Raw genomic sequence first — 55,620 nt, forward strand, 5'->3', positions numbered from 1 at the left:
TCGCGGTCATGATCAGCTGGTGCGGACACATCCGCCCGCCGACACCTTTCTGCCGCAGGGCCAGCCGTTGCTGCACGCCGAAGCGGTGCTGTTCGTCGATGATCGCCAGTGCGAGGTTTTTGAACTGCACTTCGTCCTGGAACAGCGCGTGGGTGCCGACCACCATAGATGCGCCGTTGGCAATCTGCTCCAGTGCGGCCACGCGGTTCTTGCCTTTTAGCTTCCCGGCCAGCCACGCGACTTCGATGCCCAGCGGCTCGAGCCAGCGCTTGAAGGTGATGAAGTGCTGCTCGGCGAGAATCTCGGTGGGCGCCATCAGCGCCACTTGATAGCCGGCCTCCAAGGCCTGGAGTGCGGCGAGGGCAGCGACCACGGTTTTGCCCGCGCCGACGTCGCCCTGAATCAGCCGCAACATGGGCTCGTGCTGACTGAGGTCGTAGGCGATTTCGTTACCGACCCGTTGCTGAGCGCCGGTCGGAGTGAAACCGAGGTTGGCCAGATACTGGGCCGGCAGCCGGGTGGCTTTCGGCATCGCCGGCGCGCGCAGGGAACGCATGCTCTCGCGCAGGCGCTGCTGGGACAGTTGATGGGTCAGCAGTTCTTCAAAGGCTAGACGGTGCTGCGCCCAGTGATGACCGAGGGCGAGTTCGTCGACGTCGGCATCGGCGGGCGGGTGGTGCAGGTAGCGGATCGCATCGGCCAGCGGCGCCAGTTGATAGTCCCGCGCCAGTTCGTTCGGCAACCAGTCAGGCAGGCTGGTGGGGCCGAGCATCGTCAGGGTCTGCATGCACAACTGGCGCAAGCGCTGTTGGGTCAGGCCTTCGGTGAGCGGGTAAACCGGGGTCAGGGTTTCGTCCACTGGCGGCGGCTCGTCGCCGGTGATGGCGCGGTATTCCGGGTGGTAGATCTCCAGCCCCGACGCACCGGGCCGCGCTTCGCCGTAGCAGCGAATCCGCGTGCCGCGTTTGAGGCCTTCTTTCTGGGCGTTGCTGAAATGGTAGAAACGCAGGCTGAGCCCGCCGGTGCCGTCCTGCAGGCGTACCACCAGGCTGCGGCGGCGGCCCATGACCACATCGGCGCCGCTGACGGTGCCTTCGATCACGGCGTCTTGCCCGGGTCGCAAATGGCCGATCGGGACCACGCGAGTGCGGTCCTGATAACGCAACGGCAGGTGAAAAAGCACGTCCTGGAGATTCTCCAGGCCGACCTTGGCCAACTTCTCGGCCATGGCTTCACCGACACCCTTGAGTGCCGTCACCGACACTTGCGACAACTCGGTCATGGCAGCGACTTAGGCCGCAACGACCGGTGCTTGCGGCTTGGCCACCGAGCACAGGCGAATGGAGTCAGCAAGGATTTCAATCGCCTTTGGCCGCGGGAAGCTCGCGCGCCAGGCGATGGCCACGGTGCGGAACGGCACCGGAGGCGTCAGTGGGCGCACTTCGATCACGCCGGGAGCGTAGTGATGGCTGTCGACTGCCGACAGCGGCAGGATCGAGATGCCGAGACCGGACGCAACCATGTGGCGGATGGTTTCCAGGGAGCTGGATTCCACCGTGGTGTGCTTGGCGCCGTCGTTCCCTTTGGCCAGGGTCGGGCAGGCTTCCAGCACTTGATCGCGGAAGCAGTGGCCTTCGCCGAGCAGCAGCAGGCTCTTGTCGTTGAGCAGGGCGGCGTCGATGGATTCTTTTTGGGTCCACGGGTGCTGGGCCGGCATCAGGACGTAGAACGGCTCGTCGTAGAGTTGCAGGGTCAGCACATCGGCTTCGTTGAACGGCAGGGCGATGATGATCGCGTCGAGTTCGCCGTTGCGCAGTTTGTCGCGCAGCACGTGGGTGAAGTTTTCTTCGATGTACAACGGCATCTGCGGGGCGACCCGGTGCAGTTGCGGAATCAGGTGCGGAAACAGGTACGGGCCGACGGTGTAGATGGCGCCGACTTTCAGCGGGGCGGTCAGCTGGTTCTTACCGGCCTGGGCCAGTTCGCGGATGCCTTGGGCCTGTTCCAGGACTTTCTGCGCCTGCGCGACAATGCCTTCGCCGACCGGTGTCAGGCGCACGGCACTCTTGCTGCGCTCGAAAATCAGCACACCGAGTTCGTCTTCAAGCTTTTTCACGCCCACCGACAGGGTCGGCTGGCTGACATGGCAACGCTCAGCCGCGTGGCCGAAGTGCTGCTCTTGGGCGAGGGTAACGATGTAGCGTAATTCTGTAAGAGTCATAGCAAGCGTCCATGAAGTTGCTAGCCAAGCATACCGGCTGCAATCGATAGACGCACGTTATCAGACTGAGTGCGTTGAGTGACACAGGGCAAAGCAGGTTTGCCGCGGGCGGATATGTAAAAGGCACCTTTCGGTGCCTTTTGGTGTTGCGACGGGTGTTAGCGCCGGCGTTTTTCCAGCGAGTAAACAAACGGTGCAACGATTTCGATGGTCCCGTTGGTCAACATGTCGGCCGGTGGCTTTGGCAGCGGTTGGGCGCGGCGGATTATTTCCAGGGTGGCCCGGTCCAGATCGGGCTTGCCGGAGCCGCCCACCAGTTCGAATGACAACACGTTACCTTCAGCATCCACCACGAAGCGCAGGCGGTTCATGCCTTCCTTGTTCCGCATCTGTGCACTGGCGTACTTTTTGTACTTGGCCAGGTGCGCAAGCAATTCGCCTTGCCAACTGGCCTTGGCGGCTTGTTGCGCGGCAGATGGCCCGGGTGCCGGTTGTGCGGATTTCTCCGTCGGTGCCTGAGTCGGTTGGGCGTCGCTCGGCTTTTCCTCGGACGGCTTCTCTTTAGGCGGTTCCGGCTTTTTTTCCACAGGCTTGGGCGGTTGAGGCTTTGGCTTGGGTTTGACCGGCTTCGGCACCGCAATCTCGGCCTTCGGCACTTCAGCCAGCTTCGGTATCGGCAGTTCTTCCACCGGGGCGGGTGGCTGCGGCGGCGTTATGACCTTCGGCGGTGCCGGTGGTGGCGGGGCCGGAACCGGCGCCAACTCGACCATCATCGCCTGTGGCGGCAGCTCGATCGGTGGGCGCGACGTCCAGTTCAGCGCTAGCGCAATGGCCAGCGCATGGACGCCCAGCACTACGGCCAGGCTCCCGCTATAACGCGTCAGCTTTTGGCGCGTCGTGATCATTTCTTGACTGCCGTCTCGAGTCCGACCAGACCCACCTTCAGGTAACCGGCAGAGCGCAGGTTGTCCATCACGCTCATCAGGTCGCCGTAATCCACGCCTTTATCGGCCTGGAAGAAGATCGTCGTGTCTTTCTTGCCTTTGGTCCTGGCGTCGAGGGTGGCGCCGAGTGCTTCGGCCTTCACTTCGTCTTCGCCGAGGAACAGGCGTTGGTCAGCCTTGACGCTGAGGAACACCGGTTTCTCTGGCCGTGGCGCCGGTTTGGCGCTGGAAGCGGGCAGGTCGACCTTGATGTCCACGGTAGCGAGCGGGGCCGCGACCATGAAGATGATCAACAGCACCAGCATCACGTCGATGAACGGTGTGACGTTGATTTCGTGATTCTCGGCCAGATCGTCGTCTGCGCCTTCTTTCAAATGCAAGCCCATGGCTGATTACCCTACTTTGACCATGTGGGGTTGCGCAGAGCGCTCGGTGGTCGGCAGGTGATCGAGGTCACGGCTGACCAGCAGCAGGACTTCAGCCGAGGCATCGGATACTTGCGCCTTGTAACCGGCAATGGAGCGGGCAAAGACGTTGTAGATCACTACGGCTGGAATCGCTGCAACCAGACCCAGTGCGGTTGCCAGCAGGGCTTCGGCGATGCCGGGAGCCACGACGGCGAGGTTGGTGGTCTGGGTTTTGGCAATGCCGATGAAGCTGTTCATGATGCCCCACACGGTGCCGAACAAACCTACGAACGGCGCAGTGGAGCCGATGGTGGCGAGCACGCCGGTGCCGCTGCTCATGTTGCGACCGCAGGCTGCAACCAGACGCTCAAGGCGGAAGGCGACGCGTTCCTTGATGCCTTCTTTCTCGCGGCTGTTGACCGACAAACGCATCTCTTCCAGGGCGTCATGCACCAGCAGATTGGCGAGGGTGCCTTGCTTGGTGGCTGTCACACTGGCTTCTTTGAGTGTGGTGGCTTTTTTCAGGTGGACGATTTCGGTGCGCAGACGACGCTTGGCGCCCATCAGCTCGAAACCCTTGGCGATCCAGATGGTCCAGGTGATGATCGAGGCGATGGCCAGACCGATCATCACGATTTTCACGATGATGTCGGCGTTCTGGTACATGCCCCACGGCGACAGGTCGTGGGCCATGCCCAGAGTGTTGTCGGCTTCGAGGACTTCCGGAACGTCATCGGCGGTGGTGTCTACGGCTTGGGCCGGGTCGGTCGCAGCCGGGGTAACGGCCGGTGCGGCGTGATCGGCAGGAGTTGGAGCAACAGTAGTTGCCGGAGCGGCTGGCGCTTGTGCGTCAGCGAAAGCGGCGGTCGGCGCCAGCATCAGGCTGAGCAGCAGGGCGGCCACTGCGCTCCAGGCGCGAGGTCGTTTGGTTGGCGAAGCGGGGAATTGATTGCGTGTCATGCTGGCCGGACCTGAGAAAGAAAAACGGTAAATGCTCTTCCAGGCCTCGTGAGGCCGAGAACAAAAGTGGCTGGCATTATTGCAATTAATTCTTGTTAACAAAAGTAATAGCGTCTCTTTTTTTCCTCCATTACTAGCCGCTCATCCATTTCGGGCGCTAGTCTGTACCTTTCTTGAGGGAGTTTTCTGATGTCCGCGCCTTCTGTTTTGATCGCCGGCTGCGGTGATGTCGGCAGTCGTCTGGCTACGCAATTGGTCGCTTGCGGGTGGGAGGTTCATGGCCTGAGGCGTGACGTTTCTCGCCTGCCCGAGGGGGTCATTGGCGTTGCCGGTGACTTGTTCAATGAAGACTGTCCGGCGACCTGGCCAGTCGGTGCGGTGGATTACCTGGTGTATTGCGCGGCCGCCACCGATCACGATGAAGCCGGTTATCGCGCGGCTTATGTGCAGGGCTTGCAGCATGTGTTGGAGTGGCTGAACGACTACGGTCAGGTGCCCAATCGCCTGCTGTTTGTTTCCAGCAGCAGTGTGTATGGCCAGCAGGATGGCGAGTGGGTTGATGAGACTTCGCCGACCATTGCGGCAGGCTTTTCAGGTCGATTGATGCTGGAGGCTGAGCAAGTGGCACTCCAAAGCGGCATTCCGGCCAGCATCGTACGCTTGACCGGCATTTACGGACCGGGTCGCGAACGGCTGCTGACGCAGGTTCGTCAGGGTTATCGCGTGGCGATTGATCCGCCGTTGTATGGCAACCGTATTCACGCCGACGATGCGGCGGGGTTGATGGCGTTTCTGCTTGAGGCTGATCGACGCGGTGTGGCGCTGGATGACGTCTACATCGGTGTGGACGATGCGCCTGCGCCGCTGGCCGAAGTGGTGGGCTGGTTGCGTGAGTATCTGGGCGTGACCGAATGGGCCGAAGACGCGAGCGTGCGTCGCACTGGCAGTAAGCAATGCAGCAATGCTCGGGCGAAAGCCTTGGGCTGGACGCCAAAGTACCCAAGCTATCGCGAAGGTTATGCGGCGATCCTTGAAGGGCGCAGCTGACTTAATCTGCGAGTCAAAGAAAAAGGAGCCCTTGGGCTCCTTTTTTGCTGGATCACTGCTTCTCGAGCAACCACTTGCGATCACCCGGGGTGAATTGCGGCATTTCATCCGCCTGTGCGGTGTTCACTGCCTGGAGGATTTCCAGTTCCTTGCCCTTGCGCGCAAAGATCCAGGTGTTGCCCTGGCCATTCGCTTGCAGCCACATGTTGTCGTGACCGCCGCTCATCGACGCGCAATCGCCCGCCAGACACAAGGCATAACGATCCGCGCCCGGCAGGCCGGCAACCTGTCCGTCAGGCTGGAATTGCACGGTATTGCCTTCGCCGGGACCGCTGACGACTTTCCAGCTGCCGCCCATGTAGGCCGAATACAGTGCGCGTTCGAAACTGGCACCCATCGGCGCGCCGTCCGGCACCGTAACCTGCGCGCGATGGAAGACTTGCTCCGGCTCATTGTCGCTGGCGACTTGGCTCAGTTGCTTGCCATCACGCTTCAGCGCGCTGGCGGAGCTGCCATAAAAGTCGACTTTCCAGGCGCCGGACTCTTCGCCCAGCAGCTTGCCGTCGACATTTTCAAAACCGTTGGTGTAGCGGGCCTGGCCGGCCTTGGTGTTGACGTCCCATTCCAGGTTCGGGCCATAGGCCTGGAGCGCTTCGCGCAGGGGGCCGCCTTTGGCTGCAGCATCGATCGCCACCTGATTGATCCAGGTGCCGCTGATGTCGCGATCGGCAGGGTTACTGGCACATCCGCCCAAGAGTAGGGCGACCAGCGAGAGAGCTAGCGCATGGCGCATGGTGGAATCCTTTCAAGACAGAATCGGCGCAGCCTTTGGGGCTGCGCCGGACGCATTACTCGATGACCAGAATGGCATCCATTTCAACCTGCGAACCCTTTGGCAGGGCTGCTACGCCGATGGCGGCGCGGGCTGGGTAAGGCTGATCGAAGTACTTGCCCATGATCTCGTTGACCTTGGCGAAGTGGCTCAGGTCGGTGAGGAAGATGTTCAGTTTGACGATGTCCTTGAACGAACCGCCAGCGGCTTCAGCCACGGCTTTGAGGTTCTCGAACACCTGGACGGTCTGGGCTTCGAAGCCTTCAACCAGTTCCATGGTTTTTGGGTCCAGAGGAATTTGACCCGACATGTAAACGGTGTTGCCAGCCTTGATCGCCTGGGAGTAAGTGCCGATGGCGGCCGGGGCCTTGTCGCTGGTGATAACAGTCTTGGTCATGAATGACTCCTTGTAATAGTGGGCTTAGGCGCGCATGCGGGTGATGCGAATCACCCCGGTCAAGGCGCGGAGTTTCTTGATCACGCGGGCCAGGTGCACGCGGTCGTGCACGCTGACCACCAGTTGGACCACGCTGATGCGACCATCGCGTTCGTCCATGCTGATTTTTTCGATATTGCCGTCGGCCGCGTTGACGCTGCTGGCCAGCAGAGCGATCAGGCCGCGCTGGTGTTCCAGCTCGACGCGCAGCTCGACATTGAATTCGCCGGTGACATCCTTGGCCCACGAGAGCTGGATGCATTTTTCCGGGTTGTGGCGGATTTCGCTGATGTTGCGGCAGTTGTCCAGGTGCACGACCATGCCTTTGCCCGCAGACAGGTGACCAACAATCGGGTCGCCCGGGATCGGTGTGCAGCACTTGGCGTAACTGAGCACCAGGCCTTCGGTACCGCGAATGGCCAGTGGACCTTCCGCACTTGGCAGCTGTTCGCCTTCGCCGAGCAGGCGGCGGGCGACCACGTAAGCCATACGATTGCCCAGGCCGATGTCTTCAAGCAGGTCTTCGATCAGTTCGAGTCGGTACTCGGTGAGCATCGCCTTGACGCGCTCGGCTGCGACTTTCTCCAGCGAGCTGTCGAAGCCATTCAGCACTTTATTCAGCAGGCGCTCGCCGAGGCTAATGGACTCGGAGCGGCGTTGCAGTTTCAGCGCATGGCGGATGTGAGTCCGCGCCTTGCCGGTGACCACGAAGTTGAGCCACGCCGGATTCGGTCGCGCGCCTGGGGCGCTGACGATCTCGACCGTGGAGCCGCTTTGCAGCGGTTCGGACAGCGGTGCGAGGCGACGATTGATCCGACAGGCAATGCAGCTGTTGCCCACGTCGGTGTGCACCGCGTAAGCGAAATCGACCGCCGTGGAGCCTTTGGGCAGCTCCATGATCCGGCCTTTGGGCGTGAACACGTAGACCTCGTCCGGGAACAGGTCGATCTTCACGCTCTCGATGAATTCCAGCGAGTTGCCGGCCCGTTGCTGCATCTCCAGCACGCCTTTGACCCACTGGCGGGCGCGGGCGTGAGTGCCTTTTGGCTGCTCGTCGCCGCTGGATTTGTACAGCCAATGGGCGGCGATGCCATTGTTGGCCATCTCTTCCATTTCACGGGTGCGGATCTGAATCTCGATCGGAACACCGTGCATGCCGAACAATGTAGTGTGCAGCGACTGGTAGCCGTTGGCCTTGGGGATCGCGATGTAATCCTTGAAGCGCCCCGGCAACGGTTTGTACAAATTATGCACAGCACCCAGCACGCGGTAGCAGGTATCGACCTTGTCGACGATGATCCGGAACGCATAGACGTCCATGATCTCGTTGAAGGCTCGACGCTTGCCGCGCATTTTCTTGTAGATGCCGTAGAGGTGTTTCTGACGACCGCTGACCTCGCCCTGAATGCCGTCGATGGCCAGGCAGTGGCTGAGTGATTCTTCGATCTTGTTGACGATTTCCTTGCGGTTGCCCCGGGCGCGTTTGACCGCCTGGTTGATCCGTGCGGAACGCATCGGGTGCATCGCCTTGAAGCCGAGGTCTTCGAATTCTATGCGGATGGCGTGCATGCCCAGCCGGTTGGCGATGGGTGCGTAGATTTCCAGGGTTTCCTTGGCGATCCGTCGGCGTTTTTCGCCGGACAGGACTTCCAGCGTGCGCATGTTGTGCAGGCGGTCAGCCAGTTTGACCAGGATCACGCGAATATCGCGGGCCATGGCCATGGCCATTTTCTGGAAGTTTTCGGCCTGGGCTTCGGCTTTGGTCTCGAAGTTCATTTGGGTCAGTTTGCTGACCCCGTCGACCAGTTCGGCCACGGTTTCGCCGAATTGCGCTTGCAGCGCTTCCTTGGCAATACCGGTGTCTTCGATCACGTCATGCAGCATCGCAGCCATCAGGCTCTGATGGTCCATGTGCATGTCGGCAAGAATATTCGCAACCGCGAGTGGGTGCGTGACGTACGCCTCGCCGCTACGGCGGCGTTGGCCGTCGTGGGCTTGTTCGGCGTAGAAGTACGCTCGGCGGACCAGGTTGACCTGGTCCTTGCCGAGGTAGGTCGATAAGCGATCGGCGAGGGCGTCTATGCTCGGCATGATGAAACCTGCCGTTCGCTGTGACCCCGCGCCGTGCTACGTCGACCAGGCATGGCTTAGACTGCCTCGTTGGACTCGTCCTCGAACGCTGCGAACAGCGGTTCGTCTTCGACGATTTCAGCGTTGGCGATGAACTCGTAGCTCATCAGGCCTTCAGCGATTTCACGCAAGGCTACAACGGTAGGCTTGTCGTTTTCCCACTGAACCAGTGGCTCTTTGCCGCCGGTGGCCAGTTGACGGGCACGCTTGGTAGACAGCATGACCAGCTCAAAGCGGTTTTCCACGTGGTTTAGGCAATCTTCAACGGTTACGCGGGCCATGGTATTCCTCGGAGCGAATGCAATATGCGCGCTGCCCGGTTGGGCGAGCGGACTCAACAGTTTAAAAAATCACCAGCGATTAGGGAAGCGCTGATTTTTTGACCAAGCCCTTCAACGCGCTGCAAGTGCCAATGTAAAGCCCTTGCAACGGTTTTGGGAAGAGCTGTTTAGCCGAGCAATTCGGCCAAAAGTTTTCCGTTACGCTGCTGCTGGCGCTTCTGGTGCAGCTGATTGGCACGGAAAATCGCCTGCAAATCGCGCAGTGCGTGGGCGAAATCGTCGTTGATGATTAGGTAATCATAGTCGACGTAGTGACTCATCTCGCTGACGGCTTCGCGCATCCGGCCATCGATGATCTCGTCACTGTCCTGGCCGCGATTGGTCAGGCGCTGGTGCAAGGCCTGCAGGGACGGCGGCAGAATGAAGATCGAACGGGCCTGGGGCATCAACTTGCGCACTTGCTCGGCGCCTTGCCAGTCGATTTCCAGAATCAGGTCGTGGCCTTCGTCCAGGGTCTGCTGCAGATGGCTTTGCGAAGTACCGTAGAGATTGCCGAACACTTCGGCGCGCTCGAGAAAATCCCCATGCTCGATCATCTTCACGAACTCGCTGCGTTCGACGAAGTGATAGTTCACGCCGTTCACTTCACCGGGGCGCATGGCGCGGGTGGTGTGGGAGACGGAGACGCGGATCTCCTGATCAGCGTCGGTCAGGGCCTTGACCAGGCTGCTCTTGCCCGCGCCCGAAGGTGCGGAAATGATGTACAGGGTGCCGGTGCTGTGGGTCATGTCAGGGTTGCCTTACTCAATATTCTGCACTTGTTCGCGCATCTGCTCGATCAACACTTTGAGGTTGACCGCCGCTTGGGTGCTGCGCGGGTCGAAGGCTTTGGAGCCCAGTGTGTTGGCTTCGCGGTTGAGCTCTTGCATCAGGAAGTCCAGGCGCCGACCGGCAGCGCCACCGGATTTGAGCACCCGGCGAACTTCGATGATGTGAGTGCTCAGGCGATCCAGTTCTTCGGCGACGTCGCTCTTTTGCGCGAGCATGACCATTTCCTGCTCCAGCCGCTGCGGGTCCATCTCGGCCTTCATGTCGGCGAAGCGGTCGAGCACTTTCTGGCGCTGGGTGGCGAGCATCTGCGGGACCAGCTCACGCAGGGTCACCACGTCTTCTTCAATGGAGGTCAGGCGATCGTTGATCAACCGCGCCAGCTCCGCGCCTTCGCGCTCGCGGCCGGCCTTGAGTTCTTTCAGGCCTTCGTTGAACAGCGCCAGTGCTTCTGCATTCAAGGCTTGCGGGTCGGTCGCATCGCCTACCAGCACGCCGGGCCAGGCCAGGACTTCCAGCGGGTTCAGCGCGGCCGGATTTTTAATCAGGCTGGCGATAGACTCGGCGGCGGCGACCAATTGAGCCGCGCGCTCGCGGTCCACTTGCAGTGGTTTGTCGGTATTTTCTTCGGTGAAGCGCAGGGTGCATTCGAGCTTGCCCCGGGAGATTCCCTGGCGCAGTGCTTCGCGGACCGCGCCTTCGAGGTCGCGAAAGGACTCCGGCAGACGCAGGTGCGGCTCCAGGTAGCGGCTGTTGACCGAGCGCAGTTCCCAGCTCAGGGTGCCTTGGGCGCCGGCTTTTTCGACGCGGGCAAAGGCGGTCATGCTGTGCACCATGGAGGTACCTCGCAATGCAGGTTCATGCGTTACCAAAGGTTTCGCAGGCCTGATCTATATGAATTTAAGCCCAGAGGCAGCAAAGGCGCAGGATTGTAGCGCAGTGGGGCGAATGCGCCCAAACACACGGTGTGACAAAGGGCTGCAGGTCGTCGGCAAAGCGCTGTTCAGGGCCTTCAGTCGTCGGGGGATTTTTTAGAAGTGCCCACTCGTGGCCCTGCGGCTCTATAATGCTCCGCAGATTTCCGTCCCCCGTACAGGTATTCCCTATGAAACGTCCAAGTGGTCGCGCTGCCGATCAGCTCCGCTCGATCCGCATAACCCGCAACTACACCAAACACGCCGAGGGATCTGTACTGGTCGAGTTCGGTGATACCAAAGTCATCTGCACCGTCAGCGTCGAGAACGGCGTGCCGCGTTTCCTCAAAGGTCAGGGCCAAGGCTGGTTGACCGCCGAATACGGCATGTTGCCGCGCGCCACTGGCGAGCGTAACCAGCGTGAAGCGAGCCGCGGCAAACAAGGCGGCCGCACCCTGGAAATCCAGCGCCTGATCGGTCGTTCCCTGCGCGCTTCGCTGGACATGTCCAAGCTGGGCGACGTTACCCTGTACGTTGACTGCGACGTGATCCAGGCTGACGGCGGCACCCGCACCGCGTCCATCACTGGCGCCATGGTTGCACTGGTCGATGCCTTGAAAGTGATCAAGAAGCGCGGCGGCCTGAAAGGCGGCGACCCGCTGAAACAAATGATTGCTGCCGTATCGGTGGGCATGTACCAGGGCGAGCCGGTACTCGACCTCGACTACCTGGAAGACTCGGCTGCCGAGACTGACCTGAACGTGGTGATGACCAGCACTGGCGGCTTCATCGAAGTCCAGGGCACTGCCGAAGGCGCTCCGTTCCAGCCGGAAGAACTGAACGCTATGCTTGAGTTGGCGAAGAAAGGCATGAACGAAATCTTTGAGCTGCAAAAGGCTGCACTGGCTGACTGATCGGACTGCTCCAGGCAAGGAGGGCGTTATGAGTGACGAGCAACAGCTGCTTCCCACCCCGAGCAAAGAGGTTCGGCAGTGGGCAATGTTTTGTCACCTGTCCGCCTTGCTGGGGATCTGGGTTCCGTTCGGTACGCTGATCGGCCCGCTGATTCTCTGGCAGATGAAGCGCGAGATGGACCCGTTTGTTGATGCACAGGGCAAGGAGGCGCTGAACTTTCAGATCACCGTCGCCATTGCCTCCGCCATCTGCTTGCTGCTGATGGTGGTGATCGTCGGGTTCTTCCTGTTCGGTCTGTTGGCGATCGGTGCGCTGGTGCTGACTATCATCGCCGGCGTGAAGGCCAATGAAGGGGTGCCTTACCGGTATCCATTCACTTGGCGGTTGATCAAATAAGCCGTACACAAAACCCGGTAGGAGTGAGCCTGCTCGCGATGAGGCCTCCACATTCAACATCAATGTGACAGGTCTACCGCTATTGCGAGCAGGCTCACTCCTACAAAAAGCCAAAAATCATCACCCACAAAAAAGCCGACAGTTGATGTCGGCTTTTTTGTGTGTGCGAAAAGACGCTTAGATGGTCAGCGTCCAGTCGTAATCCACGATCAGCGGTGCATGTTGCGAGAACCGTGGCTGACGTGGCAAGCGTGCGCTACGTACAAAGCGACGCAGGCCCGGAGTCAGCAGCTGATAGTCGAAACGCCAACCGAGGTTGAGCATTTCAGCCTGTTCATTATCCGGCCACCAGCTGTACTGGTCACCTTCACGGCTGACTTCACGCAGGGCATCGACATAGCCCATGTTGCCGACAATCTCGTCCATCCAGGCACGTTCAGGTGCCAGGAAGCCCGGGGATTGCTGGCTGTCACGCCAGTTCTTGATATCCAGCTTCTGTTGCGCCACGTACAGCGAGCCACAGTAAATGTACTCGCGACGTTTGCGTCGCTGTTTATCCAGATAACGGGCGAAATCGTCCATTAGCTTGAACTTCTGGTTCAAGTCTTCATCGCCGTTCTGCCCCGAAGGGAGCAGCAAGGTCGCGATGCTGACCTTATCGAAATCGGCTTGCAGGTAGCGCCCGTAGCGGTCGGCTGTCTCGAAGCCGAGACCGCTGATGACTGCCTTCGGTTGCAGCCGCGAATACAAAGCCACGCCACCTTGGGCGGGAACTTCGGCTTCGCAGGCATAAAGGAAGTAGCCATCCAGTTGGAAGGCTGGATCGTCCAGTTCAAAGGCGGAGGCGCGGGTGTCCTGCAGGCAGATGACGTCGGCATTCTGTGCTTGCAGCCAACTGAGCAACCCTCGCTCCACTGCAGCCTGAATACCATTGACGTTCACACTGATGATCCGCATAAATGGCCCCAAAAATCGCGTGCGTGTATGATACACGGCGTCAACCTAATTAGCTAAATCCGTGGTATTTGGGGTTTTTTTCATGCAAGCGTATCAGCGCGATTTCATTCGTTTTGCCATCGATCGCGGCGTTTTGCGCTTCGGCGAGTTCACCCTGAAGTCCGGGCGCACCAGTCCTTACTTCTTTAATGCCGGGCTTTTCAACTCGGGTTCGGCCCTTGCGCAGCTGGGTCGTTTCTACGCGGCAGCCATCGTCGAGAGCGGTATTTCGTTCGACGTTTTGTTCGGTCCGGCCTACAAAGGCATCCCTTTGGCGGCGACCACCGCAGTGGCCCTGGCCGAACATCATGACCGTGATTTGCCATGGTGCTTCAACCGCAAGGAAGCCAAGGCTCACGGCGAAGGCGGCAGTCTGGTCGGCGCACCGTTGACCGGCGACGTGCTGATCATCGACGACGTGATCACTGCTGGCACTGCCATCCGCGAGGTGATGCAGATCATCGCTTCCCAGGACGGTGCGAAGGCTGCGGGCGTGCTGATCGCCCTGAACCGTCAGGAGCGTGGCAACGGCGAGTTGTCGGCGATCCAGGAAGTGGAGCGTGACTTCGGTATTCCGGTGATCAGCATTGTCTCGCTGAACCAGGTGCTCGAATTCCTGGCGGACGATCCGCAGCTCAAGCAACACCTGCCAGCGGTTGAAGCTTACCGCGCACAGTTCGGCGTTTAACGAAAAGGCCCTGTGAGAACAGGGCCTTTTTGTTAGTGCTGTCTCGTCCTGAAATAGGTATCAGGGGATCTGTTACTCCCGTAGGTGCAAGGCGCGCAATAAGGCATCAATCTGCCCGAATGCGTCCTGTTGCCACTGATCCGGTGTGCGATCTCCTAGGATTTGGCTGTCTTCGACGAAACGTCTTACTGAGGTCGGGCCGTAGCCCTCGGCGATATCAAACTTTTCGCAAATGAACTGAAAACCCTGTTCGCCACTTCCCGTTTCAAGTACTGGTCGACACTCTTCTGCAAGCGCTTCTATGCCACCGGGATAATTGCGAACGCAGTAGTAGATGTCGTATGCGTCCTTCTGTTTATGCCTTCCGTTCAGGGCATATCCCTTCATCGCAAGCAGTGCGGGGATCGAGCACACAGCGACCTCGACGCGATTTTTGCCGCCCGTAGGCATGGGGCCTTCAATTGCAACCATCTGATAGAAACGCATGGCCAAGTCGGCGCCGTCGGCGCGTTGAACTGCAAAGTCGTTGAGAATGGGTGGCTTGTTTTGGATGATTTCAGCGTCGCGCGGCATCAAGAAATCCACGATCACATCTATCGCAGCGCCACCGTCCTGCACGGGAACCTGGCGAACTAGTTGGAATCTCCGAAGTTCTCCTCTTTGCTCGTACCCATTGCCCATCAGTGCTTCGATCAATGTCGCGTACTCGCCATCACCGAGTGCCTCTGCGTCCAGGCTCAAATCGACATCAAGGGTACCAACATGTTGCATATCGTCATTCGCAAGCAGAAGCCACGGCACTGCTCCACCGATCACTGCAAATTTGCCTCTGAAGGAACCAAGAATTTGACCCATTTCGATCAATACCGCCTTCACTGCTGTCGTCGTTCTGTCGTCATAATCTGAAGCGGATTGAGGCTCTTGAGGTACTAACGGGGCCATGTCAATTTTTCCTTTCGTAGATACTCGGCGGCTTCCTTTCCGCGCTCTCCTGCAACCGATAGATCCAGATATGTCTGAACTGGACTGGTGCATATGGCGCCCGGCGCGGCTTCAACGGTATCCAGTAGAAGTCCTTCGTCCTTGGGTAAAGTGATCACTACGTTTTCTCCCTTTGATGCGGGAACCAACTGTAATGCTTTGATCAATTTCTCTAGACCTTGAATGTCCGTATAAAAGTAATTCGTGCTGACTCGAGCATAGGGAGCGAGCCATTGAGCGGCAGAAAATGAGGAGAAAAGCGCGTGTCCGTTGCTACTTTCTCCGATAGCGTTTCGCGCCGCATTTTCCAATGCGCTGCCATGTAAGGTGGTGTAGAACTTTTTACGTTCCCCTGATGGAAGCTCGTATGTTTCGACCCATGCATCCAAAAGGGCTTGAGGATCGGATAGACATACCCCCTCGTTTGTTGCTCTTGCCCATTCTCGATTCAGCAGCGCTGTGCGGACATTGCTGACTTGACCAAGACTCGCTCCGGCAGCTTCGGAAAGTTCCATCACCCGCCAGGCTCGGCCCGGTTCTCGAAGCATCATACGAATGATCTGAGCTGATTTTGGTTTGAAGAGAGACTTCAGCTCCCTGTTCTCTGAAGGCGGCCTGTCAGCAACCTGGCGGTCAATGAATACACCATCGAATGAAATCCAGGAATTGCCCTCCAGGTCCAGATACCCCACACCTTTTTCCCGGCACGCTTGTCTGGCAGCGGGTGAAAGATAAGGTACTATCACGATAGGCGTGGCCTCGGCGTTCTGCTCGTTCACGTAGTCGCGAAGCTGAAGTATGGCTGCGTTTATGAATCTGGGCTGGCCACTGGCCTTCACCTCGCAGACCAGAGAGTGCAATTTCCCGGATGTGTTTACCTCGACAATGAAGTCGGGAGTCCAGACTTTTGCAAGCGGGGCAGATGTCAGGCTTTTAATCTCGAGGATCGGTACTTTACTCAGGAGGTTTCGTAGCGCGTCTCTTGAGTGCATTTCGAGCTCTTTCATTGATTTAACCCTTTTCAACGAATGCTGAAAATAGCCATTTGGGTGAAAACTGTCGAGAGTTTTCATCCAAAATGATGATTTCAGCGATTGTTGAAAGTAGGGTAAATATTGAAATATGAAAAATTGATGTGCTGCTAGCCCAGCTTCCGCCATTTATCGATGAGCCGCACAGCGAGCCATACATTGAATAGCGCAAACACCAGCAAGGCCAAGACAACGAATACATAAAGCGTGCGATCCACGTCAAAGTCCCAAAGATCCAGCGTGCTGCTGCCCATGATTTTCACGGCGGCAGGCAAGTTGACGTAAAACAGCGCCAGGAAGGCGCTGGTCAGAGGGAGGGCGCAGGCGAACAAAACGTTCGTTACCTTTTTCCGGCTACGTTTTCTGGCGAGCGGGCCAGGTTGGTTTTCATCCAGTTCCAGCGCTTCATGCAGCCTCGGCCACGCCAGGTTGAACATGAAGGTGGTCAAGGTCAGCAGCAATCCACTGACCGCCACGATGTCACTGAACGGCATTGATCCCCAGCGTTGCGCAGAGCAGGTCGTGGGAGTCCTCGCTAATCTCGAACTGCCCGGCGCTGCCTTTACGTTTTGTGATGGGTTTGAAGGTCGGTTCGTTCTGTGTGATCAGCATGTTCAGCTCATCACGAATGACGTCCGAACTGATCACCACCAGATACACCGTCTGCGCATGCTCCGCAGACTCGATCACGGCTCGCATGCTGTGTTGCAGAATATCGTCCAGCTGATTGCGAAAGCGCGAAACGGTGTTTTTCAGCAGGGTTTTGCTTTGGCTCTGGGTCAGCTGAAAAATCGTCGATATCTGAGACTCGGTCGGCAATGTCTGCCCGAAGTAGCTTTGAATCAGATACAGCAAGCGGTCCTGTTTCGCTTCATCGGCCCGACTCGGCATGCCGCCTTCAACCAGCATTTTCAAGTATTCGGTCAGGCTCGCCTTGGCGATACGCTGTAAGGCATGAGCGATTTCGCTGTCGGAAATCTTCAGGGTCTTTTTGACCGGCTCCTTCTGCTCCTGCTCGAAAGCCTGGGCGTCGATCGTGAACGAGATCTGCATGACTGAGTCTCCCGTGATCACTTATCGGAATTCGGATAAGGGTCGTCCGCTGCGTCTCCTTGGCCGCTGAGGATTTTCCAGCCGTTTTGCAGGTGCAATGAATCCAGGCGTTGCGGGCAGGGCGGCAAGGATTTTTTCGATTGGTTGGAATATTCGTAGCCGCAATCGGCGCATTCGTAGGTGCCTGCGGAAACGTCGCTGCCGTAAGGTGCGTAAACTTTTTGCATGGGGTCGTTCTCCTGTGGATACAGGGAAGATCCTATGCGGACTAATGCTGGCGGGATGTCGGACGTTTCGCTTAATCAGGTCAGGCATTTCCTGCGCGCATAAAAAAGATCGCAGACTTCGTCAGCTCCTACGGAATATTCGTACATCCGTAGGTGCCGCAGAAGGGTGCGATCTTTTGACGTTCTTGAATCAGTGACGCTTGCGATTGCTGATCAAGGTACCCACACCGGTGTCGGTGAAGATTTCCAGAAGAATCGCATTCGGCACCCGGCCATCGATGATCAACGAGCTGCCCACGCCACCTTGCACGGCTTCCAGCGCGCAACGGATCTTCGGCAGCATGCCGCCGTAGATGGTGCCGTCGGCGATCAACTCATCGACCTGTTGGGTGGTCAGGCCGGTGAGAACCGTGCCCGACTTGTCCATCAGGCCGGCGATGTTGGTCAGCAGCATCAGCTTTTCAGCTTTCAGCGCTTCGGCGACTTTACCGGCCACCAGGTCAGCGTTGATGTTGTACGACTCGCCGTTGGCGCCGACACCGATTGGCGCGATCACCGGGATGAAGTCACCTTTGACCAGCAGGTTCAGCAGGTCGGTGTTGATGCCGACTACTTCGCCCACTTGGCCGATGTCGATGATTTCCGGTTGAGTCATCTCCGGCGTCTGGCGGGTCACGGTGAGCTTCTTCGCACGAATCAGCTCGGCGTCTTTACCGGTCAGGCCGATGGCGCTGCCGCCATGACGGTTGATCAGGTTGACGATGTCCTTGTTCACCTGGCCGCCGAGGACCATTTCCACCACGTCCATGGTCTGCGCATCAGTCACGCGCATGCCATCGATGAAGTGGCTCTCGATCGACAGACGCTTGAGCAGGTCGCCGATTTGCGGGCCGCCGCCGTGAACCACCACCGGGTTAATGCCGACGGCTTTCATCAGCACGATGTCGCGGGCGAAGCCGGTTTTCAGCTCCTCGCTTTCCATCGCGTTGCCGCCGTATTTGATCACCAGCGTCTTGCCGACATAGCGGCGAATGTAAGGCAGCGCTTCGGACAGGACCTTGGCGGTGTTGGCGGCGGCTTCGCGTTCGAGGGTCATTCAGGGCTCCGGGTGCTTCGTAAAATCAGAACGGTAATTGGAGATCAGGTGCAACACGCTTCAGCTGGACTTTGAATACGTCCTTGATGCGCTGCAATTCCGCCTCGTCATCGGCCTCGAAGCGCAACACCAGCACCGGTGTGGTGTTGGATGCGCGAACCAGGCCCCAGCCTTTGGCGTAGTCGACTCGCACGCCGTCGATGGTGGTCAGGTCGGCGCCTTCGCCCCACTTCGCGTCGTGCAATGCATCAATGATGCTGAATTTGCTCTCTTCGGTCACATGGATATTGATTTCCGGCGTAGAAATATCGTTCGGGAAGGTCGCAAACAGCTCTTCCGCGGTGGATTTTTCTTTGCTGAGGATCTCCAGCAGGCGCGCGGCGCTGTAAATGCCGTCGTCGAAACCGAACCAGCGTTCCTTGAAGAAGATGTGCCCACTCATTTCGCCGGCCAACAGGGCGCCGGTTTGTTTCATTTTCTTTTTGATCAACGAGTGACCGGTCTTCCACATGAGCGGACGGCCGCCGTATTCCTTGATCAGCGGCGTCAGGCGACGGGTGCATTTGACATCGAAGATGATTTCCGCGTCAGCGTTGCGCGCCAGTACGTCACGGGCGAACAGCATCAGCAGGCGGTCCGGGTAGACGATGCTGCCGGTGTTGGTCACCACGCCGACGCGGTCGCCGTCGCCATCGAAGGCCAGGCCGAGGTCAGCGTTGGTTTCCTTGACCTTGGCGATCAGGTCCACGAGGTTTTCAGGCTTGCCCGGATCCGGATGGTGGTTCGGGAAGTTGCCATCGACGTCGCAGAACAGCGGGATGACTTCGCAGTTCAGGGCTTCGATCAGTTGCGGGGCGATCACACCGGCCGCGCCGTTGCCGCAGTCGACGACGACTTTGAGGCGACGGGCCAGTTTGATGTCCTGAACGATTTCGGTGTTGTAGCGGTCGAGGATTTCGACTTGGGTGACGCTGCCTTTGCCGCTGCTCAGGTTGTTGGTCTTGAGGCGTTCGTGCAGGGCCTGGATCTGTTCGTTGGCCAGGGTGTCACCAGCGATGACGATCTTGAAGCCGTTGTAGTTCGACGGGTTGTGGCTGCCGGTGAGCATGACGCCGGATTTGCCGGCCAGAACGTTGGCGGCGTAGTACAGCGCAGGCGTTGGCACCAGGCCGACGTCGCTGACGTGGCAACCGCTGTCGGCGAGGCCTTTGATCAGTTGTTCGACCAGTTCCGGACCGGACAGGCGACCGTCACGGCCGACGGAAACGTTCGGTTCATCCTGGGCCAGGCTCTGGGAGCCGATGGCGCGACCGAGCCAATAAGCGGTTTCAGCGTTCAAGAATTCCGGGACGGTGCCGCGAATATCGTAGGCGCGGAAGATGCTGTCGGGGAACTTGGGTGCGACTTGGGCTGGGGTGCTCATTACTGGAAATGCTCCATCTCGAAGGGTGGCAGGACCTGCTGCGAATAACTCGTCGGCAGGTTCAAACTGAAGGGTATGACGGCTTTTTCCACTGAGAGTTCGTGGTGTGAAAAGGCCATGACCCCGACATCAGCGTGTAATGGAACGCCCGATGCCTTGATTTTCAGTGATAAACCTTCCAGATGACGTCTGTGCAATTTGTGATGAGAGAGCTTGCTCCCTCATCACAAGGTCGTCAGTTTTTCGATCAGTGGCTGCCGGAATGCCCGAAACCGCCAGCGCCACGTTCGGTTTCAACGAACTCTTCGACCATCTCGAAGTGCGCTTGAACCACCGGCACCAAAACCAGCTGGGCCAAACGCTCGCCAACGACCATGTTGAAATCGGTCTGGCCGCGGTTCCAGCAGGAAACCATCAGCGGACCCTGGTAATCGGAGTCAATCAAACCGACCAGGTTGCCGAGCACGATGCCGTGCTTATGGCCCAGGCCCGAGCGCGGCAGAATCAGCGCCGCGAGGCCCGGATCACCAATGTAAACGGACAGGCCCGTTGGGATCAGCACGGTTTCGCCCGGCTTGATGACGGTGTCTTTTTCCAGCATGGCGCGCAGGTCGAGGCCGGCGGAGCCTGGCGTGGCGTACTGCGGCAGCGGGAAATCGGTACCGATGCGAGGGTCGAGGATCTTGGCTTGCAAAGTGTGCATGTAAATTAAACCTGGTTCAGACGTTCGGCGATAAAAGTGATCAGCTGGCGAGCAATCTTGCTCTTGCTGGTCTGAGCGAAAAGTGTGGCGTGTAGCTGGCGGTCGATCACGCTGCAGGCGTTTTCTTCGCTGTTGAAGCCAATGCTAGGGTTGGCGACGTCGTTGGCGACGATCAAATCGAGGTTCTTGTCTTTCAACTTGCGGGCAGCGTAATCGAGCAAGTGTTCGGTTTCGGCGGCGAAACCGACACTGAACGGACGGTCAGGGCGCGTGGCAATGGTGGCCAGGATGTCCGGGTTACGCACCATCTGTAGCAACAAACCGTCGCCGTTCGTAGGGTCTTTCTTGAGTTTCTGTGGGGCGACGACTTCCGGGCGGTAATCCGCGACCGCTGCCGAGGCGATGAACAGGTCGCAAGGGATCGCGGCTTCACAAGCGGCGAGCATGTCGCGGGCGCTGACCACGTCGATGCGGGTGACGCGATCCGGGGTCGGCAGGTGCACCGGGCCGGTGATCAGGGTTACACGGGCGCCGGCTTCAACCGCGGCTTCGGCCAGGGCAAAGCCCATTTTCCCGGAACTGTGGTTGGTGATGTAACGCACCGGGTCGATGTTTTCCTGGGTCGGGCCTGCGGTGATCAGCACGTGTTTGCCGGTCAGCGCCTGACGCTGGAAGCAGTCTGCCGCGCACTGGGCGAGATCGGTGGCTTCGAGCATGCGACCCATGCCGACGTCGCCGCAAGCCTGACTGCCGGAGGCCGGGCCGAAGGCTTTGATGCCGCGACTTTCGAGGGTTTGCAGGTTGGCCTGGGTCGCCGGGTCGCGCCACATGGCCTGGTTCATCGCCGGGGCTACGGCGACCACGGCGTCGGTGGCCAGCACCAGCGTGGTCAGCAGGTCATCGGCAATGCCTTGGGCCAGGCGGGCAATGAGGTCCGCGGTGGCGGGGGCGATCAGCACCAGGTCGGCCCATTTGGCCAGTTCGATGTGGCCCATGGCGGCTTCGGCCGCGGGGTCCAGCAGGTCGAGGTGGACCGGGTGGCCGGACAAGGCCTGCATGGTCAACGGCGTGATGAACTCGCTGCCGCCACGGGTCATGACCACGCGCACTTCGGCGCCCTGGTCGATCAGGCGGCGAACCAGGTCGGCGCTCTTGTAAGCAGCAATGCCGCCGCCGACGCCCAGAACGATGCGTTTCCGATACAGCCGCTGCATAGGTCTGCCTTTCATTTCGTTGATGACTGCATGGCGATACCCCCCTCCCCAGGGATGAAATCGCCCGCAAAAAAGATGGGCTAAGATATCACAGCGACCGCTACGGAACAGCGGCGCCCACAGACCAGGGAGGTGCTATGAGTATTCGCGATTGGCCAGCGGCGGAACGGCCGCGGGAGAGGTTGCTTGAGTTGGGCTCGGGGAGCCTTTCAGACGCCGAACTGCTGGCGATTTTTTTACGAACGGGCGTGTCGGGTAAAAGCGCGGTAGATCTGGCGCGACACCTGTTGAGTCAGTTCGGCAGCCTGCGCTCACTGCTCGAGGCCGATCAAGCGGCCTTCAGCAGGCAGTTGGGACTCGGGCCGGCGAAATTCGCTCAGTTGCAAGCGGTCCAGGAAATGAGTCGGCGGCATCTGGCCGAACGCGCGCGCCAAAAATCGGCGCTGGAAAATCCGCAGGCGGTTCGTGATTACCTGAAATCAATGTTGCGCCATGAGCCTCACGAGGTGTTCGGCTGTCTGTTTTTGGATTCCAAGCATCAAGTGCTGACCTTTGAAGTGCTGTTTCGCGGCTCCATCGACAGCACCAGTGTCTATCCGAGACAAGTGGTTAAACGCGCATTGGCCCATAACGCCGCAGCGCTGATTCTCTGCCATAACCATCCGTCGGGTAATACCAACCCCAGTCAAGCCGACCGAACGCTGACCAAGCGCCTGCAGGAGGCGCTGGATCTGATTGATGTGCGGGTACTCGACCATTTCATCATCGGTGACGGCGATCCGCTGTCCATGGCCGAGTATGGATGGATGTGAACCCCTGTAGGAGTGAACCTGCTCGCGATGGCGTCGTGTCAGTCAACCTAACCGGTGACTGAAAGAATGCCATCGCGAGCAGGCTCACTCCCACAGGGTTTTATGCTGAGGCTGATTACTTCAGGTTGACCTTGGAGTAGTCCTGACGGCCGAACGGGCTGACGGCATAGCCCTCAACGTCCTTGCGCGTCAGCGCGAAGGCGGTCGGGTGGGCCAGCGGCAGCCACAGCGCCTGTTGCTGGATCTGCGCCTGAGCCTGCTCGTAGAGCTTGGTGCGCACACCTTGCTCGCCGGTGGTCTTGCCGGCGCTGATGAGTTTGTCGAGGTCCTGATTGCAGTAGCGGGCGAAGTTGGTGCCGGACTTGACCGCGGCGCAGGAAAACTGCGGCGTGAGGAAGTTGTCCGGGTCTCCGTTGTCGCCGGCCCAACCCATGAACAACAGGTCGTGTTCACCAGCCTTGGCGCGGCGAATCAGTTCGCCCCATTCGATCACCCGAATCTCGGCCTGAATGCCGATTTCCGCGAGGTCCGATTGCAGCATTTGAGCGCTGAGGCTCGGGTTCGGGTTGAGCAGGCTGCCAGAAGGTCGGGTCCAGATAGTGGTCTGGAAACCGTCCTTGAGCCCGGCCTTCGCCATGAGCGCTTTGGCTTTTTCGACGTCATGCGGATAACCCGGCAGGCCTTTGGCATAGCTCCAGGTGTTCGGTGGGTATGGGCCGTTGGCCGGTTCGGCGGTGTCTTCGAACACGGCTTTGACGTAGCTGGCCTTGTCGAACGCGAGGTTGATCGCCTGGCGCACTTCAGGCTTGTCCAGCGGCGGATGCTGGCTGTTGATGCCGACGAACGCGGTCATGAAGGCGTCAGTCTTTTCCACTTTCAGGGTCGGTTCTTTCAGCGCTGTCTGTACGTCCAGAGGCTTGGGCGACAGGGCGATCTGGCACTCGTTGCGACGCAACTTCTGCAGACGCACGTTGGCGTCAGGGGTGATGGCGAAAATCAGCGGATCCACCGAAGGCTTGCCGCGGAAGTAGTCCGGGTTGGCCTTGTAGCGGATCGAAGCGTCTTTCTGGAACCGAGTGAAAACGAACGGTCCGGTGCCGATCGGTTGGCTGTTGAGTTTCTCCGGAGTACCGGCCTTCATCAGTTTGTCGGCGTATTCGGCGGAGTAGATCGAGGCGAATCCCATGCTCAGGGTCGCGAGGAAGGTCGAGTCCGGGTGGTCGAGGGTGAAGCGAATGGTCAGCGGGTCCAATGCATCGATCTTCTTGATCAGCGCCGGTAACTGCATCGATTGCGCATGTGGGAAACCGCTCTGGGCCACTTTGTGCCAAGGGTGTGCCGGGTCGAGCATACGGTCGAAACTGAACTTAACGTCTTCGGCGGTCAGTTCGCGCGTCGGGCTGAAAAATTCAGTGCGGTGGAATTTCACCTGTGGGTGAAGCTTGAACACGTACGTCAGGCCATCGGGCGTGACTTCCCAGCTGTCCGCGAGGCTGGCGACCACTTTGCCGCTGGCCGTGTCGAAGTCCACCAGGCGGTTCATCAGCACGTCGGCCGAGGCGTTGGTGGTGGTCAGCGAGTTGTATTGCACCACGTCGAACCCTTCCGGGCTGGCCTCGGTGCAGACGCTCAGGGCGGCGGCATGGGCCAATGGGCTCAGCAGAAGCGGGGCAAGCAGCAGCGGTAGGGCAGCGAGGCGCATGGTCGGATTCCTTTACAGATCGAAGGCCCATCTGCAAGTGCAGTCTGGAAAAGGCTTACCCTAGTGGGCTCTTTTGTAAATGACTATCCCCTTTTTCATTTTAAGGGGACTATGTGCGATCGATTTCCGCGTAGGGCGGTTGGCAAAACCCTGGATTGATGGCTCGGCCGATTTTCTGCGACGAGCGGTCTTCATCGACGACAGCCTTTGTCTTAGGCGCTCGGAGCCTGAAAAATGGGGTTTTTATCAACTCAGCGCACACGGAATGTTGTTGCTCTTCAGTCTTTCTGGTATAAAGCAGCGCTCTTTTCTAGGGGCCCGGTTCCTTCACTGTAGGTGTAGCCGGTAAGACCTCTAAAGAAACGCGGCGCCTGGCGCCAAATGACTGAGAGATTAAGCGGCCAACCCATGCCGGGTTGGGCATGTGGTTTTAGAGGGCTGAGGCATGTCGAGAGTATGTCAAGTTACCGGTAAGGGTCCGGTGACTGGGAATAACATTTCCCACGCAAACAACAAAACCCGTCGTCGTTTCCTGCCGAACCTGCAGCATCACCGCTTCTGGGTTGAAGAAGAGAAACGTTTCGTGCGTCTGCGCGTATCTGCCAAAGGCATGCGTATCATCGACAAGCGTGGCATCACTGTCGTGCTGGCCGAAATCCGCAAAGCTGGCAAGATCTAAGGGAGCTAATCATGCGTGAATTGATTCGTTTGATTTCGAGCGCCGGTACTGGTCACTTCTACACTACCGACAAGAACAAGCGCACTACTCCGGACAAAATCGAGATCAAGAAATTTGATCCGGTTGTTCGCAAGCACGTGATCTACAAAGAAGGCAAAATCAAGTAATTGATTTTTCCCTCTTACGAAAAAGGCCCGTATCGCGAGATACGGGCCTTTTTTGTGGCCTCGAGAAAGGTTTCAAGCTTTCTGTTCAAACACCACATAGATCTTGCGGCATGGCTCCAGCACCTCCCAGGTGCCTCTGAACCCGGCCGGGATCACGAAGCGATCGCCTACGCGCAGGGTCTTGCCGTTGCCATCGTTGTCGCGCAGCACTGAAACCCCCTGAAGGATTTCGCAGTATTCGTGCTCGGTGTAGTTCACATGCCACTGGCCGACTTCGCCTTCCCACACACCTGCGCTCATCTGGCCGCAAGGACTGTTGTAGTGGTTGTACACTGCTTGTTCAGGGTCGCCCTTGAGGACTTTCGCCGGGTCTGGCCGATAGCGATCAGGCTGGGTGGTGGCCTGGTTGAAGTCGACGATGTCCTGGATGCTCATTCTTGTAATCCCCCGTGATTGCGGCGCGATGGCTGGAAAGTCCAAAGTCTATGTTTATTAAAATGAACACCGCAAGGCCGTTTGCCGACCTTGTGTCAAATATATTGAAACAACCCCGGCCACTGGTTTAGGGTGACGGTTGCCTTGGGCCGAATAATCAGGCCGGCTGGGCAGAATTCCTGACAGCGCCCGCGAAGACCGTGGAGCGTTCGTATTCAACAAGAGGAGGACACTCGTATGACCACCCTGACTCGTGCCGATTGGGAACAACGGGCTCTCGATCTGAAGATCGAAGGCCGCGCCTACATCAATGGCGAATACACCGATGCTGTCTCCGCCGAGACCTTTGAGTGCATCAGCCCGGTCGATGGCCGTCTGCTGGGCAAGATTGCCAGCTGTGACGCCGCCGACGCCCAGCGCGCTGTTGAAAACGCCCGCGCCACTTTCAATTCCGGCGTCTGGTCGCGTCTGGCACCGACCAAGCGCAAAGCCACCATGATCCGTTTCGCCGGCCTGCTGAAACAGCACGCCGAAGAGCTGGCCCTGCTTGAAACCCTGGACATGGGCAAGCCGATCAGCGACTCCCTGTACATCGACGTTCCAGGCGCGGCGCAAGCCCTGAGCTGGAGCGGTGAAGCCATCGACAAGATCTACGACGAAGTGGCCGCGACTCCCCATGACCAGTTGGGTCTGGTGACCCGCGAACCCGTCGGCGTAGTCGGCGCCATCGTGCCCTGGAACTTCCCGCTGATGATGGCCTGCTGGAAACTCGGCCCGGCGCTGTCCACCGGTAACTCGGTCATCCTCAAGCCATCCGAAAAATCCCCGCTGACCGCCATCCGCATCGCTGCGCTGGCCGTTGAGGCCGGCATCCCGAAAGGCGTGTTGAACGTCCTGCCAGGTTACGGTCACACCGTCGGCAAGGCCCTGGCCCTGCACAATGATGTGGACACCCTGGTGTTCACCGGTTCGACCAAAATCGCCAAGCAACTGCTGATCTACTCCGGCGAATCGAACATGAAACGCGTCTGGCTTGAAGCCGGCGGCAAGAGCCCGAACATCGTGTTCGCCGATGCACCGGACCTGCAAGCTGCCGCGGAATCGGCTGCCGGTGCCATCGCCTTCAACCAGGGCGAAGTCTGCACCGCCGGCTCGCGCCTGCTGGTGGAGCGTTCGATCAAGGATAAATTCCTGCCGCTGGTGATCGAGGCCCTCAAAACCTGGAAACCGGGCAACCCGCTGGACCCGGCGACCAACGTCGGCGCACTGGTGGATACCCAGCAGATGAACACCGTGCTGTCCTACATCGAATCCGGCCACACCGACGGCGCCAAGCTGGTGGCGGGCGGCAAACGCATTCTTCAGGAAACCGGTGGCACCTACGTTGAGCCGACGATTTTCGACGGCGTCAGCAACGCGATGAAAATCGCTCAGGAAGAAATCTTCGGCCCGGTGCTGTCGGTGCTCACTTTCGATACCGCCGAAGAAGCCATTGCGATTGCCAACGACACCCCTTACGGCTTGGCCGCAGCGGTGTGGACCAAGGACATTTCCAAGGCCCATCTGACTGCCAAGGCACTGCGCGCAGGTAGCGTATGGGTCAACCAGTATGACGGCGGCGACATGACGGCCCCGTTCGGTGGCTTCAAGCAGTCCGGTAACGGACGCGACAAGTCGCTGCATGCGTTCGACAAGTACACCGAGCTGAAGGCGACCTGGATCAAGTTGTAATTTGTAGCGGGCCCCGGTCAAAAACCGGGGCTGAACACAACGAAGATCCCCTGTGGGAGCGAGCTTGCTCGCGATAGCGGTATGACAGTCGACGTCAATGTTGAATGTTGCTCCGTCATCGCGAGCAAGCTCGCTCCCACATTGTTTTGTGCTGTACATAAAAATATCCACAGGAGCGTGGGAAATGCGTTGGGCGACTTATTTCGCCGTGTTGGCGTCTGTCTTGAGTGTCGGCCTGGCGCTGGGCGTCAGCATGCCGTTGGTGTCGTTTCGCCTGGAAGGCTGGGGTTACGGCTCGTTCGCCATCGGCGTGATGGCCGCGATGCCCGCCATTGGCGTATTGCTGGGGGCAAAGATCTCCAGCCATCTGGCCGCGCGTCTGGGCACGGCCAATCTGATGCGTTTGTGCCTGTGGGCCGGGGCGTTGTCCATCGGTTTGCTGGCGCTGTTGCCGAGCTATCCGATTTGGCTGGCATTACGGCTGATGATCGGGGTGATCCTGACCCTCGTCTTCATCCTCGGCGAAAGCTGGATCAACCAGCTGGTGATCGAGCAATGGCGCGGGCGATTGGTGGCGCTGTATGGCAGCAGCTATGCGCTGAGTCAGCTGGCCGGGCCATTGCTGCTTGGCGTTCTGGGCACTGAGCACGATTACGGATTCTGGGTCGGCGTCGGTTTGTTGATGGCGGCACCGTTCCTGTTACTGGGCCGCAGCGGCGCGCCGACCAGTGAGGCCTGCAGCGTGACCTTCAGCGACTTGCTGGGTTTCTGCCGTGGCCTGCCGGCGATTGCCTGGGCGGTGTCGCTGTTCGCAGCGTTCGAAGCGATGATCCTGACGTTGTTGCCGGTTTATTGCCTGCGTCAGGGCTTTACGACGGAAATTGCGTTGGCGATGGTCAGCACGGTGGTGGTGGGGGATGCCTTGCTGCAATTGCCGATTGGCGCACTGGCTGATCGCTTGTCGCGACGTACGTTGTTCACCGGGTGTGCGGTGGTCCTGCTGATATCGAGCCTGGCCATCCCGTTGTTGATCGATACGTTGCTGATCTGGCCGTTATGGGTGTTGTTCGGTGCCAGTGCCGGTGGCTTGTTCACCTTGTCACTGATCCTGATCGGCGAGCGCTATCGCGACGATGCACTGGTGCGCGCCAATGCGCATATCGCGCAGCTGTGGGGTATCGGTTGCCTGGTCGGACCGCTGGCGGCCGGTGCCGGCAGTCAGTGGATCAGCGGGCACGCGTTGCCACTGCTGATGGCGGCGGGGGCGTTGGGGTTGGTGATTCTGCTGTCGCGGCAAGGGGCATTTGGCACGATTACCGAGCCGGCTTGAGCACGACACAAAACCTGTGGCGAGGGAGCTTGCTCCCGCTGGGGCGCGAAGCGGCCCTAAACTCAGGCGCCGCGTTTGTTCAGGCAGAACGCATAGGCCGATTTGCGACTGCTGCGCAGTCGAGCGGGAGCAAGCTCCCTCGCCACAATTGATCGCGACCTCCTGACTACAACATCCGCTCCAGGCCGACCGTGGTGCTCATCCATGCACTGACGCGCCGCCACCAGCTTGCCGGCTCCCGGGTCAGGGTGTGCAGCTTGCCGTCGTCTTCTGTCACCCAGACAACCTGGCCGTTTTCCAGTTTCGCCTGATAACTCAACGGCGGCGCCATGCCCTGCATCGCCAGTTCACGCACGTGCGCGGCGAGTTCCGGGCTGTCCACCAGCACCCCGACTTCGGTGTTCCACAGCACCGAGCGCGGGTCGAAATTGAACGAGCCGATGAACGACTTTTGCTGGTCGAAGATCATCGCCTTGCTGTGCAGGCTGGAGTCGTAACCGCGGTGGGACTTGCTGTAGAACAGATGGGGTCCGCTTCCGCCGCCTAAACCAGGCTGGCGACGCAATTCGAACAGCTGCACGCCATGTTCCAGCAGTGCCTTGCGATACGGCGCGTAACCGCCATGCACCGCCGGCACGTCAGTGGCTTCGAGTGAGTTGGTCAGCAGGCTCACCGACACCCCGGCATCGGCGCGTCCGGTCAGGTACACCAGCCCCGGTTGACCAGGTACGAAGTAGGCCGAAATCATGATCAGCTCTTTGCTGACGCCATTCAGCTCGGGCGACAACTGCGTGGTCAGCAGCAACTGCGGGTCGGGCTCGCCGTCGGCCAGCACCTTGCTCGGCGCGTCCCACAGTGCCTGGTTCCAGGCCCAGATCAACTCCCGACGCCAGATATCCAGGCGCGGGTGAGTGGTGTAAGTCATCAACTGCTGGTAGAGCGCGTGATTCTGTTTACGCGTTTCCTTAAGCGATTCTTCCAGTCGGGTCCGGGTGTTTTCCAGATCCCTGGCCGTCGGTTTGCTCGAGAGGAACTGGTCGATCGGCTTGCTCAGCGCACTGTTCCAGTATTGGTCGAAACTGTGCCCCAGCTGTTCGGCGACCGGGCCGACGCTGAGCATGTCGATGTCAGTGAAATTCAGGTTGGGTTCGGCATCGAAGTACTCATCCCCCAGATTGCGTCCACCGACGATGGCCATGCTGTTGTCGGCCAGCCACAGCTTGTTGTGCATGCGCCGGTGTTGCTGCGACAGGTTGAGCAACCGTCCCGCCGTTCGCGTCACGCCGGTGCTGCGACCCAGGTGCAGTGGGTTGAACACACGGATCTGGATCTGCGGATGCGCCGCCAGCGTGGCGATGAGCCGGTCCAGGCCATCGCTGGTGGTGTCGTCGAGCAGAATGCGTACGCGCACGCCGCGGTCGGCAGCCTTGAGAAGCTCGTCCACCAGCATCCGTGTGCTGATGCCGTCGTGAACGATGTAGTACTGCAAATCCAGGCTGCTTTGGGCGTTGCGGATCAGTTCGGCGCGGGCCGTGAAGGCTTCGGTGCTGTCGGACAGCAGGCGAAAGCCGGATTGCCCCTCGTGGGGGGCAGCCTGGGCCTGAATCGAGCGACCGAACGCCGAGTCACTGGCGGGCAGTGCCTGGCTGGGAGTCCTGGGCACATCAAGGGTGGCACAACCGCTCATTAATACACTGAGCAATATCACCAGAGCGATGGTTTGTCTGGAACTCAAGTTGGTTATCTCGATTCGCGGCAAAGCCGGAGTATGGCACGGCCTGCGACGAGCAGGTGTGAACGCTGTGCTGGCGAGTGTTATATGGCAAATGGCGTGCAAGTTTTTACGCATTGAATAAAGACGAAACGAAAATGTATTTAAAGAGTTGAAAGTACGGGTTGCAACTTTAGATCTCGATTTTTAGTTTGATGATTCTCATTGCGCTTTTGCTGTTTGATTTGTTTTGAATGAAAGTTTAATGCGTATTCGTGACGCTAGAGAGGAGTGGTGCGCGAAAAACAAACCGGAGCTCCAGTGTTGTCGGGGGGGGAGGAAGTCACACGTTTGGTGGTTGGAATGCTACAAGTTTTTTCATTCAAAACTTTCAAGAAAGCTCTCGAAAAGCTACGCCAGCCTGAGCCTTGTCCTATTAGTAGTAGAGATGCGTCCTACAGATAAATCCCACGTAAACGGCAATCATCGCCGGGCAAGTGAGGGCGAATTAAAACGTGTCTGTTTTTTGGAAGTTATGGATTTGCAAAAGTTACATATCGATATTTAACAAGGATGGTAAAAATGAAAAATCTTTTTTTGATGGGCGCTATAGCAGTTGCTGCTTCCCCGATGATGGCGTCGGCAGCAAGTACCAGTTTGACGGTGACCGGTGCTGTTACGCCAACTTCGTGTGTCCCGACGTTTGCCGGTGGTACGACTGTGGACCTGGGTAAGTTGTCTGCAAAAGAACTGAATGTTGTTGCTCAAACCAATTTTCCCGAGAAGGACATCACGCTGAAAATCGCGTGCACCGCGCCTGCTGCCGTGGAGTTCGCCGTGACGGATGGTCGTGGCGATACCAAGGCGCCAGGTTTGGTTTTTAGCCCTACCGGTTTTACCGGTGAAAATTTGTATTACGGTCTAGGGACCGTAAACGGCGTTGCGATTGGCGGTTTCGGCTTGCGAGTTGGTACCCCAAGTGCAGATCAGCAGGTACAGAAGTTTCTGGTTCGCACCCCCGATAATCTTAACTGGCGTACCCCGCGCAGCCTGATGGTGTCGAATGCACCAACCAGCTATTCCTGGGGCGAAGACGAGGTCAAAGGGCCGATTGCCGCCACGTTCCACGCCTTTCCCATGAAAGTGGCAGCGGCAATTCGCCCGGCCAGGGATCTTCCGGTCACCACTGATGAGTACAAGGTCGATGGGTTTGTGACCTTCGACGTTTACTACCTGTAACTCAGGTCCCCGGGACGGCTACGGCCAAGCTCCCGGGCATGCCGGACATCTATCTGGCGACACGAAGGCGACTGCTCGCGCAGTCGTCCCGGGTCACGTCTGCCTACCGTCAGGTCTCTTTGATAAAAGCTGCGCTTCAGCGCACGTGCTGCCTCGCGGTGCTGCGTTGGCACGCCTGGAAATCATTATGTTTTCATTAAAAAAGCAGGTCGCGCTGGGCGCGTTCATCGCTATCGGTATGGCCGTTTCCAGTACGAGCGCGTTCGCCGTTGGCATGGTGCCGGAGGTTCCGGTGCTGCTGGTGGATGAGGCTATCGGCGAAGCAACAATCAACGTTCGCAACACTGATGACCAGCCTGCGTTGTTGTACACCGTGATTGAGGATATTCCCCAGGACAGTGAGCATCTGCTGGTCGTCACCCAGCCCGTGGCGCGTGTCGAGGCGGGTGCAACCCAGCAGCTCAGGTTTATTCTACAAAGTGCCAAGCCCCTCGAAACCGAACGCCTGAAGCGCGTCATCTTCGAGGGCATTCTGCCTGCCGAAACGGGAGGGCAGGCTCAAGTGAAACTGGGTGTGCGCCAGAATATTCCAGTGATCCTGCGACCGGCCCATCTACCGGTCGAACGTGAGCCCTGGAAGCGTCTGACCTGGTCGTTACAGGGCGGCAAGGTTCAGGTCAAAAACGCCAGTCCGTATGTAGTCCGGCTGGCGAAGTCGGTCAGCATCATGCCCCTCGGCATACCGCTGGATTTACCGCGTACTTACGTGCTGCCCGGCGAAGAGTTGGTGCTTACGGGCGTTGTAGTGGTGGGTGCGACTGTGCGCTTGTCGCCGGCGAGCACTTACGGATTCGCAGTGGGCAGCTACGATGCGCCTTTGGTCGTCAGGTAATGCGTGGCACCTGCGCAGGGATAGCCGCAGGGATAAGAGGGGTGGTTGGCATCACTCTCATGGCAGCTGCGCTCGGCAAAGTTGTGGCGGATGAGGGCGTTGTCTTTGATGCCCAGGTTCTCAAGGCGCGCGGGATCGATCCACAACTCGCGCAGTACTTTCGCCTTGCACCCCGGTTCGAGCAAGGCCCACGGCGGGTGACCCTCGAGGTTAACGGCGTGACGAAGGGGCGCATCCACGCAACGTTCAATGAACACGGTGAGCTGTGCGTGGACTCCTCGCTGCTGGCCAGTGCAGACATTCACGCACCCGAGCGCGCACTGGACGCTCAGGACATTGGCGCCTGCCTGCCCTTCAACCAAGCCTTTCCCGAGGCTGTGGTGCGCCTCCTTCCGGGTAAAGAAGAAGTGGCCTTGCGGGTTCCAACCCATGCCTTGCTATCGCCGGTACCGATGCAACGCAGCTTCTCCAATGGCGGAAGTGCCGGACTGTTGAATTACGACGCATTGCTGGTCAGCCGGCAATTCAATGGCCAGTCCAGTCAGTACCGCAACTTCAACACCGAAGTCGGTCTGAATAGCAGGGACTGGCTTGTACGCAGCCGACAATCCTATAGCGCGTTCGAGGGTGTCAGGCGCGCCGAACATCTGTATGCGTATGCCGAACACACGTGGGAAAAACAACAGACCCGGATACAGTTCGGGCAACTCACCTTGGCCGTACCGCTACTGGCGGGTGGCGCGTTTACCGGGGTTCAGTTACTGCCGGAAACCGCACTCAGCACCCTGACCAACGAGGGGATTGGCAGCAACACAGTTGTCGAAGGGGTGGCGTACTCGCCTGCTCGCGTCGAGGTGCGACAAAGTGGTGTGGTGATTTACGCGACCCTGGTGCCGAGTGGTCCTTTTACCTTAAGTGGTTTACCGCTGCTGAGTCTCAACCTCGATCTGGACGTGACGGTGCACGAGGACGGTGGTTCACAGCATCAATTTACGGTGCCGTCGGCAACCTTGCGCCGTGGCAGCAACGCAGGACCTACCGGCTACACCTTGGCGGCAGGTCAGGTTCGCCGGTTCGGTAGCGATGATCGTGAAACACCCATGTTTGCGGCCACGACCCGCAGCTGGCAGTGGGGGGCAAGCACACATTTGAGTGCTGCTCTGATGGGGACCGGTCAGTATCAGGCAGTCGGCTGGGGCCTCCAGCAGGCGCTGACTGATCGCACCACGATCAGCGCTCAACATGTCTTCTCCAGCACTCCTGCGGTGCAATTGCGTGGCTCACAACTTCAAGCCTCAATTAGCACAACCATCAACCGCCGCTTGTCCGCAGGCCTTACTGCTTCGCAGCAGACCGAGGGCTTCCGGACGCTGACCGATACGGCCTGGAACGAAAAACGCAAAGCCCCCGAATCACGTGCCAGCCAGCAGTTGAGCGCGTCGGTGAACGGTTCGCTGGATAAGCTGGGGACGTTGGGTGCCATGGTCTCGCGCAACGCCACGGTCAACGGGCGAGCGCAATCTCGCTTGGGACTTTCCTGGTCGTCCAGCGTCTTCAAGGACACTCACTTTTCGCTGAGGCTGGAAGAAAGTTTAGGTGCCTCGGTGCAACACAGTCCCGGAACCGCGGCGTTCGCCTCACTGAGTTTTACCTTGGGCCCGCGACGTAGCCTCAGCAATTACGCCCGCCACGACCGGGTAAATGGGCTGCGCACGGGGGCGCAATTGAGCGAGCAGGTCGATGACACGCTGGGCTACACCCTCGGTGTCGATCGAGCGGCAGAAGGACAATCGGATATGAATGGACGCCTCAGTCTGTTACCGCGCTATACCAGCGTCGACCTCGGCTATTCCCATAGCGGCGCTGGAGCGACGGGTTATGACGCGGCCATGCGCGGTGGTTTGGCCATTCACTCCAATGGCATCACACCGTCGCCCTATCCGTTGCGCGACACGTTCGGGCTGGTGAAGATCGGTGACGATGCCGGCATCAAACTGCACACGCCGCAGGGGCCGGTATGGACTGACAGTGCCGGCCGTGCGGTCGCGGCCAGTCTGCCGGCCTATCGCACAGGCCGGATCGAGATCGATACCGCCAGCCTGCCGCGCAGCGTCGATGTGCTCAATGGCTATCAGGAAGTCGAGGCCGGGCGTGGCTCGGTTCAGGCGTTCGACTTTTCAGTCATCAGCGCCCGCCGCGTGCTGTTAATGGCGCGCCGGGCGGATGGTCAGCCGGTGACTCAAGGCGTGGGCGTTTATGACGACGATCAGCGCTACCTGACGACGGTCGTCGACGCAGGGAAAATCTTTCTTATCGACGCCCGTCCCGAGATGCAGCTGCGGTTGACGCTGCCCGACGGGGCATCGTGCAGGCTCAATGTCAGCCTCGCTCAAAAATCTGAGTCTTCGGCGTTGTTCGAGACCGCCGAAAGCGTCTGCGAGGAGGCTTGAAGTGTTCATTTTGATCAAGGTCTACCGATGAAAAATCCACCTGGTATTTCGTTTACTCCTCGCACGCTGCGAGCAATATTCGCTCGCTTGCTGTTCAGTGTTTTTCTGCCTGTTTGCGCTATTCCTGCGATGGCTGTGGAGCGCTGCACGTTAACCCTTGCGCCGTCCTTGATCGATTTTGGTTCGGCCACTCGCGGGGAGTTACTCGGACGTTCGCCAGCCGGGGAGCTATTGAACCTGGGCAAGCGGCACACCCGGTTGCAGGTGCAATGTGATGCGCCAACGTCGATGAGAATCTGGCTGGACGGCGCAAGGGTGGATACGCAGCACTACCCGTTTGGCGATGGAGTGTTGAAGGTCAGCGTACTGTCCGCCCGGCTGGATGGTGCTGCAATGGCGTGGCGGCGAGAAGGCGAGGAGAGCCCCGTTGATTCGGGTCTGTTGCGTCCGGGTGAGCGGATCATGCCGTGGCATAACGGGGCCGCTGCGCTGGGCACGCGTTGGGATCTGGAATTGGAACTCGACGCCCGGATCAATGAGGAGGCGACCCGGGTGCGTGATATTAAAACCCTCGAAAACCGAATCCGCATTGAGCTGGAGTAATCGCGCCAAGGCATCGCCTGTCAGTGATCAATCTCTGCCAGGAGTCTGATCGCTGCGGCACCGACCTTGCGCACCGCGTCTTCGATCTGCGGTGTTGGCTTGGCAGCGTAGTTCATCCGCAGGCAATTGCGGTATTTGCCGGAGGCGGAAAAGATACTGCCGACGGCAATCTGTACGCCTTGATCATGCAGCGCACGATTCAGTTTCAGCGTGTCGAAGCCTTCCGGTAGTTCAACCCACAACATGAAGCTGCCTTGTGGGCGACTGGCGCGGGTGCCGGCCGGGAAGTAACGCGTGACCCAATCGATCATCAAGTCGCGATTGCGCTGGTACTGCGTCCGCATCCGTCGCAAATGCGGCTCGAAGTGCCCCGCTTTGAGGAATTCGGCGATGGCAATCTGCGGCTGCGGCGCCGTGGAACCGGTGCTGATGTATTTCATGTGCAGCACCCGCTCCAGATAACGCCCCGGCGCCACCCAACCAATGCGCAGTCCCGGGGCCAAGGTTTTGGAAAACGAGCTGCAGAGCAGGACCCGGCCGTCTTCGTCGAAGGATTTGATCGTGCGCGGTCGCGGGTAGGTATAAGCCAGTTCGCCATACACATCGTCTTCGATGATCGCGACGTCGAAACGCTGTGCGAGTGTCAACAACGCGCGTTTGCGCGACTCCGGCATGATGTAGCCCAGCGGGTTGTTGCAGTTGGGCGTCAACTGTATGGCTTTGATCGGCCATTGTTCCAAGGCCAGTTCGAGGGCATCGAGGCTGATCCCGGTGAGCGGGTCGGTAGGGATTTCCAGGGCTTTCATGCCCAGGCCCTTGAGGGTTTGCATGGCGCCGTGAAAACTCGGCGAGTCAACGGCCACAATATCCCCCGGCTCGCAAATGGCGCGAATGCTGGTGGACAGCGCTTCGTGGCAACCGGTAGTGATCACCAGGTCGTGGGCCGTCAATTGGCAACCGGAATCCAGCAACAGACGGGCGATCTGTTCGCGCAGTTCGAGGGTGCCGTAGATGTTGTCGTAATACAGGCCGGGCATGTCCTGCCGACGGCTGATCCGCGCCAGGTTGCGCAGCAGCGGTTTCATGGTCGGCGTGGTGATGTCCGGCATGCCGCGGCCCAGTTGCACGACGTCCTTGCGTGGCACGGCGCGAATCAACTCCAGCACCTGATCCCACTGGGAAATATCCACCGGACGCTGGGCCGGGCGCCCAATGGCCGGCAGCTCCGGCAGTTCGCGACCCACCGGAACGAAGTAGCCGGATTTGGGTTTCGGTGTCGCCAACCCGCTGTCTTCCAACACGCGATAGGCCTGCTGCACGGTGCTCAGGCTGACGCCGTGTTCAACACTCAACGCCCGCACCGACGGCAGCCGGTCACCGGGGCGATAGAAGCCCTGTTCGATCCGCGTGCCAAGTAGTTCGGCGAGGTTGACGTAAAGGGTCATGGCGCAGTCTCTGTGTGGGTGGTTCGGTTAACCAGTACAGATGGGTCGAAAATATAGGATTCAGACGCTGAAATGCAAAATCTGTATGGAGTTAATACAGTCTCGTTGAATCTGTAATGCTTTTTGCCGTCGACGCATCATGAAAGCTCTGGCTACCCAAGTAAACAGGAGCAATCAAAATGAACGGCTTGAGCGATGTGCGGCTGACGTTACACAGTCAGGAACTGGCGGCAGGGCAAATCAACGGTGCACGCGAGGCGGTCATGCGCAATGCGCCGTCCGGCCTGGGTCGCTGGGGTCTGTTCTGGCATCGTCTGCACACGCGCAAGGCATTGCTGGAGCTCACGACTGAGCAGCTTAAGGACATCGGGTTGAGTCGGGAGCAGGCGCGGGAGGAGGGGCTCAAGCCTTTCTGGCGTCTGTGAGATGAAATGCGATCCCTTGTAGCAGCTGCCGAAGGCTGCGTCCGACTGCGCAGCAGTCGTAAATCAGACACCGCGGTTTGCCTGAAAGAGCGCGGTTGCAGGATTTGCGACGGCTTCGCCGCCGAACGCTGCCTCGCGGTGCTCGTCAGCTGCTACAAGGGCGGGCATGTCGCTTAATCAGGCTCAGACCAACTCTTTAAGCCGATGCCACAACATCCCCAACGCCAACAACGGCGAGCGCAAATGCTTACCACCCGGAAAGGTCATGTGCGGCACCTTGGCAAACAGGTCGAACCCTCCGCTCTGCTGACCACTGATAGCTTCAGCCAACAACTTCCCCGCCAGGTGCGTGGCATTCACGCCATGACCGGAATAAGCCTGGGCGTAATACACATTCGGCTGATCCTTGAGCCGGCCGATCTGCGGCAGACGGTTGGCGCCGATGCCGATCATCCCGCCCCATTGGAAGTCGATCTTCACGCCGGCCAGTTGCGGGAAAACCTCCAGCATCTTCGGCCGCATGTACGCGGCGATGTCCTTCGGGTCGCGACCTGAATAGTGACAGGCACCGCCAAACAGCAAGCGTCGGTCTGCCGAGAGCCGATAGTAATCCAGCGCCACCCGTTGATCGCAGACCGCCATGTTCTGCGGCAGTAGCGAGTGTGCCAGCGCTTCACTCAAGGGTTCGGTGGCGATGATGTAGCTGCCGGCGGGCAGCACCTTGCCGCCGAGTTCGGGATTGAGTTCATTGAGGTAGGCGTTGCAGCCCAACACCAGCGTCTTGGCGCGAACCGAGCCCTGGGCGGTGTGAACCTTGACCTCGGGGCCATAATCGATGCGGGTGACTGCCGATTGTTCGAACAGCTTCACCCCGAGCTGCTGGGCCGCAGCCGCTTCGCCCAGTGCCAGGTTCAGCGGGTGCAGATGCCCAGAGCCCATATCGATCAAACCGCCGACGTAGCGGTCGGAACCCACAACGGAATGCATTTCACTGGCTTGCAGCAGCCGGGTTTCGTAACGGTAGCCGAGGCTGCGCAGCTCTTCGGCGTCTTCGGCAAAACCTTCAAGGTCGCGAGGCTTGTTAGCGAGGTCGCAATAACCCCAGGTCAGGTCGCAAGGGATCTGAAAACGCTCGACGCGCTGTCGGACGACTTCCACCGCTTCCAGCCCCATGAGTTTCATCTGACGCACGCCGTCCGCACCGATTACGTTGGCGAACTGATCAAGGCCATGGCCGACGCCCCGAATCAACTGCCCGCCATTGCGCCCGCTCGCGCCCCAGCCGATCTTGTGCGCTTCGAGCAGGACCACGCTGAAGCCGCGCTCGGCCAGTTCGAGCGCCGTGTTCAACCCGGAGAACCCGCCACCGACCACGCACACGTCCGCCACCAGGTCGCCTGTGAGCACCGGATGATCGGGCTGCGGCAGGCTGCTGGCGGCGTAATAAGAGGCAGTGTGCTGGTGGTTCGGGGCAGGTTGCTGAGCACCGGCATTCATGCGCGTGATCCTGATTCGTATGTTTAGAAAATTTGACGGAGCATAAGCCGGACCTTCGGACACCGGCAACATTGGTCGGTTGGTGCTGTCTGGATCAGGGCTTTTACGTCAGAATCCCGCTCTATTCCGCTTTTGGTTACCGCTTCGATGAGCTGCAACAGTCAGAAAATTCGCACGTTACGGCAGCAGATCCCCTCGTTCGAGTGCGTGCCCGGCTGCCATGACTGCTGTGGGCCGGTAACCACCTCACCGGAAGAAATGTCCCGCCTGCCGCGCAAGACCCGCGCCGAGCAGGACGCGGCGATGGATGAGCTCAATTGCGTTCACCTCGGACCCAACGGCTGCACCGTGTATGACGAACGGCCGCTGATTTGCCGGTTGTTTGGTACCACCAAGACCTTGCCGTGCCCGAATGGGCGGGGGCCGGTGGAGCTGATTCATCCGCGGGTTGAAAAGCAGATTCATGAGTACATGGCTTCGACCCGCCAGGTGTTGGTTTAAGCTGCGGCGCTGGTTCAGTTGTTCCGAGTCGACCCCATCGCGGGCAAGCCCGCTCCCACAGGTACGGCGCTGTCCTTGTGGGAGCGGGCTTGCCCGCGATGGGGCCAGTGCAGTCACCACAAATCTTCAATCCGGAATCGGCAAACTCAAGCTCTCTTTCACTTCTTCCATCACGATGTAGCTCTTGGATTCGCGTACATGCGGCAATTTCAGCAGGATGTCGCCCAGCAACTTGCGGTACGAGGCCATCTCGGAAATCCGTGCCTTCACCAGATAATCGAAATCACCTGACACCAAATGGCACTCCAGCACGTGGGGCAGCTTCAGGACCGCGCGTCGGAACTCTTCGAAAGTATCGCCGGATTTGTAGTCGAGGCTGATCTCGACGAACACCAGAAGACTGCCCTTGAGGTGCTGCGGATTGAGCCGGGCGTTGTAGCCCATGATGATCCCTTCGCGCTCCAGCCGCCGGACGCGCTCGGTACACGGCGTGGTCGAGAGCCCGACCTTTTCCCCCAGTTCGGTGAAGGAGATACGTCCGTCCGCTTGCAGGATCCGCAGGATGTTGCGGTCGATCTTGTCCAGCTCACGTTTGGTCTGAGTGTTGGTACGCATAGGGGATGCGCCTCCGTGAAAAGCGTTTTTGCCGAGAATTCTCGCCAAATATAGGCAGTTATATAGTGAAAAGCACTGCCTAATCTTTTTTAAACTGCGCACATCATTGCTTTACAACTACGAACGTCAGCGGCGAGCCGCGATGAGGATATGAAAATGCGCGTTATGGTCTTGGGTAGCGGCGTCATCGGTACCACCAGTGCTTACTATCTGGCGCGTGCCGGGTTTGAAGTGGTGGTGGTGGACCGTCAGCCGGCCGCTGCCATGGAGACCAGTTTCGCCAACGCCGGGCAGGTTTCGCCGGGTTATGCCTCGCCGTGGGCCGCGCCGGGCGTGCCGCTCAAGGCCATCAAGTGGCTGTTGCAGCGCCACGCACCGCTGGCGATCAAGGCCACCGCCGACATCGACCAATACCTGTGGATGGCGCAGATGCTGCGCAACTGCACCGCCAGCCGTTATGCGGTGAACAAGGAACGCATGGTCCGCCTGTCCGAGTACAGCCGTGACTGCCTCGACGAATTGCGCGCCGAAACCGGCATTGCCTACGAAGGCCGCAGCCTCGGTACTACCCAATTGTTCCGCACCCAGGCTCAACTTGACGGCGCCTGGAAAGACATCGCCGTGCTGAAAGAGTCCGGCGTGCCGTTCGAACTGCTCGACCGCGCCGGCATTGCCCGCGTTGAGCCGGCCCTGGCCAGCGTCACCGACATCCTCGCCGGTGCCTTGCGCCTGCCGAACGACCAGACCGGCGATTGCCAGATGTTCACCACCCGCCTGGTCGAAATGGCTACCAAACTGGGTGTGGAATTCCGCTTCGACCAGGACATTCAACGCCTCGACTACGCCGGTGATCGCATCAATGGTGTCTGGATCGACGGCAAGCTGGAAACCGCTGATCGCTACGTGTTGGCCCTGGGCAGCTACTCGCCGCAACTGCTCAAGCCGCTGGGCATCAAGGCCCCGGTGTATCCGCTCAAGGGTTACTCCCTGACCGTGCCGATCACCAACCCGGCAATGGCCCCGACATCGACTATCCTCGATGAGACCTACAAGGTCGCGATCACCCGTTTCGACAATCGCATCCGCGTCGGCGGCATGGCGGAAATCGCCGGTTTTGACCTGTCGCTGAACCCGCGTCGGCGCGAAACCCTGGAGATGATCGTCAACGACCTCTATCCTCAGGGCGGCGATCTGGCCCAGGCGAGTTTCTGGACCGGTCTGCGTCCGACTACGCCGGACGGCACGCCGATCGTGGGTGCTACGCCGTTCAGCAATCTGTTTTTGAACACGGGTCACGGCACGCTGGGTTGGACCATGGCGTGCGGTTCCGGTCGCTTGCTGGCCGATCTGATGGCGAAGAAAACGCCGCAAATCAGCGCCGAAGGCCTCGATATTTCCCGTTATGGAAAAAAACTTCAGGAGTCTGCAAAACATGTCAATCCAGCGCCAGCTCACCAATGAGCGCATGAGCCAGATCGTAGTCCACAGCGGTACCGTGTATCTGGCAGGGCAGGTCGGCGACGATATGAACGCCGGGATTGAACAGCAGACCCGTGAAACGCTTGCCAACATCGAGCGTTTGCTGGATCTGGCCGGGACCGACAAGAATCGCCTGCTGTCGGTGACGATTTACTTGAAAGACATTGATGCACACTTTGAAGGCATGAACGCGGTCTGGGACAAGTGGCTGCCAAAAGGCGTCGCACCGGCCCGTGCCACCGTTGAATCGAAGCTGTGCGAACCGGAAATCCTGGTCGAGCTGTCGGTTGTCGCCGCTCTGCCATAAACCCGTCAGAAAGATCCCTCTCCCGGTGCTACGGGCGGTCCACGCCGTCAGCCAGCGCCGGTTTTTATTCCCATGACCGCCTAGAAGTCTGCCGCCATGCGTCCAGCCCGTGCCCTGATCGACCTTCAAGCCCTGCGTCACAACTACCAAATTGCCCGTGAAGTCACGGGGGCCAAGGCCCTCGCGGTGATCAAGGCCGATGCCTACGGTCATGGCGCGGTGCGTTGCGCCCAGGCGCTGGAAGCCGAAGCAGATGGTTTCGCCGTAGCCTGTATCGAAGAAGCGTTGGAGCTGCGAGCCGCGGGCATTCGTGCGCCGGTGTTGTTGCTGGAAGGTTTTTTCGAAGCTGATGAGTTGTCGCTGATCGTCGAGCATGACTTCTGGTGCGTGGTGCATTCGCTGTGGCAGCTCGAAGCCATCGAGAACGCTGCACTGAGCAAGCCGATCACGGTCTGGCTCAAGCTCGATTCGGGCATGCATCGGGTGGGCTTGCATCCAAATGATTATCAGGCGGCCTATCAACGGCTGCTGGCCAGCGGCAAGGTGGCGAAGATTGTTCTGATGAGCCACTTCGCCCGGGCCGATGAGCTGCACAGTCAGGCCAGTGTCGACCAGGTTGTCGTGTTCGAAGCGGCGCGTCAGGGTTTGTCGGCCGAGGTCAGCCTGCGTAACTCGCCGGCAGTGCTCGGTTGGCCGCAGATTCCAAGTGATTGGGTTCGCCCGGGCATCATGCTCTACGGCGCGACTCCGTTTGAAGAAGCCAACGCCGTGGCGTCCCGACTGCAACCGGTGATGACCCTCGAATCGAAAGTGATTTGCGTGCGAGAACTGCCGGCCGGCGAGCCGATCGGTTACGGCGCTACATTTATCACCCAGAAAACGATGCGTGTGGGCGTGGTGGCGATGGGTTACGCCGATGGCTACCCACGTCAGGCACCGACCGGTACGCCCGTGATGGTTGCCGGGCAGCGCAGCCAGTTGATTGGCCGGGTGTCGATGGACATGCTCTGCATCGACCTGACCGATGTGCCGCAAGCCGGCCTCGGTTCGACCGTCGAGTTGTGGGGCAAAAACATTCTCGCCAGTGACGTGGCCGAGGCTGCGGGCACGATTCCTTACCAGATCTTCTGCAACCTGCGCCGGGTGCCAATGCTCTATTCCGGGGCTTAGGTCAAAGCGTCCCGACCGAAAGTCGCTTCACCGAACAGGATTCAGGTCCAAGTGTTGTAAATACTGAACGCTGTCGCCATGATAACGCTCAATATTCCTACAACCTGAATCCCTGGAGGCTCCAGCATTGGACGTCGGTGAACGACTGCAATCCATCCGTAAGCTCAAAGGACTTTCCCAGCGTGAACTCGCCAAGCGCGCGGGCGTCACCAACAGCACCATTTCGATGATCGAGAAGAACAGCGTCAGCCCCTCGATCAGTTCGCTGAGGAAGGTACTGGGCGGGATTCCCATGTCGATGGTCGAGTTCTTTTCCGAAGAGATCCTGCAGGAAAAACCGACTCAGATCGTCTACAAAGCCAACGAGCTGATCGATATTTCCGATGGTGCAGTGACCATGAAGCTGGTCGGCAGGGCTCATCCGAGCCGGGCCATCGCGTTCCTCAACGAAATCTACCCGCCAGGCGCCGACACCGGTGACGAGATGCTCACCCATGAGGGCGAGGAAACCGGGATTTTGCTCGAAGGTCGACTTGAACTGGTGGTAGGGCTTGAAACTTTTGTGCTCGAAGCCGGCGACAGCTACTACTTTGAAAGTACTAAACCGCACCGTTTCCGTAATCCGTTCGATGCGCCAGCGCGACTAATCAGCGCAGCGACTCCAGCGAATTTCTAAGAAAAGAGGCGTCCCGCCAGTATTGCGGAGGTGCCCGAGTTGTTTTTCCGCCACGCATAAGACCCCTCCGACTTTAGGGTTGTTTCAGTGTGGCGGGCTTACCGTTATACTTGCGCCCGCCTGCGAACCGTGGCCGTGGGCGTGACTAGCCACCATTGAGGGTGAACGCGTGAATCTAATTATGAAAATGCTGGCCGTACCAGCAACCGTATTGGCCCTTTGGGCAGTCAGCGCTCAAGCTGCGACCAACGACGAAATTGCTAAACGCCTTGAGCCCGTCGGCCAGGTTTGTGTGACGGGTAAAGAATGCAAGGGGATGGAAGTTGCCGCTTCTGCTGGCGGCGGTGGTGCCAAAACGCCTGACGAAGTGATTGCCAAACACTGCAACGCTTGCCACGGCACCGGCCTGTTGGGCGCGCCGAAAATCGGTGATGCTGCCGCTTGGGGCGAGCGCGCCAAGAAGGAAGGCGGTGTTGACGGTTTGCTCGCCAAGGCGATCTCCGGCATCAACTCGATGCCGCCAAAAGGGACCTGCGCCGATTGCGCAGACGCCGAGCTCAAAGGCGCCATCCAGAAGATGTCCGGCCTGAAATAAGCCTTCATTTTCATCAAAAAGCCGCTTTCGAGCGGCTTTTTTGTGCCTGCGATTTACACCCGAGGCTATTCATTGCAGCAAAGACCCGGCAAGCTCGGTCCAACCCCAATTCACGGAATGTAAGGGAGGATCAGATGGTGCAGCTGTGTTCTATCGAGCAAGCGGTCGATGATGTCTTGGCACGGTTGCCGGCGCATATCCACATGGGCCTGCCTCTCGGTCTGGGCAAACCCAACCATTTCGTCAACGCGCTGTTTCAACGCATCGCGCAGTTGCCCGAACGGCAGCTGACGATTTACACCGCCCTGTGCCTGGGCCGTCCTTCCTTGGGCGACGGTTTGCAAAAGCGTTTTCTGGAGCCCTTCATCGAGCGGGTTTTCGGCGACTATCCGGAACTGGATTTCCTGGCCGACCTGCATCGCGACAGCCTGCCGCCCAACATCCATGTTCAGCAATTCTTCATGCAGCCCGGCAGCCTGCTCCACAGCGCACAGGCCCAGCAGGATTACGTCAGCAGCAATTACAGCCACGCGGCGCGGGACATCAACGCCGGCGGGTTGAACCTGGTGGCGCAATTGGTGGCCAGCCACAGCGAACATCCCGACCGCCTGAGCCTGAGCTGCAACCCGGACATCACCCTCGACCTTTTCCCCATGATCGCCAAGCGTCGGGCGGCGGGGGAGACGATCCTGCTGGTGGGCCAGGTGCACAATGATTTGCCGTACATGCCCGGCGATGCCGAAATCGGTATCGACACGTTCGACTTGCTGATCGACGAGAAGGACAGCACCACGCTGTTCTCCACGCCGAACATGCCGGTGCGTACCCAGGATCACTTCATCGGGCTGCACGCCAGCACGCTGGTGCGCGATGGCGGCACTTTGCAGATCGGCATTGGCGCCGTGGGCGATGCCCTGACCGCTGCGCTGCTGGCGCGTCAGGCCGACAATGACGGTTACAAGGCACTGCTGGCGGACGTCAATCTCAGCCAGTGGGCGCAACTCATCGACCGCGAAGGCGGCGTCGAACCCTTCGCCAAGGGCCTTTACGGTTGCAGCGAAATGTTCGTCAACGGCTTGCTGGTGCTGGCCGACGCCGGGATCGTGCGGCGCAAGGTCTACCCCGATGTGCCGACCCAGCAACAGGCGAATGCCGGCACGCTGGACGAAGCCGCGCAAACTGACGGCATCTCGGTGCATGGCGGTTTCTTCCTTGGGCCACGCAGTTTCTATGAGCGATTGCGCGAGCTGCCGCACAGCAAGCGGCTCGAGTTCAACATGACCCGCATCAGCTACATCAACGAGCTCTACGGTCAGGAAGAACTCAAACGCTTGCAGCGCCTCGATGCGCGCTTCATCAACACCGTATTCACCATGACCTTGCTGGGTGCCGGCGTGGCCGATCAGCTCGAAGACGGGCGGGTGCTCAGCGGTGTCGGCGGGCAATACAACTTCGTTGCGCAGGGCCATGCGCTGGAAGGGGCGCGTTCGGTGCTGCTCCTGCGCAGCTGGCGCGAGTCGGGCGGTGAGGTCAGTTCGAACATCGTCTGGGAGTACGGCCATTGCACGATCCCGCGTCACCTGCGAGACATCGTGGTCACCGAGTACGGCATCGCCGATCTACGGGGCAAGACCGATGCGGCGGTGATCGAGGCGTTGCTGAACATCAGCGACTCACGTTTCCAGCCGGGGTTGATCGAACAGGCTCAGGCCGTCGGCAAGTTACCGAAAAGTTTCCGTATTGATCCACGGTTTGCCGACAACAGTCCGCAGCGCTTGCAGGCCATCCAGGCGCGGCATCCGCAGTTGTTTCCGGAGTATCCGTTGGGTTGTGACTTCACCGCTGAGGAGAAGGACCTATTGCGGGCGCTAAACTGGTTGAAGAGCAAGTTCAAGCTCACGGAGATTCTGGAACTGGGCAAGGCAGCGCTGGATGCGCCAGAGCCTTCATCGTTTCCCGAGCATCTGGAGCGGATGCAGCTGACCAACCCGGAAGGGCTGAAAGAGGATTTGTTTCAGCGGCTATTGCTCACTGGTCTGAAAGCCACCGCGCAGTAGCCGCCAAACAGGGATCCATTTCAGGGGGCGCGCGCGATAGCTATGTATTCGACGACGCGCCATAGGGGGAGTATGCCAGGCGTTGTTGCGGCAGGAGATATAGAACAGGTGATATGAACTCTTACGGGATTGTTACTCAATTAATTAGTGTGTTGGGCTTACGCTCACGGATGGACTAAGGAAGTCTATGTGATAACCGGAAGATCCATCACCTATAGCTAAATGAACTCCACTGATACCTTCATTCATTTGTGAGTTAATCTTGTAATCAATATTCGACGCAATAGCCTCGTTTACCCCGATGGCGAATTCCGTTAGCTTAAGTCCACGAGGGCCGGCCGCAAGATCCAGAAGTTTTACGTGCTCCTCGTTTTTTATTGTTAGTGAAGTGATGGTGTTGTCTTTAATTGATAAGAGCGCACCCTCCTCAGATATTCGATCGCTCAGCCATTTAAGTGAGGCTTTCAAGCCCTCTGGCAATATCGGATTAGGTTTTCTAAGTACAGTCAATATTCCCTCGATTTTCAATGTTCCAGTAAAAGAAAACGGGCAGGGGTCTTCTGGATGCATGTGTGCGTAGTGAACTTCAAAAAACTCTGCTACTGACTGAACAAAGTCGTAAGACACGTCCTCTGCAAGCAATGCGTAAGCCTGGGCATGCGGAAAAATAGAAACCTGCGCGTCGGCGTCGTTACCAGAAAGGAAAAATGAATCATGTGAGTTGAGCATGTTTAACACGGATCGTTGTGTGCATAAGGCATGTTCAAAATTGCTACTCAGCAAGAGCTTCAGGCTATAGAGCGCAGCATCGACGGTGGGCTCGAACACTTGAGTTACGCAGAAAACGCTTTTCTTGCTTTTTGTGTTTTTTGCTAGGTCAAACGTCATTTTTACGGCGTCATTGCTAAAAGAAAAAATAATACTGTTTTTTGGTAGTTTCTCCAGTTCAAAAATATTGGCTGTATTGAATCCTAGGAGAGCACATTCTCTGAGGAAGTCCTCTGAGTCCGCAATAATAGATAACTCTTCATGACCAAAGAGTGTGGATATAATATTCGTCGGCAGCAATTATTTGTGTAAGGCGTATCTGTAGTCCTGTTCTGAAAATTTGATATTTTCATTTTTTGGGTTGTTGTAGATGATCTTGTGTCGTTAGGTTTATTTATGGGCTTGGTTTTTTGGCTCAATATTCAATTGTAGATTGAGGATCATATAGTGCACGCATCAAAGAAATACCTGTCAGACACGTCTGTCCATCAGGCCCTATTATTGGTTGATCTAACCGAATCAAACGATCCCGATCACGCCGTTCGGCTGCTGCTAAATGAAGTCCTCCAAGGACTCGCTGAAAAAGGCTGGCCTAAAGCACAGTTACAGACGGGGCCGCGGATTGTGTCCGCTGAAGAAAATTACGGTTTGCTCGGTTATGACCCGGCAGAGGTCACGCTCGGGAGTGAACACACCCGCTGGGTCGATGAGTGCTCACTGTTGCGAACACAAACCACCAGTCAGATTCCGGCAGCGCTTCAGCGTGCGGCTCAGGTGCGGCAACCGGGCCAAACGATCTTGCTGGCCGCACCAGGTATTACTTTCCGCCGTGACAGTCGGGATCGTTGGCATTGTGCGGAACCGCATCAAATGGATATCTGGGTGCTGGGTGATCTGGAACTGGCAACGCATGAACATCTGTTGCGTCTGGTCGGCGACATCCTCAAGTCCGCCGTTCCAGAGATGCCTTGGGTCTACAGCGACAGTCCGCATCACTACACGGAGGGCGGAATCGAAGTGAACATGTTGAATGACGGTGCTCCGGTTGAAGTGCTGGAGTGCGGCCGTATTGCGAGGTCTTTGTTGGAGCGCTTAAAGATTGATCCGGCGCGCCATGGAGGGCTGGCACTCGGGATGGGGCTGGATCGCCTGACGATGTTGCGCAAAGGCATCCCGGATATTCGCTTGCTGCGCGATCAGAACGTTCGGGTGCAGGCGCAGATGCATGATCTGAATCCATGGACGACGGTATCTCGTCTGCCGTCGATTGCTCGTGACATTTCGTTGGCGGTAACGCCGGGGCTGAGCGAAGAAGTATTGACCGAAAGGATGCTGCAGGCGGCCGGAGACTGCTCTGACTGGATCGAGGAGATGCAGGTCAAGGGGCGTTGGGAGTTTTCGGATTTGCCCGCGCAGGCAATTGAGCGCCTCGGGCTGCTACCGGGCCAGGAGAATGTGCTTCTACGCGTGGTGCTGCGTGATTGTTCGCGATCAATCACTACTGCTGAGGCGAACGCCTTGTATGCGGACATTCAGGCGGCGTTGCATGAAGGAGCGCCGGGGGCGGGTTACAGAATGGATGTGCCAAAGGCTTGAAATCGAACTCCCCGAGTAACCACTGAAACAACGCGTCATCGTTCATCGATAGCAAGCTCGCACCCACAGTTGACCGAGTTGTCCAAGCGGACGCGGTTAAATGTAGGAGTGAGCCTGCTCGCGATAGCGGTGTACCAGTTAACAACTATGTTGACTGACACACCGCTATCGCGAGCAGGCTCACTCCTACAGGGGATATTCGGTGTGGCGTTATTCGATGAAGGTTACGACGCCGCCCGCCAGCGACTGCACGCGAGCCAACGATTCAACGCGATAACCCTGCGCATCCAGTTCCGCACGGCCGCCCTGGAACGACTTCTCGATCACGATACCCAAACCCGCGACGGTAGCGCCGGCCTGTTTGATGATCGAGATCAGCGCTTGCGACGCCTTACCGTTGGCCAGAAAGTCATCGATGATCAGCACGCGGTCGCTGCTGGTCAGGTGGCGCGGGGAGATCGCCACGGTGCTTTCGGTCTGCTTGGTGAACGAGTAAACGGTCGCCGACAGCAGGTTTTCGGTCAGGGTCAGGGACTGATGCTTGCGCGCAAAAATCACCGGCACGCCGAGGTTCAGGCCGGTCATGATCGCCGGTGCGATGCCCGAGGCTTCGATGGTGACGATCTTGGTGATGCCCGAATCCTTGAACAGCGTGGCGAATTCGTCGCCGATCAGCTTCATCAGGGCCGGGTCGATCTGATGGTTCAGAAAGGCGTCGACTTTCAGGACCTGGTCGGAAAGCACGATGCCTTCTTCGCGAATTTTCTTGTGCAGTGCTTCCATGAAGCTTTCCTCTTCGGGCGGCTTGTGCGCCTAAGGCTGGTTAAAAAGTAGTCGATTCTAGCGCTTTAACATCGCGCGTATATCCGCCAATGCGGTATTGCCGCGAACGGCTTTGACTTCAACGGGTGTGTCGTCGGTGCCTTCCCAGGCCAGATCGTCCGGCGGCAGCTCATCGAGGAAGCGGCTCGGGGCGCAGTCGATGATCTCACCGTATTGCTTACGCTTGGCGGCGAAGGTGAAGGCCAGCGTCTGACGCGCTCGGGTAATCCCGACGTAGGCCAGCCGGCGTTCTTCTTCGATGGTGTCGGCTTCGATGCTGGAGCGGTGCGGGAGGATTTCCTCTTCCATGCCCATGATGAACACGTAAGGGAATTCCAGGCCTTTGGAGGCGTGCAGGGTCATCATCTGCACACCTTCGGCGCCGTCTTCCTCTTCCTGCTGGCGTTCCAGCATGTCACGCAGGACGAGTTTGCCGATGGCGTCTTCGACGGTCATCTCGCCTTCTTCGTCTTTTTCGAGGGTGTTCTTCAACGCCTCGATCAAGAACCAGACGTTACCCATGCGGTAGTCGGCGGCCTTGTCGCTGGAGCTGTTGGTGCGCAGCCAGTTCTCGTAGTCGATGTCCATGACCATGCTGCGCAGCGCCGAGATCGGGTCTTCGCCGGCGCATTGCTCGCGGACCTTGTCCATGAAGCGCTTGAAGCGCGACAGGCGATCGGTGAAGCGCGTATCCAGATGCTCGCCCAGACCGATTTCGTCGGTGGCGGCGTACATCGAGATTTTGCGTTCGGTGGCGTAGTTGCCAAGCTTTTCCAGCGTGGTCGAACCGATCTCCCGGCGTGGGACGTTGATCACCCGCAGGAAGGCGTTGTCGTCGTCCGGGTTCACGATCAGGCGGAAGTAGGCCATCAGGTCTTTCACTTCCTGACGTCCGAAAAAGCTGTTGCCGCCGGACAGGCGATATGGAATCTGGTGGTGTTGCAGCTTCAGCTCGATCAGCTTGGCCTGGTAGTTACCGCGATACAGGATCGCAAAATCGCTGTATGGCCGATCCGTGCGCAGGTGCAGGGTCAGCAGTTCCACGGCCACGCGTTCGGCTTCGGCGTCTTCGTTGCGGCAACGGATCACGCGGATCTCGTCGCCGTGGCCCATCTCGCTCCACAGCTGCTTTTCGAATTCGTGCGGGTTGTTCGAGATCAGCACGTTGGCGCAGCGCAGGATGCGGCTGGTGGAGCGGTAGTTTTGCTCCAGCATCACCACTTTCAGGGACGGGTAATCGTCCTTGAGCAGCATAAGGTTTTCCGGCCGCGCACCGCGCCAGGCGTAGATCGACTGGTCGTCATCGCCGACCACGGTGAACTGGTTACGTATGCCAATCAGCAACTTCACCAGCAAATACTGGCTGGCGTTGGTGTCCTGGTATTCGTCCACCAGCAGGTAGCGGACTTTGTTCTGCCATTTTTCGAGGATGTCGGCGTGTTCCTGGAACAGCTTCACCGGCAGCAGGATCAGGTCGTCGAAGTCCACCGCGTTGAACGCCTTGAGCGTGCGCTGATAGTGGGTATAGACGATGGCGGCGGTCTGTTCCTTGGGGTTGCGCGCGTTCTCCAGGGCCTCGGGCGGCAGGATCAGGTCGTTTTTCCACGAGCCGATCATGTTCTTGATCTCGTCGACGCCGTCGTCGCCCGAGTATTCCTTCTGCATGATGTCGGTCATCAAGGCTTTGACATCGGTCTCGTCGAAGATCGAGAAACCCGGCTTGTAGCCCAGCCGCACGTGTTCCTTGCGGATGATGTTCAGGCCCAGATTGTGGAAGGTGCAGACGGTCAGGCCGCGGCCTTCGCCGCCCTTGAGCAGGGTGCCGACCCGTTCCTTCATCTCGCGCGCGGCCTTGTTGGTAAAGGTCATGGCGACGATGTACTGGGCGCGAATGCCGCAATTCTGGATCAAGTGGGCGATCTTGCGCGTGATCACGCTGGTCTTGCCGGAGCCTGCGCCGGCGAGCACCAAAAGAGGGCCGCCGACGTAGCTCACGGCTTCTTGCTGCCGGGGATTGAGTCGGGACATACGAAATCAGGGAGTCGTTTGCGAAATGGGCCGGCATTTTAACAGGCTCAGCGAATTGTGCTGCTCTCTCCGACTTGTGACGCAGCACGCTATCTATATTTGCCGGTTTTGATACTTTCACGCAGGATGCGCGGTGAGTTTGCGTCTAATGTTCGTAATTCCGGATACAAAGCCGCGTTTGTTAACCGGTGTCGGTTGGTCATTGGTTACCGGCGCTGCATAATGCCCGCCGCCTACATCTTTGCAGAGTCTAGGGAGCTAGCTTGTCTACGCCTGTCGAACCCTTGCGTTTGCTGCTACTGGCCGAAGAGCCAGCGTGGGCAGCGTTGTTGCGCGAGTGTCTGGCTCCGATGGGGAGCTCGACCGTGCTGATCAGCGCGCCGAGCTGGGAGTCGGTCAGCAGTCTGTTCGATGACAACCGCAGCGCGGTGTTGTTGACGATTCCAGCGCTTCAACCTCTACCTGGCCGTTGCAATCTGCCGACGGTGTTGCTGCTCGAACATGAGCCGCTGTCGCCGCCCGATGGGGTGAGTGACTGGCTGGTGCGCGATCACCTCGATCCCGGCATGTTGCGCCGGTGCCTACGGCATGTGCGCGAGCGGGGCCTGCTGGAAAACACCCTGCAGCGTCTGGCTGAGCAAGACCCGCTCACCGGCATCGCCAATCGCCAGGGTTTCCAGACCTTGCTGGCGGCACGCCTGGCGGAAAACGACGGCCGCGGCCTGGCTCTCGGTCACCTCGACCTCGATAACTTCCGGCACGCCAACGATGCCCTCGGCCACCAGGCCGGTGACCGTTTGATCCTGCAAGTGGTCGCGCGGCTGAAAAGCCAGCTTGAGGCCAGCGATCAATTGGCCCGACTGGGCAGTGATGAGTTCGCCCTGCTGATCGACACCCGCCGCGCGCCTCAGCGCGCCGAATGGATGGCCGAGCGCATTACCGAAGCGCTGGCCGAGCCTTACTGGGTCGACGGCGAAAGCCTGTTGATCGGTTCCAGCCTCGGCATTGCCCACGCCCGGGCTCAGGCCGGCGCCGACCCGCTGATGTGGCACGCACACATCGCCATGCAACAAGCCAAAAGCACTCAAGGCTGCACTTTTCACATCTTCAACGAACGCATCAATCGCAATGCCCGCAGCATGGCCGATCTCGAAAGCGAGCTGCGCCGGGCGTTGCGTCGGGATGAACTGGAACTGCATTACCAGCCACGCCTGAACCTTGAGGACGGTCAGATCGTCGGCCTCGAAGCCTTGGTGCGCTGGCGTCATGGCGAGCGCGGCTTGCTGCCTCCCAGCGAATTCGTGCCGCTGGCCGAGCAGAGCGGGTTGATTGTGCCGCTGGGTTACTGGGTGATTTCCCGGGCCTTGCGCGACATGCAAGCGTTGCGCGAACGGGGTTTGCCGGCGTTGCACATGGCGATCAACCTGTCGTTCCGGCAGTTTCAGGACAGCCAGTTGCTGTCGACGCTGAGCCGGTTGATTGCCGAACGCGGCGTCGAGGCGCAATGGCTGGAATTCGAGCTGACTGAAACAGCGGTGATGCGCCGCAGCGATCTGGTCAAACAGACCATGGATGCGTTGGGGCGTCTGGGTGTGCGCTTCTCCCTCGACGACTTCGGCACCGGTTTCTCTTCGTTCGTGCACCTCAACAGCTTGCCGATTGCCTTGCTAAAGATCGACAAGAGCTTTGTCGGCGGCATGGAACAGCGCGAAGAGAATCGCAAACTGGTCCACGCCATGATCAATCTGGCGCACAACCTCAATCTTGAAGTGGTCGCCGAGGGCGTGGAAACGCCGGAGCAACTGGATCTGTTGCGCGGGTTTGGCTGCGATCAGGTGCAGGGATATTTGATCAGCAAGCCGTTGCCGCTGGCGGAGCTGGTTGAGTATTTGACCTTTGGCAGCGGTCAGCAGTCTGCACTGGAAGTAGTGAACTAACCCAAAATCCCTGTAGGAGTGAGCCTGCTCGCGATAGCGGTGTGTCAGTCAACATAGTTGTTAACTGGTACACCGCTATCGCGAGCAGGCTCACTCCTACAGGGGGATTTCACTCGGTCTGGGCAGTTTCGAAGCGCCGCGACGACGGCTCCCGACGAATCATCTTTTTCATCTTCCACTCAAACGCCAGTGTCAGGCTCACCGCCGCGCACGCCAGCCCCAACGCCAATCCCCACCAGACGCCTGTCGGCCCCCAATTCAAATGGAAGGCCATCCACCAGGCGGCTGGCGCGCCAATCAGCCAATAACAGCCCAACCCCACCAGGAACGTGGTCTTGGCATCCTTGAGCCCGCGAATGCAGCCCATGGCGATGGTTTGCGTGCCGTCGAACAGCTCGAACCACGCGGCGACCGCCAACAGGCTCACAGCCAGGTTGATGACGTCGCGATACGCCGGGTCGTTGTGGTCCAGGAACAAGCCGATCAACTGATTCGGCAGCAACCAGAAGACCATGGCGAAGGCAAGCATCGCCGCCGCGCCAAAAGCGATGCCGACCCGACCGGCCAGCCGTGCATCCAGAAGTTGCCCGGCGCCGTAGTGCTGCCCGATGCGCATGGTGATCGCATAGGAAATCCCCGCCGGAACCATGAACGCCACCGAGACGATTTGCAGGGCAATCTGATGTGCGCCCATTTGCGTACTGCCCATGGTGCCCATGCACAGCGCGGCGAACGCAAACAGGCCGACTTCCACCGCGTAGGTGCCACCAATCGGCAGGCCCAGGCGCCACAGTTCCTTCAGATACTGACGGTTAGGTCGCGACAAGCCCTGACGCAAGGGATAGGCGTCGTAAGCCGGATGCCGACGGATGTGCCAGGCCAGCGCCAGCGCCATGCAGTTGGCGACAATAGCGGTGACCAGCCCGATGCCCATCAACCCCAGTTTCGGCAGGCCGAACATGCCGGTAATCAATGCGTAATTGAGCAGGAAGTTAGCCACGGTGCCGCCGAGGCTAATGACCATCACCGGTGTTGCGCGGCCGATGGCGCTGGTGAAGCCGCGCAGGGCCATGAAGCTCAGGTAGCCGGGCAGGGCGAACGGCAGGATCAGCAAGAACTGCCCGGCCGCGTGGACGTTGGTTTCGGTCTGGCCGAACAGCAGCAACACCGGTTTGAGGTTCCACAGCAGCAGCCCGGCCACCAACGCCATCAACCACGCCAGCCATAACCCGGCCTGGGTCAGCCTGGCGGCGCCGACGATGTCGCCGGCACCCTGACGGATGGCCACGAGGGTGCCGACCGCGGCGATCACGCCAATGCAGAAGATCGACACGAACGAGTATGTCGCTGCGCCCAGGCCGCCACCGGCCAGCGCCTCTGGACTCAGGCGCGCCATCATCAAGGTGTCGGTGAGGACCATCAGCATGTGCGCCAACTGCGAGGCAATCAACGGCCCCGCCAGCCGCAGGATGGCCCAGAGTTCGGTACGTGCTGGATGCTGCATGGTCATCACGCTCGATAATTAAAGAGGGACAGGAAAGCGTCGATTCTCGGCGCTCTACGGGGTTTGCACAAAGGGATAAAAAGGATGGGTTGCATGATTCAAACTCATGCTGGAAAGTTTCTGCTAGGGTGACCGAATCCCGCTATAGGAGCTTTCCGAATGTCCCGTCGTCTTCCTCCCTTGTATGCCCTGCGCGCATTCGAAGCGGCGGCACGGCACAGCTCGTTTACCCGTGCGGCCGAAGAACTGTCGATCACCCAAAGCGCGGTCAGCCGGCACATTCGTACGCTGGAAGAGCATTTTGCCTGTCGGCTGTTTCACCGCAGTGGGCGCAATCTGCAACTCACCGAATCGGCGCGGTTGATCCTGCCCGGCATTCGCGAAGGCTTCACCGCGCTGGAGCGGGCCTGCAATACCTTGCGTGCCGAAGATGACATCCTGCGCATGAAAGCGCCGTCGACCCTGACCATGCGCTGGCTGCTGGCACGGCTCAGCCGCTTTCGGCACCTGCAACCGGGCAACGAGGTGCAATTGACCAGCGCCTGGATGGATGTCGACTCGGTGGACTTCAACCATGAACCGTTCGACTGCGCCGTCATCCTCAGCAACGGGCATTTTCCGCCGGACTGGGAGGCGAGTTTCCTGTTCTCGGAAGAGCTGATTCCAGTCGGCGCGCCGAATCTTCTGCAGGATCAACCGTGGGATGTCGCACGGCTGGCCAATG

Annotated in this window: 54 protein-coding genes and 1 pseudogene (2 of these 55 cut by a window edge); 24 read left to right on the top strand and 31 right to left on the bottom strand. The window is 58.9% G+C overall.

What is annotated here, in order from left to right; genetic code table 11:
* The 5 genes from recG to exbB form a co-directional block, all read right to left on the bottom strand.
* Positions 1 to 1,282, bottom strand: partial view of an ATP-dependent DNA helicase RecG gene (gene recG / locus ABH912_RS21140; protein ID WP_033059336.1) — the 5' portion only. 794 nt of this gene lie to the left of the window's left edge; only the first 1,282 of its 2,076 coding nucleotides appear in the window; its start codon is at positions 1,280 to 1,282; its stop codon lies off the left edge, out of view.
* A 9-nt stretch (positions 1,283 to 1,291) separates the two neighbouring features.
* A complete protein-coding gene (locus ABH912_RS21145) occupies positions 1,292 to 2,221 on the bottom strand; it encodes a hydrogen peroxide-inducible genes activator (protein WP_008150125.1) in 930 nt (309 codons plus the stop codon).
* Between the two features lie 158 nt (positions 2,222 to 2,379).
* Positions 2,380 to 3,126, bottom strand: coding sequence for an energy transducer TonB family protein (locus ABH912_RS21150; protein ID WP_429511569.1), 747 nt, complete (start codon positions 3,124 to 3,126; stop codon positions 2,380 to 2,382).
* The gene (gene exbD, locus ABH912_RS21155) at positions 3,123 to 3,551 is read right to left on the bottom strand and encodes a TonB system transport protein ExbD (RefSeq protein ID WP_008150131.1); all 429 of its coding nucleotides are present in this window, start codon (positions 3,549 to 3,551) and stop codon (positions 3,123 to 3,125) included. Before exbD ends, ABH912_RS21150 begins: the two co-directional genes overlap by 4 nt.
* Positions 3,552 to 3,557: 6 nt before the next feature.
* Positions 3,558 to 4,532 carry a tonB-system energizer ExbB gene (gene exbB / locus ABH912_RS21160; RefSeq protein WP_429511570.1) on the bottom strand — a complete coding sequence of 325 codons (975 nt, stop codon included), beginning with the start codon at positions 4,530 to 4,532 and terminating at the stop codon, positions 3,558 to 3,560.
* Between the two features lie 189 nt (positions 4,533 to 4,721).
* Between exbB and ABH912_RS21165 the strand changes: the two genes are divergently transcribed.
* Positions 4,722 to 5,579 (top strand): SDR family oxidoreductase, encoded by an 858-nt coding sequence (locus ABH912_RS21165; protein ID WP_033059340.1) that lies wholly within the window; start codon positions 4,722 to 4,724, stop codon positions 5,577 to 5,579.
* 52 nt (positions 5,580 to 5,631) lie between these two features.
* Here ABH912_RS21165 and ABH912_RS21170 read toward each other — a convergent pair whose 3' ends face one another.
* From ABH912_RS21170 to ABH912_RS21195, 6 genes are all read right to left on the bottom strand, one after another.
* Positions 5,632 to 6,372: a hypothetical protein gene (locus ABH912_RS21170; protein WP_429511571.1), complete on the bottom strand. Its 741-nt coding sequence runs from the start codon at positions 6,370 to 6,372 to the stop codon at positions 5,632 to 5,634.
* A 55-nt stretch (positions 6,373 to 6,427) separates the two neighbouring features.
* Positions 6,428 to 6,808 (bottom strand): RidA family protein, encoded by a 381-nt coding sequence (locus ABH912_RS21175; RefSeq protein WP_003229509.1) that lies wholly within the window; start codon positions 6,806 to 6,808, stop codon positions 6,428 to 6,430.
* 24 nt (positions 6,809 to 6,832) lie between these two features.
* Complete coding sequence (gene spoT / locus ABH912_RS21180) at positions 6,833 to 8,938, bottom strand: bifunctional GTP diphosphokinase/guanosine-3',5'-bis pyrophosphate 3'-pyrophosphohydrolase (RefSeq protein WP_033059343.1); 2,106 nt, start codon at positions 8,936 to 8,938, stop codon at positions 6,833 to 6,835.
* Between the two features lie 56 nt (positions 8,939 to 8,994).
* Positions 8,995 to 9,258 (bottom strand): DNA-directed RNA polymerase subunit omega, encoded by a 264-nt coding sequence (gene rpoZ / locus ABH912_RS21185; protein WP_007894670.1) that lies wholly within the window; start codon positions 9,256 to 9,258, stop codon positions 8,995 to 8,997.
* 167 nt (positions 9,259 to 9,425) lie between these two features.
* Entirely contained in the window at positions 9,426 to 10,046 is a 621-nt protein-coding gene (gmk, locus tag ABH912_RS21190; protein ID WP_033059345.1) for a guanylate kinase, read from the bottom strand.
* 12 nt (positions 10,047 to 10,058) lie between these two features.
* Entirely contained in the window at positions 10,059 to 10,922 is an 864-nt protein-coding gene (locus ABH912_RS21195; protein WP_429511572.1) for a YicC/YloC family endoribonuclease, read from the bottom strand.
* A gap of 269 nt (positions 10,923 to 11,191) precedes the next feature.
* Between ABH912_RS21195 and rph the strand changes: the two genes are divergently transcribed.
* Positions 11,192 to 11,914, top strand: coding sequence for a ribonuclease PH (gene rph / locus ABH912_RS21200; RefSeq protein ID WP_059403877.1), 723 nt, complete (start codon positions 11,192 to 11,194; stop codon positions 11,912 to 11,914).
* A gap of 28 nt (positions 11,915 to 11,942) precedes the next feature.
* A complete protein-coding gene (locus ABH912_RS21205) occupies positions 11,943 to 12,311 on the top strand; it encodes a DUF4870 domain-containing protein (protein ID WP_429511573.1) in 369 nt (122 codons plus the stop codon).
* 177 nt (positions 12,312 to 12,488) lie between these two features.
* Here the strand turns inward: ABH912_RS21205 and ABH912_RS21210 are convergent, their stop codons facing one another.
* On the bottom strand, positions 12,489 to 13,268 hold the full coding sequence (locus tag ABH912_RS21210; protein ID WP_007934608.1) for an exodeoxyribonuclease III: 780 nt from the start codon (positions 13,266 to 13,268) through the stop codon (positions 12,489 to 12,491).
* Positions 13,269 to 13,350: 82 nt separating this feature from the next.
* On the opposite strand from ABH912_RS21210, the gene pyrE reads away from it, so the two are divergent.
* Complete coding sequence (pyrE, locus tag ABH912_RS21215) at positions 13,351 to 13,995, top strand: orotate phosphoribosyltransferase (RefSeq protein ID WP_007934609.1); 645 nt, start codon at positions 13,351 to 13,353, stop codon at positions 13,993 to 13,995.
* Between the two features lie 72 nt (positions 13,996 to 14,067).
* On the opposite strand, the gene ABH912_RS21220 is transcribed toward pyrE, so the two are convergent.
* From ABH912_RS21220 to coaBC, 9 genes and pseudogenes are all read right to left on the bottom strand, one after another.
* Entirely contained in the window at positions 14,068 to 14,937 is an 870-nt protein-coding gene (locus ABH912_RS21220) for a hypothetical protein (RefSeq protein WP_429511574.1), read from the bottom strand.
* Positions 14,925 to 16,136, bottom strand: coding sequence for a type IV toxin-antitoxin system AbiEi family antitoxin (locus tag ABH912_RS21225; protein ID WP_429511575.1), 1,212 nt, complete (start codon positions 16,134 to 16,136; stop codon positions 14,925 to 14,927). Before ABH912_RS21225 ends, ABH912_RS21220 begins: the two co-directional genes overlap by 13 nt.
* Positions 16,118 to 16,501: a hypothetical protein gene (locus ABH912_RS21230; RefSeq protein WP_429511576.1), complete on the bottom strand. Its 384-nt coding sequence runs from the start codon at positions 16,499 to 16,501 to the stop codon at positions 16,118 to 16,120. The genes ABH912_RS21225 and ABH912_RS21230 overlap by 19 nt, the downstream gene beginning before the upstream one ends.
* Positions 16,488 to 17,060, bottom strand: a complete 573-nt coding sequence (locus tag ABH912_RS21235) for a hypothetical protein (RefSeq protein ID WP_046053850.1) — start codon at positions 17,058 to 17,060, stop codon at positions 16,488 to 16,490. Before ABH912_RS21235 ends, ABH912_RS21230 begins: the two co-directional genes overlap by 14 nt.
* 17 nt (positions 17,061 to 17,077) lie before the next feature.
* Positions 17,078 to 17,287 carry a hypothetical protein gene (locus ABH912_RS21240; RefSeq protein WP_033059358.1) on the bottom strand — a complete coding sequence of 70 codons (210 nt, stop codon included), beginning with the start codon at positions 17,285 to 17,287 and terminating at the stop codon, positions 17,078 to 17,080.
* 190 nt (positions 17,288 to 17,477) lie between these two features.
* Positions 17,478 to 18,383, bottom strand: coding sequence for an acetylglutamate kinase (argB, locus tag ABH912_RS21245; protein WP_010465204.1), 906 nt, complete (start codon positions 18,381 to 18,383; stop codon positions 17,478 to 17,480).
* A 25-nt stretch (positions 18,384 to 18,408) separates the two neighbouring features.
* A pseudogene (locus ABH912_RS21250) lies at positions 18,409 to 19,812 on the bottom strand (phosphomannomutase/phosphoglucomutase); the annotation flags it as partial.
* Positions 19,813 to 20,053: 241 nt separating this feature from the next.
* Positions 20,054 to 20,509, bottom strand: a complete 456-nt coding sequence (dut, locus tag ABH912_RS21255; protein ID WP_046053847.1) for a dUTP diphosphatase — start codon at positions 20,507 to 20,509, stop codon at positions 20,054 to 20,056.
* 5 nt (positions 20,510 to 20,514) lie between these two features.
* Positions 20,515 to 21,723: a bifunctional phosphopantothenoylcysteine decarboxylase/phosphopantothenate--cysteine ligase CoaBC gene (gene coaBC / locus ABH912_RS21260; protein ID WP_429511577.1), complete on the bottom strand. Its 1,209-nt coding sequence runs from the start codon at positions 21,721 to 21,723 to the stop codon at positions 20,515 to 20,517.
* 137 nt (positions 21,724 to 21,860) lie between these two features.
* On the opposite strand from coaBC, the gene radC reads away from it, so the two are divergent.
* Positions 21,861 to 22,535, top strand: a complete 675-nt coding sequence (gene radC, locus ABH912_RS21265) for a RadC family protein (protein WP_429511578.1) — start codon at positions 21,861 to 21,863, stop codon at positions 22,533 to 22,535.
* 115 nt (positions 22,536 to 22,650) lie between these two features.
* Here the strand turns inward: radC and ABH912_RS21270 are convergent, their stop codons facing one another.
* Positions 22,651 to 24,237, bottom strand: coding sequence for an ABC transporter substrate-binding protein (locus ABH912_RS21270; protein ID WP_429511579.1), 1,587 nt, complete (start codon positions 24,235 to 24,237; stop codon positions 22,651 to 22,653).
* A gap of 445 nt (positions 24,238 to 24,682) precedes the next feature.
* Between ABH912_RS21270 and rpmB the strand changes: the two genes are divergently transcribed.
* Both rpmB and rpmG read left to right on the top strand, forming a co-directional pair.
* Entirely contained in the window at positions 24,683 to 24,916 is a 234-nt protein-coding gene (rpmB, locus tag ABH912_RS21275; RefSeq protein WP_007894701.1) for a 50S ribosomal protein L28, read from the top strand.
* Positions 24,917 to 24,927: 11 nt separating this feature from the next.
* On the top strand, positions 24,928 to 25,083 hold the full coding sequence (gene rpmG, locus ABH912_RS21280; RefSeq protein WP_007894709.1) for a 50S ribosomal protein L33: 156 nt from the start codon (positions 24,928 to 24,930) through the stop codon (positions 25,081 to 25,083).
* 72 nt (positions 25,084 to 25,155) lie between these two features.
* Here rpmG and ABH912_RS21285 read toward each other — a convergent pair whose 3' ends face one another.
* Positions 25,156 to 25,518 (bottom strand): cupin domain-containing protein, encoded by a 363-nt coding sequence (locus ABH912_RS21285; RefSeq protein ID WP_429511580.1) that lies wholly within the window; start codon positions 25,516 to 25,518, stop codon positions 25,156 to 25,158.
* A gap of 237 nt (positions 25,519 to 25,755) precedes the next feature.
* On the opposite strand from ABH912_RS21285, the gene ABH912_RS21290 reads away from it, so the two are divergent.
* On the top strand, positions 25,756 to 27,249 hold the full coding sequence (locus ABH912_RS21290) for an aldehyde dehydrogenase (protein ID WP_033059373.1): 1,494 nt from the start codon (positions 25,756 to 25,758) through the stop codon (positions 27,247 to 27,249).
* Positions 27,250 to 27,433: 184 nt separating this feature from the next.
* The gene (locus ABH912_RS21295) at positions 27,434 to 28,579 is read left to right on the top strand and encodes an MFS transporter (RefSeq protein WP_429511581.1); all 1,146 of its coding nucleotides are present in this window, start codon (positions 27,434 to 27,436) and stop codon (positions 28,577 to 28,579) included.
* A gap of 166 nt (positions 28,580 to 28,745) precedes the next feature.
* Here ABH912_RS21295 and ABH912_RS21300 read toward each other — a convergent pair whose 3' ends face one another.
* Positions 28,746 to 30,266, bottom strand: coding sequence for a phospholipase D family protein (locus ABH912_RS21300; RefSeq protein WP_429513138.1), 1,521 nt, complete (start codon positions 30,264 to 30,266; stop codon positions 28,746 to 28,748).
* 606 nt (positions 30,267 to 30,872) lie between these two features.
* On the opposite strand from ABH912_RS21300, the gene ABH912_RS21305 reads away from it, so the two are divergent.
* The 4 genes from ABH912_RS21305 to ABH912_RS21320 all read left to right on the top strand — a co-directional run bounded on the left by ABH912_RS21305 (position 30,873) and on the right by ABH912_RS21320 (position 35,474).
* Entirely contained in the window at positions 30,873 to 31,529 is a 657-nt protein-coding gene (locus ABH912_RS21305; RefSeq protein ID WP_429511582.1) for a DUF1120 domain-containing protein, read from the top strand.
* A 187-nt stretch (positions 31,530 to 31,716) separates the two neighbouring features.
* On the top strand, positions 31,717 to 32,421 hold the full coding sequence (locus ABH912_RS21310) for a fimbria/pilus chaperone family protein (protein WP_082459167.1): 705 nt from the start codon (positions 31,717 to 31,719) through the stop codon (positions 32,419 to 32,421).
* A gap of 59 nt (positions 32,422 to 32,480) precedes the next feature.
* Positions 32,481 to 34,871, top strand: a complete 2,391-nt coding sequence (locus tag ABH912_RS21315; protein WP_429511583.1) for a fimbria/pilus outer membrane usher protein — start codon at positions 32,481 to 32,483, stop codon at positions 34,869 to 34,871.
* A 27-nt stretch (positions 34,872 to 34,898) separates the two neighbouring features.
* Positions 34,899 to 35,474, top strand: a complete 576-nt coding sequence (locus ABH912_RS21320; protein WP_429511584.1) for a hypothetical protein — start codon at positions 34,899 to 34,901, stop codon at positions 35,472 to 35,474.
* A gap of 20 nt (positions 35,475 to 35,494) precedes the next feature.
* Here the strand turns inward: ABH912_RS21320 and ABH912_RS21325 are convergent, their stop codons facing one another.
* On the bottom strand, positions 35,495 to 36,919 hold the full coding sequence (locus ABH912_RS21325) for a PLP-dependent aminotransferase family protein (protein ID WP_429511585.1): 1,425 nt from the start codon (positions 36,917 to 36,919) through the stop codon (positions 35,495 to 35,497).
* A gap of 179 nt (positions 36,920 to 37,098) precedes the next feature.
* On the opposite strand from ABH912_RS21325, the gene ABH912_RS21330 reads away from it, so the two are divergent.
* Positions 37,099 to 37,344, top strand: a complete 246-nt coding sequence (locus tag ABH912_RS21330) for a DUF1127 domain-containing protein (protein ID WP_429511586.1) — start codon at positions 37,099 to 37,101, stop codon at positions 37,342 to 37,344.
* A 183-nt stretch (positions 37,345 to 37,527) separates the two neighbouring features.
* On the opposite strand, the gene ABH912_RS21335 is transcribed toward ABH912_RS21330, so the two are convergent.
* Entirely contained in the window at positions 37,528 to 38,841 is a 1,314-nt protein-coding gene (locus ABH912_RS21335; RefSeq protein WP_429511587.1) for an NAD(P)/FAD-dependent oxidoreductase, read from the bottom strand.
* 147 nt (positions 38,842 to 38,988) lie between these two features.
* Here ABH912_RS21335 and ABH912_RS21340 point away from each other — a divergent pair, with 147 nt between their 5' ends.
* Entirely contained in the window at positions 38,989 to 39,342 is a 354-nt protein-coding gene (locus ABH912_RS21340) for a YkgJ family cysteine cluster protein (protein WP_007947437.1), read from the top strand.
* A gap of 126 nt (positions 39,343 to 39,468) precedes the next feature.
* Here ABH912_RS21340 and ABH912_RS21345 read toward each other — a convergent pair whose 3' ends face one another.
* Complete coding sequence (locus ABH912_RS21345; protein WP_003177284.1) at positions 39,469 to 39,957, bottom strand: Lrp/AsnC ligand binding domain-containing protein; 489 nt, start codon at positions 39,955 to 39,957, stop codon at positions 39,469 to 39,471.
* Positions 39,958 to 40,113: 156 nt separating this feature from the next.
* On the opposite strand from ABH912_RS21345, the gene dadA reads away from it, so the two are divergent.
* From dadA to ABH912_RS21375, 6 genes are all read left to right on the top strand, one after another.
* Positions 40,114 to 41,418 (top strand): D-amino acid dehydrogenase, encoded by a 1,305-nt coding sequence (dadA, locus tag ABH912_RS21350; RefSeq protein ID WP_074880408.1) that lies wholly within the window; start codon positions 40,114 to 40,116, stop codon positions 41,416 to 41,418.
* The gene (locus ABH912_RS21355; protein ID WP_429511588.1) at positions 41,390 to 41,743 is read left to right on the top strand and encodes a RidA family protein; all 354 of its coding nucleotides are present in this window, start codon (positions 41,390 to 41,392) and stop codon (positions 41,741 to 41,743) included. The genes dadA and ABH912_RS21355 overlap by 29 nt, the downstream gene beginning before the upstream one ends.
* A gap of 96 nt (positions 41,744 to 41,839) precedes the next feature.
* A complete protein-coding gene (gene alr / locus ABH912_RS21360) occupies positions 41,840 to 42,913 on the top strand; it encodes an alanine racemase (RefSeq protein ID WP_429511589.1) in 1,074 nt (357 codons plus the stop codon).
* A 127-nt stretch (positions 42,914 to 43,040) separates the two neighbouring features.
* Positions 43,041 to 43,589: a cupin domain-containing protein gene (locus ABH912_RS21365; protein WP_008150195.1), complete on the top strand. Its 549-nt coding sequence runs from the start codon at positions 43,041 to 43,043 to the stop codon at positions 43,587 to 43,589.
* A gap of 181 nt (positions 43,590 to 43,770) precedes the next feature.
* Positions 43,771 to 44,184: a c-type cytochrome gene (locus ABH912_RS21370; RefSeq protein ID WP_033059396.1), complete on the top strand. Its 414-nt coding sequence runs from the start codon at positions 43,771 to 43,773 to the stop codon at positions 44,182 to 44,184.
* Positions 44,185 to 44,318: 134 nt separating this feature from the next.
* Complete coding sequence (locus ABH912_RS21375; RefSeq protein ID WP_429511590.1) at positions 44,319 to 46,241, top strand: acetyl-CoA hydrolase/transferase C-terminal domain-containing protein; 1,923 nt, start codon at positions 44,319 to 44,321, stop codon at positions 46,239 to 46,241.
* A gap of 144 nt (positions 46,242 to 46,385) precedes the next feature.
* On the opposite strand, the gene ABH912_RS21380 is transcribed toward ABH912_RS21375, so the two are convergent.
* Positions 46,386 to 47,309 carry a hypothetical protein gene (locus ABH912_RS21380; RefSeq protein WP_429511591.1) on the bottom strand — a complete coding sequence of 308 codons (924 nt, stop codon included), beginning with the start codon at positions 47,307 to 47,309 and terminating at the stop codon, positions 46,386 to 46,388.
* A 147-nt stretch (positions 47,310 to 47,456) separates the two neighbouring features.
* On the opposite strand from ABH912_RS21380, the gene ABH912_RS21385 reads away from it, so the two are divergent.
* A complete protein-coding gene (locus tag ABH912_RS21385; protein WP_429511592.1) occupies positions 47,457 to 48,605 on the top strand; it encodes a hypothetical protein in 1,149 nt (382 codons plus the stop codon).
* Positions 48,606 to 48,815: 210 nt separating this feature from the next.
* On the opposite strand, the gene ABH912_RS21390 is transcribed toward ABH912_RS21385, so the two are convergent.
* Together ABH912_RS21390 and rep are read right to left on the bottom strand one after the other, a co-directional pair.
* Positions 48,816 to 49,388: a xanthine phosphoribosyltransferase gene (locus ABH912_RS21390; protein ID WP_020799401.1), complete on the bottom strand. Its 573-nt coding sequence runs from the start codon at positions 49,386 to 49,388 to the stop codon at positions 48,816 to 48,818.
* A gap of 57 nt (positions 49,389 to 49,445) precedes the next feature.
* Positions 49,446 to 51,455 (bottom strand): DNA helicase Rep, encoded by a 2,010-nt coding sequence (gene rep, locus ABH912_RS21395; protein ID WP_008150203.1) that lies wholly within the window; start codon positions 51,453 to 51,455, stop codon positions 49,446 to 49,448.
* A 263-nt stretch (positions 51,456 to 51,718) separates the two neighbouring features.
* Here rep and ABH912_RS21400 point away from each other — a divergent pair, with 263 nt between their 5' ends.
* Positions 51,719 to 53,392, top strand: a complete 1,674-nt coding sequence (locus tag ABH912_RS21400) for a putative bifunctional diguanylate cyclase/phosphodiesterase (protein ID WP_033060723.1) — start codon at positions 51,719 to 51,721, stop codon at positions 53,390 to 53,392.
* A 109-nt stretch (positions 53,393 to 53,501) separates the two neighbouring features.
* Here the strand turns inward: ABH912_RS21400 and ABH912_RS21405 are convergent, their stop codons facing one another.
* On the bottom strand, positions 53,502 to 54,896 hold the full coding sequence (locus tag ABH912_RS21405) for a NorM family multidrug efflux MATE transporter (RefSeq protein WP_429511593.1): 1,395 nt from the start codon (positions 54,894 to 54,896) through the stop codon (positions 53,502 to 53,504).
* Between the two features lie 159 nt (positions 54,897 to 55,055).
* Here ABH912_RS21405 and ABH912_RS21410 point away from each other — a divergent pair, with 159 nt between their 5' ends.
* Positions 55,056 to 55,620, top strand: the 5' portion of a protein-coding gene (locus ABH912_RS21410) for a LysR substrate-binding domain-containing protein (RefSeq protein ID WP_429511594.1). It continues 356 nt past the right edge of the window; the window shows 565 of its 921 coding nt (coding positions 1–565); the start codon lies at positions 55,056 to 55,058; the stop codon falls past the right edge of the window.

Origin of the sequence: Pseudomonas sp. BT76 TE3572 (assembly GCF_050435365.1) — a bacterium.
Taxonomy (GTDB): domain Bacteria; phylum Pseudomonadota; class Gammaproteobacteria; order Pseudomonadales; family Pseudomonadaceae; genus Aquipseudomonas; species Aquipseudomonas fluorescens_W.

Excerpts from the sequence above, each read along its gene's own strand:
- ABH912_RS21305 (WP_429511582.1), top strand. The coding sequence starts at position 30,873 with ATGAAAAATCTTTTTTTGATGGGCGCTATAGCAGTTGCTGCTTCCCCG.
- ABH912_RS21240 (WP_033059358.1), bottom strand. The coding sequence starts at position 17,287 with ATGCAAAAAGTTTACGCACCTTACGGCAGCGACGTTTCCGCAGGCACC.
- ABH912_RS21225 (WP_429511575.1), bottom strand. The coding sequence starts at position 16,136 with ATGGCGGAAGCTGGGCTAGCAGCACATCAATTTTTCATATTTCAATAT.
- radC (WP_429511578.1), top strand. The coding sequence starts at position 21,861 with ATGAGTATTCGCGATTGGCCAGCGGCGGAACGGCCGCGGGAGAGGTTG.
- dut (WP_046053847.1), bottom strand. The coding sequence starts at position 20,509 with ATGCACACTTTGCAAGCCAAGATCCTCGACCCTCGCATCGGTACCGAT.
- ABH912_RS21220 (WP_429511574.1), bottom strand. The coding sequence starts at position 14,937 with ATGGCCCCGTTAGTACCTCAAGAGCCTCAATCCGCTTCAGATTATGAC.
- ABH912_RS21355 (WP_429511588.1), top strand. The coding sequence starts at position 41,390 with ATGTCAATCCAGCGCCAGCTCACCAATGAGCGCATGAGCCAGATCGTA.
- ABH912_RS21325 (WP_429511585.1), bottom strand. The coding sequence starts at position 36,919 with ATGACCCTTTACGTCAACCTCGCCGAACTACTTGGCACGCGGATCGAA.
- rpmB (WP_007894701.1), top strand. The coding sequence starts at position 24,683 with ATGTCGAGAGTATGTCAAGTTACCGGTAAGGGTCCGGTGACTGGGAAT.
- ABH912_RS21175 (WP_003229509.1), bottom strand. The coding sequence starts at position 6,808 with ATGACCAAGACTGTTATCACCAGCGACAAGGCCCCGGCCGCCATCGGC.
- coaBC (WP_429511577.1), bottom strand. The coding sequence starts at position 21,723 with ATGCAGCGGCTGTATCGGAAACGCATCGTTCTGGGCGTCGGCGGCGGC.
- rph (WP_059403877.1), top strand. The coding sequence starts at position 11,192 with ATGAAACGTCCAAGTGGTCGCGCTGCCGATCAGCTCCGCTCGATCCGC.
- ABH912_RS21330 (WP_429511586.1), top strand. The coding sequence starts at position 37,099 with ATGAACGGCTTGAGCGATGTGCGGCTGACGTTACACAGTCAGGAACTG.
- ABH912_RS21205 (WP_429511573.1), top strand. The coding sequence starts at position 11,943 with ATGAGTGACGAGCAACAGCTGCTTCCCACCCCGAGCAAAGAGGTTCGG.
- pyrE (WP_007934609.1), top strand. The coding sequence starts at position 13,351 with ATGCAAGCGTATCAGCGCGATTTCATTCGTTTTGCCATCGATCGCGGC.
- spoT (WP_033059343.1), bottom strand. The coding sequence starts at position 8,938 with ATGCCGAGCATAGACGCCCTCGCCGATCGCTTATCGACCTACCTCGGC.
- rpmG (WP_007894709.1), top strand. The coding sequence starts at position 24,928 with ATGCGTGAATTGATTCGTTTGATTTCGAGCGCCGGTACTGGTCACTTC.
- alr (WP_429511589.1), top strand. The coding sequence starts at position 41,840 with ATGCGTCCAGCCCGTGCCCTGATCGACCTTCAAGCCCTGCGTCACAAC.
- argB (WP_010465204.1), bottom strand. The coding sequence starts at position 18,383 with ATGACCCTCGAACGCGAAGCCGCCGCCAACACCGCCAAGGTCCTGTCC.
- ABH912_RS21165 (WP_033059340.1), top strand. The coding sequence starts at position 4,722 with ATGTCCGCGCCTTCTGTTTTGATCGCCGGCTGCGGTGATGTCGGCAGT.
- rep (WP_008150203.1), bottom strand. The coding sequence starts at position 51,455 with ATGTCCCGACTCAATCCCCGGCAGCAAGAAGCCGTGAGCTACGTCGGC.
- ABH912_RS21230 (WP_429511576.1), bottom strand. The coding sequence starts at position 16,501 with ATGCCGTTCAGTGACATCGTGGCGGTCAGTGGATTGCTGCTGACCTTG.
- ABH912_RS21405 (WP_429511593.1), bottom strand. The coding sequence starts at position 54,896 with ATGCAGCATCCAGCACGTACCGAACTCTGGGCCATCCTGCGGCTGGCG.
- ABH912_RS21390 (WP_020799401.1), bottom strand. The coding sequence starts at position 49,388 with ATGGAAGCACTGCACAAGAAAATTCGCGAAGAAGGCATCGTGCTTTCC.
- ABH912_RS21315 (WP_429511583.1), top strand. The coding sequence starts at position 32,481 with ATGGCAGCTGCGCTCGGCAAAGTTGTGGCGGATGAGGGCGTTGTCTTT.
- ABH912_RS21340 (WP_007947437.1), top strand. The coding sequence starts at position 38,989 with ATGAGCTGCAACAGTCAGAAAATTCGCACGTTACGGCAGCAGATCCCC.
- ABH912_RS21285 (WP_429511580.1), bottom strand. The coding sequence starts at position 25,518 with ATGAGCATCCAGGACATCGTCGACTTCAACCAGGCCACCACCCAGCCT.
- dadA (WP_074880408.1), top strand. The coding sequence starts at position 40,114 with ATGCGCGTTATGGTCTTGGGTAGCGGCGTCATCGGTACCACCAGTGCT.
- ABH912_RS21310 (WP_082459167.1), top strand. The coding sequence starts at position 31,717 with ATGTTTTCATTAAAAAAGCAGGTCGCGCTGGGCGCGTTCATCGCTATC.
- ABH912_RS21300 (WP_429513138.1), bottom strand. The coding sequence starts at position 30,266 with ATGAGCGGTTGTGCCACCCTTGATGTGCCCAGGACTCCCAGCCAGGCA.
- ABH912_RS21170 (WP_429511571.1), bottom strand. The coding sequence starts at position 6,372 with ATGCGCCATGCGCTAGCTCTCTCGCTGGTCGCCCTACTCTTGGGCGGA.
- ABH912_RS21210 (WP_007934608.1), bottom strand. The coding sequence starts at position 13,268 with ATGCGGATCATCAGTGTGAACGTCAATGGTATTCAGGCTGCAGTGGAG.
- exbB (WP_429511570.1), bottom strand. The coding sequence starts at position 4,532 with ATGACACGCAATCAATTCCCCGCTTCGCCAACCAAACGACCTCGCGCC.
- gmk (WP_033059345.1), bottom strand. The coding sequence starts at position 10,046 with ATGACCCACAGCACCGGCACCCTGTACATCATTTCCGCACCTTCGGGC.
- ABH912_RS21195 (WP_429511572.1), bottom strand. The coding sequence starts at position 10,922 with ATGGTGCACAGCATGACCGCCTTTGCCCGCGTCGAAAAAGCCGGCGCC.
- ABH912_RS21270 (WP_429511579.1), bottom strand. The coding sequence starts at position 24,237 with ATGCGCCTCGCTGCCCTACCGCTGCTGCTTGCCCCGCTTCTGCTGAGC.
- ABH912_RS21290 (WP_033059373.1), top strand. The coding sequence starts at position 25,756 with ATGACCACCCTGACTCGTGCCGATTGGGAACAACGGGCTCTCGATCTG.
- ABH912_RS21375 (WP_429511590.1), top strand. The coding sequence starts at position 44,319 with ATGGTGCAGCTGTGTTCTATCGAGCAAGCGGTCGATGATGTCTTGGCA.
- ABH912_RS21235 (WP_046053850.1), bottom strand. The coding sequence starts at position 17,060 with ATGCAGATCTCGTTCACGATCGACGCCCAGGCTTTCGAGCAGGAGCAG.
- exbD (WP_008150131.1), bottom strand. The coding sequence starts at position 3,551 with ATGGGCTTGCATTTGAAAGAAGGCGCAGACGACGATCTGGCCGAGAAT.
- ABH912_RS21295 (WP_429511581.1), top strand. The coding sequence starts at position 27,434 with ATGCGTTGGGCGACTTATTTCGCCGTGTTGGCGTCTGTCTTGAGTGTC.
- ABH912_RS21145 (WP_008150125.1), bottom strand. The coding sequence starts at position 2,221 with ATGACTCTTACAGAATTACGCTACATCGTTACCCTCGCCCAAGAGCAG.
- ABH912_RS21150 (WP_429511569.1), bottom strand. The coding sequence starts at position 3,126 with ATGATCACGACGCGCCAAAAGCTGACGCGTTATAGCGGGAGCCTGGCC.
- ABH912_RS21335 (WP_429511587.1), bottom strand. The coding sequence starts at position 38,841 with ATGAATGCCGGTGCTCAGCAACCTGCCCCGAACCACCAGCACACTGCC.
- rpoZ (WP_007894670.1), bottom strand. The coding sequence starts at position 9,258 with ATGGCCCGCGTAACCGTTGAAGATTGCCTAAACCACGTGGAAAACCGC.
- ABH912_RS21370 (WP_033059396.1), top strand. The coding sequence starts at position 43,771 with ATGAAAATGCTGGCCGTACCAGCAACCGTATTGGCCCTTTGGGCAGTC.
- ABH912_RS21320 (WP_429511584.1), top strand. The coding sequence starts at position 34,899 with ATGAAAAATCCACCTGGTATTTCGTTTACTCCTCGCACGCTGCGAGCA.
- ABH912_RS21345 (WP_003177284.1), bottom strand. The coding sequence starts at position 39,957 with ATGCGTACCAACACTCAGACCAAACGTGAGCTGGACAAGATCGACCGC.